This window comes from Variovorax frigidus, assembly GCF_051216515.1.
Classification (GTDB): domain Bacteria; phylum Pseudomonadota; class Gammaproteobacteria; order Burkholderiales; family Burkholderiaceae_C; genus Variovorax.
On the sequence record NZ_JBPJZF010000002.1, the window covers coordinates 56,118 to 112,277 of the forward strand.

Annotated in this window: 55 protein-coding genes and 2 pseudogenes (2 of these 57 running past the window's edge); 32 read left to right on the forward strand and 25 right to left on the reverse strand. The window is 63.2% G+C overall.

Annotated features, from left to right (window positions below; all coding sequences use genetic code 11):
• Window positions 1–439: the beginning of an NnrS family protein gene (locus ACSFBC_RS05510; RefSeq protein ID WP_435509327.1), read on the reverse strand. 809 nt of this gene lie to the left of the window's left edge; the window shows 439 of its 1,248 coding nt (coding positions 1–439); its start codon is at window positions 437–439; its stop codon lies off the left edge, out of view.
• 5 nt (window positions 440–444) lie between these two features.
• Window positions 445–849 carry a group III truncated hemoglobin gene (locus ACSFBC_RS05515; RefSeq protein WP_435509328.1) on the reverse strand — a complete coding sequence of 135 codons (405 nt, stop codon included), beginning with the start codon at window positions 847–849 and terminating at the stop codon, window positions 445–447.
• A gap of 121 nt (window positions 850–970) precedes the next feature.
• Here ACSFBC_RS05515 and ACSFBC_RS05520 point away from each other — a divergent pair, with 121 nt between their 5' ends.
• The 4 genes from ACSFBC_RS05520 to ACSFBC_RS05535 all read left to right on the forward strand — a co-directional run bounded on the left by ACSFBC_RS05520 (window position 971) and on the right by ACSFBC_RS05535 (window position 4,972).
• The gene (locus ACSFBC_RS05520) at window positions 971–1,297 is read left to right on the forward strand and encodes a cupin domain-containing protein (protein ID WP_435509329.1); all 327 of its coding nucleotides are present in this window, start codon (window positions 971–973) and stop codon (window positions 1,295–1,297) included.
• 22 nt (window positions 1,298–1,319) lie between these two features.
• Window positions 1,320–2,807 (forward strand): CopM family metallochaperone, encoded by a 1,488-nt coding sequence (gene copM / locus ACSFBC_RS05525; RefSeq protein ID WP_435509330.1) that lies wholly within the window; start codon window positions 1,320–1,322, stop codon window positions 2,805–2,807.
• 711 nt (window positions 2,808–3,518) lie between these two features.
• Window positions 3,519–4,130 (forward strand): type IV toxin-antitoxin system AbiEi family antitoxin domain-containing protein, encoded by a 612-nt coding sequence (locus ACSFBC_RS05530; RefSeq protein ID WP_435509331.1) that lies wholly within the window; start codon window positions 3,519–3,521, stop codon window positions 4,128–4,130.
• Entirely contained in the window at window positions 4,127–4,972 is an 846-nt protein-coding gene (locus ACSFBC_RS05535) for a nucleotidyl transferase AbiEii/AbiGii toxin family protein (protein ID WP_435509332.1), read from the forward strand. The genes ACSFBC_RS05530 and ACSFBC_RS05535 overlap by 4 nt, the downstream gene beginning before the upstream one ends.
• A gap of 425 nt (window positions 4,973–5,397) precedes the next feature.
• On the opposite strand, the pseudogene ACSFBC_RS28435 reads toward ACSFBC_RS05535, so the two are convergent.
• The 4 genes and pseudogenes from ACSFBC_RS28435 to ACSFBC_RS05550 all read right to left on the reverse strand — a co-directional run.
• A pseudogene (locus ACSFBC_RS28435) lies at window positions 5,398–5,571 on the reverse strand (2Fe-2S iron-sulfur cluster-binding family protein); the annotation flags it as partial.
• 301 nt (window positions 5,572–5,872) lie between these two features.
• Complete coding sequence (locus tag ACSFBC_RS05540) at window positions 5,873–6,523, reverse strand: FMN-binding negative transcriptional regulator (RefSeq protein WP_435509333.1); 651 nt, start codon at window positions 6,521–6,523, stop codon at window positions 5,873–5,875.
• A gap of 13 nt (window positions 6,524–6,536) precedes the next feature.
• Window positions 6,537–6,776, reverse strand: a pseudogene (locus ACSFBC_RS05545) (amino acid transporter); the annotation flags it as partial.
• Window positions 6,777–6,892: 116 nt separating this feature from the next.
• Window positions 6,893–8,488: an IclR family transcriptional regulator domain-containing protein gene (locus tag ACSFBC_RS05550; RefSeq protein WP_435509334.1), complete on the reverse strand. Its 1,596-nt coding sequence runs from the start codon at window positions 8,486–8,488 to the stop codon at window positions 6,893–6,895.
• Between the two features lie 172 nt (window positions 8,489–8,660).
• Between ACSFBC_RS05550 and ACSFBC_RS05555 the strand changes: the two genes are divergently transcribed.
• The 5 genes from ACSFBC_RS05555 to ACSFBC_RS05575 are packed head-to-tail and all read left to right on the forward strand — an operon-like array spanning window position 8,661 to window position 12,139.
• Window positions 8,661–9,470: an RraA family protein gene (locus ACSFBC_RS05555; RefSeq protein WP_435509335.1), complete on the forward strand. Its 810-nt coding sequence runs from the start codon at window positions 8,661–8,663 to the stop codon at window positions 9,468–9,470.
• Window positions 9,471–9,483: 13 nt separating this feature from the next.
• Window positions 9,484–9,936: a nuclear transport factor 2 family protein gene (locus ACSFBC_RS05560; RefSeq protein WP_435509336.1), complete on the forward strand. Its 453-nt coding sequence runs from the start codon at window positions 9,484–9,486 to the stop codon at window positions 9,934–9,936.
• Window positions 9,933–10,226, forward strand: a complete 294-nt coding sequence (locus ACSFBC_RS05565; RefSeq protein WP_435509337.1) for a Dabb family protein — start codon at window positions 9,933–9,935, stop codon at window positions 10,224–10,226. The genes ACSFBC_RS05560 and ACSFBC_RS05565 overlap by 4 nt, the downstream gene beginning before the upstream one ends.
• Window positions 10,227–10,236: 10 nt before the next feature.
• Window positions 10,237–11,823, forward strand: coding sequence for an aldehyde dehydrogenase (NADP(+)) (locus tag ACSFBC_RS05570; RefSeq protein ID WP_435510023.1), 1,587 nt, complete (start codon window positions 10,237–10,239; stop codon window positions 11,821–11,823).
• Window positions 11,824–11,836: 13 nt separating this feature from the next.
• Window positions 11,837–12,139, forward strand: a complete 303-nt coding sequence (locus ACSFBC_RS05575; protein WP_435509338.1) for an aldose epimerase family protein — start codon at window positions 11,837–11,839, stop codon at window positions 12,137–12,139.
• A 158-nt stretch (window positions 12,140–12,297) separates the two neighbouring features.
• Here ACSFBC_RS05575 and ACSFBC_RS05580 read toward each other — a convergent pair whose 3' ends face one another.
• From ACSFBC_RS05580 to ACSFBC_RS05590, 3 genes are all read right to left on the reverse strand, one after another.
• Window positions 12,298–12,759 (reverse strand): inositol monophosphatase family protein, encoded by a 462-nt coding sequence (locus ACSFBC_RS05580; RefSeq protein ID WP_435510024.1) that lies wholly within the window; start codon window positions 12,757–12,759, stop codon window positions 12,298–12,300.
• A gap of 489 nt (window positions 12,760–13,248) precedes the next feature.
• Window positions 13,249–14,439 (reverse strand): serine hydrolase domain-containing protein, encoded by a 1,191-nt coding sequence (locus ACSFBC_RS05585; RefSeq protein WP_435509339.1) that lies wholly within the window; start codon window positions 14,437–14,439, stop codon window positions 13,249–13,251.
• A gap of 8 nt (window positions 14,440–14,447) precedes the next feature.
• Window positions 14,448–15,425 carry a Bug family tripartite tricarboxylate transporter substrate binding protein gene (locus ACSFBC_RS05590; RefSeq protein WP_435509340.1) on the reverse strand — a complete coding sequence of 326 codons (978 nt, stop codon included), beginning with the start codon at window positions 15,423–15,425 and terminating at the stop codon, window positions 14,448–14,450.
• Window positions 15,426–15,533: 108 nt separating this feature from the next.
• Between ACSFBC_RS05590 and ACSFBC_RS05595 the strand changes: the two genes are divergently transcribed.
• Window positions 15,534–16,472, forward strand: a complete 939-nt coding sequence (locus tag ACSFBC_RS05595; RefSeq protein WP_435509341.1) for a LysR family transcriptional regulator — start codon at window positions 15,534–15,536, stop codon at window positions 16,470–16,472.
• 517 nt (window positions 16,473–16,989) lie between these two features.
• The gene (locus ACSFBC_RS05600) at window positions 16,990–17,394 is read left to right on the forward strand and encodes an aldose epimerase family protein (RefSeq protein WP_435509342.1); all 405 of its coding nucleotides are present in this window, start codon (window positions 16,990–16,992) and stop codon (window positions 17,392–17,394) included.
• Window positions 17,395–17,413: 19 nt separating this feature from the next.
• Here ACSFBC_RS05600 and ACSFBC_RS05605 read toward each other — a convergent pair whose 3' ends face one another.
• Complete coding sequence (locus tag ACSFBC_RS05605) at window positions 17,414–18,385, reverse strand: LysR substrate-binding domain-containing protein (RefSeq protein ID WP_435509343.1); 972 nt, start codon at window positions 18,383–18,385, stop codon at window positions 17,414–17,416.
• 93 nt (window positions 18,386–18,478) lie between these two features.
• Between ACSFBC_RS05605 and ACSFBC_RS05610 the strand changes: the two genes are divergently transcribed.
• The 10 genes from ACSFBC_RS05610 (at window position 18,479) to ACSFBC_RS05655 (ending at window position 27,346) form a co-directional block, all read left to right on the forward strand.
• Window positions 18,479–19,507 (forward strand): NAD-dependent epimerase/dehydratase family protein, encoded by a 1,029-nt coding sequence (locus ACSFBC_RS05610; protein ID WP_435509344.1) that lies wholly within the window; start codon window positions 18,479–18,481, stop codon window positions 19,505–19,507.
• Window positions 19,504–20,583, forward strand: a complete 1,080-nt coding sequence (locus ACSFBC_RS05615; protein ID WP_435509345.1) for an Ldh family oxidoreductase — start codon at window positions 19,504–19,506, stop codon at window positions 20,581–20,583. The genes ACSFBC_RS05610 and ACSFBC_RS05615 overlap by 4 nt, the downstream gene beginning before the upstream one ends.
• Before the next feature lie 39 nt (window positions 20,584–20,622).
• Window positions 20,623–21,447, forward strand: a complete 825-nt coding sequence (locus tag ACSFBC_RS05620) for a transporter substrate-binding domain-containing protein (protein WP_435509346.1) — start codon at window positions 20,623–20,625, stop codon at window positions 21,445–21,447.
• A 33-nt stretch (window positions 21,448–21,480) separates the two neighbouring features.
• Window positions 21,481–22,293 carry a transporter substrate-binding domain-containing protein gene (locus ACSFBC_RS05625; protein ID WP_435509347.1) on the forward strand — a complete coding sequence of 271 codons (813 nt, stop codon included), beginning with the start codon at window positions 21,481–21,483 and terminating at the stop codon, window positions 22,291–22,293.
• 236 nt (window positions 22,294–22,529) lie between these two features.
• Complete coding sequence (locus ACSFBC_RS05630; RefSeq protein WP_435509348.1) at window positions 22,530–23,213, forward strand: amino acid ABC transporter permease; 684 nt, start codon at window positions 22,530–22,532, stop codon at window positions 23,211–23,213.
• A gap of 10 nt (window positions 23,214–23,223) precedes the next feature.
• Entirely contained in the window at window positions 23,224–23,871 is a 648-nt protein-coding gene (locus ACSFBC_RS05635; protein WP_435509349.1) for an amino acid ABC transporter permease, read from the forward strand.
• Window positions 23,855–24,583, forward strand: coding sequence for an amino acid ABC transporter ATP-binding protein (locus ACSFBC_RS05640; RefSeq protein ID WP_435509350.1), 729 nt, complete (start codon window positions 23,855–23,857; stop codon window positions 24,581–24,583). Before ACSFBC_RS05635 ends, ACSFBC_RS05640 begins: the two co-directional genes overlap by 17 nt.
• Before the next feature lie 27 nt (window positions 24,584–24,610).
• On the forward strand, window positions 24,611–25,420 hold the full coding sequence (locus tag ACSFBC_RS05645; RefSeq protein WP_435509351.1) for a transporter substrate-binding domain-containing protein: 810 nt from the start codon (window positions 24,611–24,613) through the stop codon (window positions 25,418–25,420).
• A 4-nt stretch (window positions 25,421–25,424) separates the two neighbouring features.
• Window positions 25,425–26,513, forward strand: a complete 1,089-nt coding sequence (locus ACSFBC_RS05650; protein WP_435509352.1) for a mandelate racemase/muconate lactonizing enzyme family protein — start codon at window positions 25,425–25,427, stop codon at window positions 26,511–26,513.
• 23 nt (window positions 26,514–26,536) lie between these two features.
• The gene (locus tag ACSFBC_RS05655) at window positions 26,537–27,346 is read left to right on the forward strand and encodes a transporter substrate-binding domain-containing protein (RefSeq protein WP_435509353.1); all 810 of its coding nucleotides are present in this window, start codon (window positions 26,537–26,539) and stop codon (window positions 27,344–27,346) included.
• A gap of 34 nt (window positions 27,347–27,380) precedes the next feature.
• Here the strand turns inward: ACSFBC_RS05655 and ACSFBC_RS05660 are convergent, their stop codons facing one another.
• The 5 genes from ACSFBC_RS05660 to ACSFBC_RS05680 form a co-directional block, all read right to left on the reverse strand.
• On the reverse strand, window positions 27,381–28,472 hold the full coding sequence (locus ACSFBC_RS05660; protein WP_435509354.1) for a mandelate racemase/muconate lactonizing enzyme family protein: 1,092 nt from the start codon (window positions 28,470–28,472) through the stop codon (window positions 27,381–27,383).
• Window positions 28,469–29,323 carry an NAD-dependent epimerase/dehydratase family protein gene (locus ACSFBC_RS05665; protein ID WP_435509355.1) on the reverse strand — a complete coding sequence of 285 codons (855 nt, stop codon included), beginning with the start codon at window positions 29,321–29,323 and terminating at the stop codon, window positions 28,469–28,471. The genes ACSFBC_RS05660 and ACSFBC_RS05665 overlap by 4 nt, the downstream gene beginning before the upstream one ends.
• A gap of 133 nt (window positions 29,324–29,456) precedes the next feature.
• On the reverse strand, window positions 29,457–30,269 hold the full coding sequence (locus ACSFBC_RS05670) for a transporter substrate-binding domain-containing protein (RefSeq protein WP_435509356.1): 813 nt from the start codon (window positions 30,267–30,269) through the stop codon (window positions 29,457–29,459).
• A gap of 151 nt (window positions 30,270–30,420) precedes the next feature.
• Window positions 30,421–31,617, reverse strand: coding sequence for an L-talarate/galactarate dehydratase (locus tag ACSFBC_RS05675; RefSeq protein WP_435509357.1), 1,197 nt, complete (start codon window positions 31,615–31,617; stop codon window positions 30,421–30,423).
• A 46-nt stretch (window positions 31,618–31,663) separates the two neighbouring features.
• The gene (locus ACSFBC_RS05680; RefSeq protein ID WP_435509358.1) at window positions 31,664–32,629 is read right to left on the reverse strand and encodes a Bug family tripartite tricarboxylate transporter substrate binding protein; all 966 of its coding nucleotides are present in this window, start codon (window positions 32,627–32,629) and stop codon (window positions 31,664–31,666) included.
• 290 nt (window positions 32,630–32,919) lie between these two features.
• Between ACSFBC_RS05680 and ACSFBC_RS05685 the strand changes: the two genes are divergently transcribed.
• Both ACSFBC_RS05685 and ACSFBC_RS05690 read left to right on the forward strand, forming a co-directional pair.
• Complete coding sequence (locus ACSFBC_RS05685) at window positions 32,920–33,906, forward strand: LacI family DNA-binding transcriptional regulator (RefSeq protein ID WP_435509359.1); 987 nt, start codon at window positions 32,920–32,922, stop codon at window positions 33,904–33,906.
• 374 nt (window positions 33,907–34,280) lie between these two features.
• The gene (locus tag ACSFBC_RS05690; protein ID WP_435509360.1) at window positions 34,281–34,808 is read left to right on the forward strand and encodes a helix-turn-helix domain-containing protein; all 528 of its coding nucleotides are present in this window, start codon (window positions 34,281–34,283) and stop codon (window positions 34,806–34,808) included.
• A 19-nt stretch (window positions 34,809–34,827) separates the two neighbouring features.
• On the opposite strand, the gene ACSFBC_RS05695 is transcribed toward ACSFBC_RS05690, so the two are convergent.
• From ACSFBC_RS05695 to ACSFBC_RS05710, 4 genes are read right to left on the reverse strand one after another with little or no spacing between them, the layout of a single operon-like run.
• The gene (locus ACSFBC_RS05695) at window positions 34,828–35,514 is read right to left on the reverse strand and encodes a 3-oxoacid CoA-transferase subunit B (RefSeq protein ID WP_435509361.1); all 687 of its coding nucleotides are present in this window, start codon (window positions 35,512–35,514) and stop codon (window positions 34,828–34,830) included.
• 2 nt (window positions 35,515–35,516) lie between these two features.
• Window positions 35,517–36,173 carry a 3-oxoacid CoA-transferase subunit A gene (locus ACSFBC_RS05700; protein WP_435509362.1) on the reverse strand — a complete coding sequence of 219 codons (657 nt, stop codon included), beginning with the start codon at window positions 36,171–36,173 and terminating at the stop codon, window positions 35,517–35,519.
• A complete protein-coding gene (locus ACSFBC_RS05705) occupies window positions 36,170–37,369 on the reverse strand; it encodes an acyl-CoA dehydrogenase family protein (protein ID WP_435509363.1) in 1,200 nt (399 codons plus the stop codon). Before ACSFBC_RS05705 ends, ACSFBC_RS05700 begins: the two co-directional genes overlap by 4 nt.
• Window positions 37,370–37,380: 11 nt before the next feature.
• On the reverse strand, window positions 37,381–38,364 hold the full coding sequence (locus tag ACSFBC_RS05710; protein WP_435509364.1) for a Bug family tripartite tricarboxylate transporter substrate binding protein: 984 nt from the start codon (window positions 38,362–38,364) through the stop codon (window positions 37,381–37,383).
• A gap of 287 nt (window positions 38,365–38,651) precedes the next feature.
• On the opposite strand from ACSFBC_RS05710, the gene acuR reads away from it, so the two are divergent.
• The 9 genes from acuR (at window position 38,652) to ACSFBC_RS05755 (ending at window position 50,104) form a co-directional block, all read left to right on the forward strand.
• Window positions 38,652–39,359, forward strand: coding sequence for an acrylate utilization transcriptional regulator AcuR (acuR, locus tag ACSFBC_RS05715; protein WP_435509365.1), 708 nt, complete (start codon window positions 38,652–38,654; stop codon window positions 39,357–39,359).
• Window positions 39,328–40,311, forward strand: a complete 984-nt coding sequence (acuI, locus tag ACSFBC_RS05720) for an acrylyl-CoA reductase (NADPH) (RefSeq protein WP_435509366.1) — start codon at window positions 39,328–39,330, stop codon at window positions 40,309–40,311. Before acuR ends, acuI begins: the two co-directional genes overlap by 32 nt.
• A 108-nt stretch (window positions 40,312–40,419) precedes the next feature.
• On the forward strand, window positions 40,420–42,060 hold the full coding sequence (locus ACSFBC_RS05725; protein WP_435509367.1) for a thiamine pyrophosphate-dependent enzyme: 1,641 nt from the start codon (window positions 40,420–40,422) through the stop codon (window positions 42,058–42,060).
• Window positions 42,061–42,128: 68 nt separating this feature from the next.
• A complete protein-coding gene (locus tag ACSFBC_RS05730) occupies window positions 42,129–43,094 on the forward strand; it encodes a Bug family tripartite tricarboxylate transporter substrate binding protein (protein WP_435509368.1) in 966 nt (321 codons plus the stop codon).
• A 29-nt stretch (window positions 43,095–43,123) separates the two neighbouring features.
• Entirely contained in the window at window positions 43,124–43,732 is a 609-nt protein-coding gene (locus ACSFBC_RS05735) for a 2-hydroxychromene-2-carboxylate isomerase (RefSeq protein ID WP_435509369.1), read from the forward strand.
• A complete protein-coding gene (locus ACSFBC_RS05740; protein ID WP_435509370.1) occupies window positions 43,729–44,922 on the forward strand; it encodes an acyl-CoA dehydrogenase family protein in 1,194 nt (397 codons plus the stop codon). Before ACSFBC_RS05735 ends, ACSFBC_RS05740 begins: the two co-directional genes overlap by 4 nt.
• Before the next feature lies 1 nt (window position 44,923).
• The gene (locus ACSFBC_RS05745; RefSeq protein WP_435509371.1) at window positions 44,924–46,054 is read left to right on the forward strand and encodes a CaiB/BaiF CoA transferase family protein; all 1,131 of its coding nucleotides are present in this window, start codon (window positions 44,924–44,926) and stop codon (window positions 46,052–46,054) included.
• A 405-nt stretch (window positions 46,055–46,459) separates the two neighbouring features.
• A complete protein-coding gene (gene mdeB / locus ACSFBC_RS05750; protein ID WP_435509372.1) occupies window positions 46,460–49,114 on the forward strand; it encodes an alpha-ketoglutarate dehydrogenase in 2,655 nt (884 codons plus the stop codon).
• A 78-nt stretch (window positions 49,115–49,192) separates the two neighbouring features.
• A complete protein-coding gene (locus tag ACSFBC_RS05755) occupies window positions 49,193–50,104 on the forward strand; it encodes a LysR family transcriptional regulator (protein WP_435509373.1) in 912 nt (303 codons plus the stop codon).
• A gap of 277 nt (window positions 50,105–50,381) precedes the next feature.
• On the opposite strand, the gene ACSFBC_RS05760 is transcribed toward ACSFBC_RS05755, so the two are convergent.
• From ACSFBC_RS05760 to ACSFBC_RS05785, 6 genes are all read right to left on the reverse strand, one after another.
• Complete coding sequence (locus tag ACSFBC_RS05760) at window positions 50,382–51,587, reverse strand: trans-sulfuration enzyme family protein (RefSeq protein ID WP_435509374.1); 1,206 nt, start codon at window positions 51,585–51,587, stop codon at window positions 50,382–50,384.
• A 36-nt stretch (window positions 51,588–51,623) separates the two neighbouring features.
• Complete coding sequence (locus tag ACSFBC_RS05765) at window positions 51,624–52,364, reverse strand: amino acid ABC transporter ATP-binding protein (protein ID WP_435509375.1); 741 nt, start codon at window positions 52,362–52,364, stop codon at window positions 51,624–51,626.
• Between the two features lie 47 nt (window positions 52,365–52,411).
• Complete coding sequence (locus tag ACSFBC_RS05770) at window positions 52,412–53,515, reverse strand: amino acid ABC transporter permease (protein WP_435510025.1); 1,104 nt, start codon at window positions 53,513–53,515, stop codon at window positions 52,412–52,414.
• A 13-nt stretch (window positions 53,516–53,528) separates the two neighbouring features.
• Entirely contained in the window at window positions 53,529–54,701 is a 1,173-nt protein-coding gene (locus ACSFBC_RS05775) for an amino acid ABC transporter permease (protein ID WP_435509376.1), read from the reverse strand.
• Window positions 54,702–54,781: 80 nt separating this feature from the next.
• The gene (locus ACSFBC_RS05780) at window positions 54,782–55,801 is read right to left on the reverse strand and encodes an amino acid ABC transporter substrate-binding protein (RefSeq protein WP_435509377.1); all 1,020 of its coding nucleotides are present in this window, start codon (window positions 55,799–55,801) and stop codon (window positions 54,782–54,784) included.
• 203 nt (window positions 55,802–56,004) lie between these two features.
• On the reverse strand, window positions 56,005–56,160 hold the final stretch of the coding sequence (locus ACSFBC_RS05785) for an aldolase (protein WP_435509378.1). It continues 627 nt past the right edge of the window; the window shows 156 of its 783 coding nt (coding positions 628–783); its start codon lies off the right edge, out of view — the gene reads right to left on this strand; it ends in the stop codon at window positions 56,005–56,007.

Here is a 56,160-nt window from a genome sequence, read left to right on the forward strand (position 1 = left end):
TGCGCGCGCCGTAGATGGCGCGGCCCAAGGCCAGGGCCGACACGGCGAAGAACATTACCTCGCAGGCGACCGCCAGTGCGATCGCCATGTCTCCCGGCACGAGGTAGCTCACCCGCGCCAGAACCCACAGCAGGCTCAAGGCTCCCAGCGCCCTGCCCTTGAGCGGATTGATACCCGTCCAGTTCGCACCTGCGGTAAGCAGGAAGCCCACTGCGATCGTGGCGATGAAGCCCCAGAGCATTTCGTGCGCATGCCAGACGACACCGGCCAGTTGCCCGCGCAGCACCCCGGGCCCGAACACCCATAGCGCCAGCGACATGGCGGCCCAGAAGCAGCCGGCCAGGTACAGCGGCCGAAATCCCAGCTCCAGAAACGCCGCCCATTGCGGCGGGGGCGGCTTCGCCCTCCCCGGCTCCTCGATCTGCAACAGTTCAGCCATACCGCTCAACCCTGAGCCAACGCTGCGGGCATGGCCTCGGGATCACGGCTGATCTGGTAGCCCATCCACAGGCTTTGCGCGATGCGCTCGGCCATCGCGCAGGCCTGCCCGGCCATCGCCTGGTTGGGCTGCGCCACCGCGTTCTGGCGGAACAGCTTCAGCCAGCGCTGGAACAGCTCTGCCGAGAGGCCGGGCAACACCGCATGCTTGGGCATGGGCGCTCCCGAGAACCGTCCCGTGCGCCGGAGAATGGCCGACCAGAAATCCACCAGCCTGGCCAGGTGGCGGCCCCAGTCGTCGATGTGTGCGTCGAAGATCGGACCCAGCACCTCGTCCTCGCGGACACGCGCATAGAACGTGTGCACGAGGGCCGTGACTTCGGCTTCGGTGCAGAGATTGCTCCCGGGCATTCCGTCCTCCGTCGTTCGTAGCGCTGGATTATTCATAAGATCTACACTGAATATATCTTATGATGGCGCCAAGCGGCCTCCTCGTCACACCCTTTCTGATCTACATCAAACGCAAAGCGCCATGGCCCTCAAACATGCTCAGCCCCTTGAGGTCATCGATCTGCACGCCACCGACGAGGCCCACGGCACGGCGGTCAGCAGCAGCCTTCTCAAGACGCCGCATCTCCAGTTGATGCGGGTGGTGCTGGCAGCAGGACAGGCGCTTCCGGAGCACCACGTGCCTGGCGAGATCACGGTCCAATGCCTGGCGGGCGAGGCGGATGTCGCGACGCCGTCGCGGACGTGCCGACTGGTCCCGGGCTACTTGGTGATGCTGCCTGCCGCAGAACCCCACCGGGTGCAGGCCCATCAGGACACGGTGCTGCTGATGACAATGCTGCATCCCTGAATCGTTCAGAAAGAAAGTCGATATGAAGAGGAATGCACTCGACGAGCTTGACGGTACCGTGGGCAGGCAGCGCCAGATGCTGCTGCGCTTTGCGGCCTTGGGCTGCGCCGGCGTGGCTTTGACCGCCCATGCGCATGTGAAATGGTTTGCGCCTTACATCGTGGGTGCGCCACCGCAGCCGTTGAGCGCAACGCTCACCAACCAGTGGTTCTGGATCGGCATCGCACTGGTGCTGATGTTCTTCCTGGCCACTCGGGCCATCGAGAAGATGTCCGTCGGACAAAGCATCCTCGCCGGCATGGACAAGGTGATGAATCCGCTGTGGATGCGCCTGGACGACTTCGTGCGGGTGGTCATCGCGGCCTTCTTCGTCGCGATCTTCGCGGTCGGTGGGGTCTATCTGACGCCGGACCTGAAGACACCGAACGAGTGGGTTTCGTGGATGCAGCTCCTGATCGCCGCCTGCGTCTTCTCGCGCCGGACGATGCCGCTGGCGGCTGCCGGCATCATCCTGCTGTGGGTGCTGGCGCTGACCGAGTACGACCTGTTCCACCTGCTGGACTACCTGGCACTCGGAGTCTCGGTGGCGGGCTACCTGGTGCTCGAATCGTCGAAAAAACCGGAATGGCGCAAGTACCGCTTCGAAGTGCTGCGCTGGGGCGTGGCCATCGCCCTGATGTGGTCGAGTCTGGAGAAGTTCGCCTATCCGGACTGGTTCTACCCGCTCGTCGAAGAAAAACCGTTCCTCACCTTCGGCATGCCACGCGACGTGTTCATCCCGATGGCCGGAATCGCGGAGTTCACGATGGGCTTTGGCCTGCTGTGGACAGCGCTGGTGCGCCGCTTATCGGCGATCACGCTCTTCGTGATCTTTAACGCGGCCGTCTTCCCGTTCGGGCGCATCGACCTGGTGGGGCATGCCCTCATCATGGCGATCATCGTGGCCATCGCCGCAGACCCAACGCCTCAGGTGCGCTTCGCCATCCGGCGCTCGGTCTGGACCATTCCTTTAGCGCTCAGCGCAGCGTTGGTGATTTTTACGAGTGGCTACTGGGGCCTGCATCTGGCGTTGTACGGCCCGAACGGCGAAGCAAACCCGGCCACCGCAGAGATGGCAACCCACACCTACAGCGCCGAACACCCGCATGGGCCGCAGGCAATCGGCAAAGCGACCGCGCCACCCGCCCCTTCTGGTGCTCACGGGCTGGGGCATGCAGCGCCGCCTGCAAGCGCATCGGGTGGCTCGGCGCGCGAGGCCTACGAGGCCAGCATGGCCAGAATGCACGGCCCGATGCAGGGGGGGATCCAGCATCCCGATCCCGACGTGGCGTTCGTGCTCGGCATGATCCCGCATCACCAGGGTGCCATCGACATGGCGCAGATCCAGTTGCAGTACGGAAAGGACCCGGTGAACCGCAAGCTGGCGCAGGAGATCATCGCCGCGCAGCGGCATGAGATCCAGGAGATGAAGGCTTGGCTGGCAGCGAGGGGCATCCCGCAACCGAACTGACACACTAGTCGCAGCAATTGCAGCCGATGGCTGCGTGCACTTACGCACTGCGAAACGGGCGGGAACCCACGTGTGTCGGGCCTGCATAGCTAAGCAGAGCCTCGCCATTCATAGAAGGTGTGCGAGCAAGAATCACGACGGCAGCACGCTGCGTCAGCGCAACCGTATGTCCGGCTAGGCCGGAGCGACGCTTCTTTGGCAACGGCCGCAACCACGTTGAGTTGAGAAGGCGATCGCTACCGGATATGGAGCCCTTTCGGCCATCACTGCGCGGCAGCCCACTACGACAAAGCTTGCCTAGCTACGCTGTAACCCGCCAGCCCACTCAATGGTTCCGAGGGCCGAAAACCCGCATGAATGCTAGCTTTGTTGGGTTGGGACATCGTACTTTACCGTCACTTCTACCGTCGAAAAACGAGCGCTTTTACTGGCGCGGGAGATGGACTCGGTTTGCGGGGAAGCTACTCCTGCCTATCAATCGTCAACGATCGCCAGCACCGAGGCTCTATTTTGCCCGCGTTAAACGCGCTACCTGCAAGACGGCGCAGGCAGGGTGTTCCTACCCGGCTCCCGGGATGGGTTCGCCTTACGCGGTGGGAGCGAGCGCTGTTCCGAAACTCACGCCTTCGGCATTTCCAGGTAGCCTCCAATGGTATTGCGTTAGCTAGTCGTTTATTGACAAATGACTAATTATTGCAACATACTCGAGGGATGGGCTCGGACTCCACGCTCGAACAAGCCGTCCTCGCGTTCGCCGGACGTCGGCCACTGCTGCGCGCACGAGATCTGGCTGAGCTGGGCCTTCCGACCGTGGTGCTCAGCCGGCTGGTTGCAGCCGGCAAGCTTGAGCGCATCGCCCGCGGCGTCTACAGCCTGCCAGGGCGCCCGCTCAGCGAGCACCGGTCCCTGGCCGAGGTAGCTCTGCGCGTGCCGCGTGGCGTGGTGTGCCTGCTGTCGGCGCTGCGCGTCCATGGCATCGGCACGCAAGCGCCCTTCGAGGTCTGGATGGCGATCCCCCATCACTCGCCCACACCCCGGCTGGACCAGCCTGCCCTGCGCGTGGTGCGCATGTCGGGCGCCGCTCTGACCGAGGGCATCGAGCCGGTCGAGATCGACGGCGTGAAAGTCCCGGTGTTCAACGCGGCCAAAACGGTGGCCGACTGTTTCAAGTACCGCAACAAGATCGGCCTGGACGTGGCGCTGGAAGCGCTGCGCGATGGCTGGACACAGCGCAAGCTGACCATGGATGCGCTCTGGCACTACGCCACGGTGGATCGCGTTGCCAATGTCATGCGGCCCTATCTGGAAAGCGCCACCGCATGAGCCGCAACCTGGCCGCTTCCATCCGCGCCCGCCTGAAGCAGCGCGCCGATGCCACGAAGCAGGACTTCAACCTGACGCTGACTCACTATGGGTTGGAGCGGCTGCTGTATCGGCTATCCGTCTCGTCCCATGCACCCAACTACCTGCTCAAGGGCGCACTGCTGTTTTCGCTGTGGTACGACCAACCACATCGGCCGACGCGGGATGCGGACCTGCTGGGCTTCGGTCCAGACGATCTCGACACCGCCGTGGCGGCCTTCCGCGAGATCTCCCAGATCGAGGTGGAGGATGGCATCGCATTCGATCCTGCCTCGGTCAACGGCTCGGTGATCCGCAAGGAGGCGGGCTACGGCGGTGTGCGGATCGACCTACGGGCGAAGCTGGATGGTGCGCGCATCGCGCTGCAGGTGGACATCGGTTTTGGCGACGCGGTAACGCCGGCGCCGGAGACAGTCAGCTACCCGGTGCTGCTCGAAGACCTGCCCGCCCCGCAACTGCGGTCCTATCCGAAATACACGGTGGTGGCCGAGAAGTTTCATGCGGTGTGCCTGCTCGGCATGGCCAATACCCGCATGAAGGACTACTTCGATCTCTGGGTACTGCTTGCAGAGGATGCCTTGGAAGCCGCCGAACTGCGCCGCGCAGTCGAGGCCACGTTCGATCGCCGGAAACTCGCGATGCCCAGCACCCTCCCCTCGGGCTTGAGCGATGCATTCGTGCAGGATGCTGCGAAGCAACGACAGTGGGCGGCCTTCCTGAAAAAGAACCGACTCGAGGCCCTGGACCTCGTCCAAGTCGTCGCGCTGTTGCGCGGCGAGTTCCAGAAACTCGGGGCCTTCTGAATTGGACGGCCTTCGCGAACGCGAAGTGAACCGATCGAAAGATGCCTCTGGACCCGCATGGATTGTACTTTTCATTCAAATCTACCTTTATTTGTTCCCCGCTCTGTTCCCCGGTCTCCGTTCCGCTTCCCATGATCGACATGTTGGAATTCCGGACGTGCTGCGGGGCCTTGGGAACGCTTGAAAATAAACGCCCTGTGTTGCATCGTCGCCACCCTTTTAGCGGCCCGCTAGGGAAGCTCCACGAAACGGCTAGCTACGCTGTAGCCCGTCAGCTCCACTCATTCGTTTCCGAGCGTTGGCAACCCGCAGGATGCTTGTTTTGTAGGGTCGGGGCGTCGTACTTTACCGTCACTTCTACCGTCGAAAAACGAGCGCTTTTGCTGGCGTGGAGATGCGCGGTGGCGGGCCAACTGCTCTAACGATCAGTCGTCAACGATCGCCGGAGTTTGCAACGGCACTCGGCGCGTCACCATGTCTTCCATCGCGACGATGGCTTGGCAGCTCAGGCGCGACTGCGCCTCCAGCCCTCAGGACCGGTCGAGCAAATCTTCCTCGGAATCTTCGATTTCGTTGAGGGACGCGAAGCCCTTGAGCACGATGCAGCGGCAGGCTTTGCAACTGAGCGTCTCCTGGCTCGCACCCAGGCCTGTTCTTTTTTTGGTGGACGTTATCCATGCGAGCTGCGAGACATTGAATAGCAGATCTTCTCGGCTGCGCTGATCATCAGCCGGTGCCCCTTTGCCGTCGCTGGTGCGACGTCTTCTTCAGGCTCTTCAAAGCGCTGAAGGCAATCAGCTCACTGCCGCCAGGACGGTTATCGCTGACGACAGGGTGCCCGATCCGGGCGGAGAGCTTTTGAGTTCGAAGATGTTGAGGTGGCGAGGTATTGCAACCCGTTCAGCGGGGTGGATTTCTGTCGATGGCTTGCTCCACCAATCCCGCCAAGGCACGCGCCTCGTCGCCGGGCATAGCCTGCAACCCCGCGACCGTGCCGATGCGGTCCTGCAGGGCCTCGTCCTGGCTGACTTTAAGCTTGCCTTCGAGCCGCTCGATGGGAATCTCGATGCCGACGATGGCTCGCAGCATGCGCTCGACGTAGTGCGCAGGTGCGTCGCTCACCTGCCATGGCTTGGGTCGACCGGATTCCTGGGCATGGGTGAGTTGCTCCAGCATCCCAAGTATCCAATCGGGATCCTCGATCGCCCGAGCTACACCATGCGCATGCGCGACCACATAGTTCCATGTCGGCACGACTTCTCCGTGCTCTGTCTTGCTCGGATACCACCCCGGCGAGATGTAGGCCTGGGGTCCACGGAACATTACGACCGACGATGCAGGGGGCGTCAACGCCCGCCAGACCCCGTTGGCCCTGGAGACATGGCCCATCAGGGTGCCATGCGGTCCGCGGCTGCGGTCCAGGATGAAGGGCACATGGTTGGCGATCAGCTCGCCCTCGTTGTGGCACACCCATGCGCCCAACGGGTGGGCCTCGATCAGCGCCAGGACGGCCTCCTGGTCTGTGAATTGGTGGTACTTGGGCAGATACACGGTAAAAAAATCCTCAAATGCTGGTCAAGGCGTGACGCACCAGCAAGGCGGCCAACAGCGACATGGTCAAGCCTATCAGCCCATCAAGCACCTGCCAGGCCCTGGGCTGAGCGAACCATGGCGCCAGCTACCGCGCGTCCACACGCAGTGCTCGGGACTAGAGCAGGCTGGCGGAGCTGGCTCCTCCTATGAACCAGCTCCGCAATGCCACCGACTGCTGGGCGCCGATACTGCCGACCAGCAGCTTTGCATCGTGAGCACTTGACGTAACGAACCCAGCCAATTCCCCACGGCTACCGCCTACCTGTATTCGCTTAGCAATGGCTACCGATGTTCAGCTAACTTTAGGGACCGATGCCGCGTGCATGATCAAACCATCAGCACGAACAAGCGTCCCGAGAGCGGCGCGCTGGAGAGCGTGTCGAGTGGAACGCTATGGCGAGCCGTGGTGATGACCAGGCTCGCCACGGCAACGCCTTGCACCGCGGGCGCAAATGCCAGATCGGTCGCGCACGGCACTGGCAAGCCGATTACCCGGTCAAGTTGCCCATCGGCAGTGAAACGCACCACGCTCCAGCCGTCGCATAGCGCGGTCCAAATTCCTCCTTGCGCGTCGAACGCCAATCCGCTCACGCGCCCCGACCCCTTGGGCACGGTCGCCAGACGACGCATCACGCCCTGCCCCGGCTGAAGCCGAAGGATCGAGCCAGAGCCCGGCGCCGTGGCGTAAAGCGTCTGTTCTGGCGCATACCATCCGAGGGCCTGCACTGTCTCACCCATGCGCCACTGCACGTCGAGCGTGCCGTCCGCGCGCAGGCGGCCGATGGCGGAGCCGGCCTCGGGGAGAGCTAACGCAGCCCAGACCGCGCCGTCCTCGCCGTTGCAGGCCGCGAGCACCTGCCCTGCAAGCCATGGCTCGAAGGGCCACGACTGCCCGTCGGCCGAGATGCGCTGCGCACCCTGCTCGTGCACGGCGATCACGTCGTCTTCATGGTGCAGCAGTGCAACCACGGGGGCCTCGACGGTCGCCACCTCACGGTCCTGCCCATCCATATACAGGTGCACCGACGGCGCGAGCGCATCCGCCCACCAGAAGCGGCTGCCATCGGCTGACCATAGCGGATGCGCACCGTGAAATGCCCAGCGTCCCGGCAAGGCCGTCAACGCTGCTTCGGTGCTCGGTGTCGTGTCGATGCCGGCCGGTTGCAGCTGCGCACCGACACGGCGCGCAGCGTCGGCCACTTCGGGGCCCAGCAATTCGAGCCGAGCTCGAGTGAGCCTGTAGGCCGGCCCTGCCACGCTGATCGCCCCGCGCACCTGCCCCACGGCATCGACCACTGGCGCCCCCACGCAGCGCACACCGAGCACGATCTCTTCGTCGTCGATGGCATAGCCGCGCGCCTGAGTGATGCGCAGCTCAGCCTGCAGGCGGCGCCGGTCGGTGATGGTGAGCGGCGTGAACGGCTTCAGCACCGCGTCACGCACCATGGCGTCGCGCGCCTCGTCGGGCATGGCCGAAAGAATGGCCTTGCCCTGGCTGGTGCAGTGCACCGGCTTGCGCTGGCCGAGAACGGCGGCCGATCGCTGGCTGTGAGCGCCGTCGCAGCGCTCCAGCGAAATGACTTCTCGGCCATCGAGCGCGGCCAGGTAGCTCGTCTCGCCTGTGAGATCGCGCAGCGCGCGCAGTTCGAATGCGGCCGCCGCCACGAGGTCGGGCACGGCGTAGGCCTGGCGCGCCATCTCGAAGCAGCGGAAACCCAGGCAGTAGACCTTGCGCAATGGATCACGCCGCACGAGCCCGCGTGCGACCAGTGTGGCAAGCAGGCGGTAGACGGTGGTGCGCGGCAGGTCGAGCTGTTCGGCAAGCTCGCTCTGGCCCAGCCCTTCGCGCGCGGAACCGATGGCATCGAGCACGTCGAGTGCCTTTTCGAGGGCACCAGTGCCCTCGCCGGGGGTGTTGGCCATAGTGATGACGCCTTGTTGCCTGTTTGTCTCAGATAGCGGTACTGAGCGTGCTGTGCAAGACAGCACCGCTGTTTTAGACCATTCTATTTTTGGACCTGTCTCTTTAGAGTTGACATTCCGCCCCTGCGATGACCTGGGGTTTAGCCCGGTCCCACCATTTGAGACAGCCTTCATGACGACGCCCCTACCCAAACCCCTGGACAACATTGCCCCGCGTGCCACCGCTCCCTTCGTACCCGACGCGGTGTTGGACCGCCTCGCCAAGGCCACGAGCGGCTCGCTCACCACGCAGCTCTACATCAAGGGCTTTCGCCAGCCGGTGCTGCACGGCCTGACACCGCTGAACAAGAAGATCAAACCTTTTGCCGGCCGCGCGTACACGATGCGCTTCATTCCCGCGCGGGAAGATGTCGACGTGTACGGCAACCTCACGACCGAGCCCAGCGCCGACAACCTGCAGTGGGTGGGCGTGGAGCAGATCGAGTCGGGCCATGTGCTGGTGATCGACAGCAACAAGGACGGCCGCGCCGCCTCGATGGGAAACATGCTCATCACGCGGATGATGATGCGTGGCGCGCGCGGCGTGGTCACCGACGGCTCCTTCCGCGACGGCACCGAGCTGAAGGAAATGGACTTTCCGATCTGGTGCACCGGCGTGACCGCGACCACTCGCCTGAGCTACCACCATGTGGCCGACCTCCAGGTGCCCATCGGCTGCGCGGGTGTGGCGATCTACCCCGGCGACGTGATCCATGGCGACGGCGACAACGTCACCGTGATTCCCGCACACCTGGCCGAAGAGATGGCCGACCTGTGCGAGAAGCGCGACGACATCGAGGCCTACCTGGCCCTGCGCGTGCAGGCCGGCGAGGCGCTGTGGGGCCTGTATCCGCCCAGCGACGCCACGCGCCGCCAGCACAAGGAATGGGTGGCCGCCGGCCGCCCCGAGATCAAGCCCGTGCAGCCCGTCGGCGCACGCTGAACCGGAAAGAGACATGACCTACACCCCCGACTACTACGACGGCCTGATCCGCCGCTACTTCGACGCCTGCAATGCAGCCGACTACCAGGCGCTGATCGACTGCTTCACGCCCGATGCGGTGCATTACTTCCCGGCCGGACTGCCCGAGGTGCCCTGGCGTACGGCCGACACCATCGCGAAGAAATGGATCTGGTGCGTGGAGACGCTGGGCTCGCAATGGACCATCGAGCGCATCCTGATCAGCCACGACAAACCCGAGGCCATGATCGAGTGGACCCACTGGAAGAACAAGAGCGGCACGGCACTGCGCGGCGCCGAGTGGTACGACTTCGAGGACGGCAAGATCAAGGAGATCCGCGCCTACTACGCTTCGCCGGCCGACAAGGGCACTCCCATCAACGAACTGGTCGACTTCGACTACGCCGGGCGTGGCTACGCGCTCAAGAGCGAAGGGTCTGCCAAGTGATCCGCCACGTCGTGCTCTTTCGCCGCAAGACGGGCATTGAGAGGGACCGGGCGCGTGAAGGCGCGCTGATGGAACGCATGGCGGCCCTGGGCGCGCAGATTCCGGCGATTCGCCACTGGCGCGTGGCCGCGAACGAGCTCGTGCGCCCGATCAGCTGGGACTACGTGCTGGAGTCCGAAGTCGAGAGGGCCGCAGCGCTCGACGAGTACCTGTTCCACCCCTTGCACCAGGCTTTGGTCGCAGATCTCAAGCCCTACTTCGACTGGGCTGCCGTCGACTACACCGTTTGACATGACCACCATGACCCTCACCGGCGACATGCTCATCGGCGCCAGCGCCGTGCGCGGCAGCGCAGGCACTCAGCGCGCCTTCAACCCTTCCACCAACGCCGAGATCGCCGAGCCCAGCTTCGGCCTGGGCGACGCGGCCGACGTGGACCGCGCGGCCACACTGGCCGCTGCGGCGTTCGACATCTATCGGAGCCTACCGCTGGCCACGCGCGCGGCCTTCCTGGAGACAATCGCCGAGAACATCCTGGCGCTCGGTGACACGCTGATCGCACGCGCGCACGAAGAATCCGGCCTGCCCATCGCGCGCCTGCAGGGCGAGCGCGGCCGCACGGTGGGCCAGTTGCGCCTGTTCGCAAAGGTGGTGCGCGACGGCCATTTCCTCAAGGCCACGATCGATCCGGCACAGTCCACGCGCCAGCCGCTGCCGCGCGCCGATCTGCGCTTGGCCAAACTGCCGCTGGGCCCGGTGGCGGTGTTCGGCGCCAGCAACTTCCCGCTGGCCTTCTCGGTGGCCGGCGGCGACACGGCCGCCGCGCTGGCCGCGGGCGCGCCCGTGATCGTGAAGGCGCACAGCGCGCACCTGGGCACGTCCGAACTGGTGGGCCGCGCGCTGCAGCAGGCGGTGCAGGCCCACGGCCTGCCCGAGGGCGTGTTCTCGCTGCTGATCGGCGCCGGCCGCCAGATCGGCGAGGCGCTGGTGGCCCACCCGGCCATCCAGGCCGTCGGCTTCACCGGCTCGCGCCAGGGCGGCCTGGCGCTGCAGAAGATCGCCAATGCACGGCACCAACCCATCCCGGTCTATGCCGAGATGAGCAGCATCAACCCCGTGTTCCTGCTGCCCGCGGCGCTGGCCGAGCGGGCCGAATCCATCGGCAAGGGCTTCGCGGCCTCGCTGGCCCTGGGCGCGGGCCAGTTCTGCACAAACCCCGGTCTGGTGCTGGCCTGCGACGGCCCTGGCTTCGCCGATTTTCTGCAGGCCACGCACGATGCGTTGGCCGCCACGCCCGCGCAGACCATGCTGACGTCCGGCATCCACGCGGCCTACCAGACCGGCTCGCAGAAAGTCGGCGCGACGCCCGGTGTGGAAACGGCAGTGGTCGGGGCGGGTGCGGGCGATCAGCCCAATGCCACGCAGGCCGCGCTGTATGTGACCGATGCCGCACGGTTCCTGGCCACGCCGACGCTCCGCGAAGAAATGTTTGGCCCCGCCGCCATCGTCGTACGCACACGCGACCTGCAGGAGATGCTGCAGGTGGCCGAGCAGCTCGAAGGCCAGCTGACCGCGACCTTGCAGCTGGACACCGCCGACCATGCGGACGCACGCCGCCTGCTGCCTGTGCTCGAGCGCAAGGCTGGCCGCATCCTGGTCAACGGCTTCCCGACGGGCGTCGAGGTCTGCCACGCGATGGTGCACGGCGGGCCGTTCCCGTCCACGTCGAACTCGATGTTCACCTCGGTCGGCGCCGAGTCCATCGAGCGTTTCCTGCGCCCCGTGTGCTACCAGGATCTGCCGGACGCACTATTGCCCGTCGCGTTGCAGCAGGCCAATCCGCTGGGCCTGTGGCGCATGGTCGATGGCGCTCTGCGCCAGCCCTGAGCGCGGGTTGGCCATGATGAATGCCCTCAGACTGCGCGCCGGCCGGGCCGAGTTGCGCCTGCTGCCTGCTGCCGGCGGGCGCATCACCGCCTGCACGCTGGCCGCGCCGGATGGCACACTGCAGCAGGTACTGCAGCCCTACCCCGAGCAGCACGCCGACCTTGACCGATGGGCCAAGGGAGGTATCTACCCGCTCGTGCCCTACAACGGGCGCATCCGCGATGCCCTGCTGCACCACGCCGATCGCGATTGGGCGCTGACACCGCATGCGGGCAACCCCCACACACATACCTTGATTTTTTGCAACTTAGTTTAAATTCGCCGCCCCGCGGCCGGCGGCGGCCCGCCTGCAACTGCTGGGAATGCGACTCCCTTGCGAGCACTCCCTGTGTTGCAGTAGCGCTTGAGCAGCAGCCGGGGCTTCCGCACCGGCTCGGGAAATTTCAGCCTGACCACCGGGTCCGATGGTCGTCACTATGACTCGTCGAGCAGCGCGGCGCGGCACGCAAGCCACGACGCTTCGTCTAGCGCGCAAAGCAGCCCTCCTGTCGTGTGGCTCGGCAGATACGGGGTTCCCGCCACCACGATTCCAAAGAGTGGCAATCTGGAGGCGAAGTTCTTGGTGCCATCCAGTGGGTCCACAACGAACGCTGACGGCGCGCTGGCGATCGAGTCGAGCAGCCACGCCTGTCGCTCAGTGCCTTCTTCCCCCACCACGACAACGCCGGGGAACACCTGTTGAAGCGCCGCAGACAACGCCGCTTCGCACGCTTCGTCGGCATCCGTGACGATGTCGAACGCGCTGCCTTTCCGGCGCACGCCCAGCGCTTCTCCGCGAAAAAGCGCGATAGCAATTCGCTTTGCCCAGCCTCTCGCAAGATGCTGCCGAGGCTCTGAAGTCCGGTTTTTTCCATGCGCTCCACTGTACTCAGCGATTGTGGAGCACGAATGCGGTCTGCGTGGCGCACGTTCGGAGGGTCGTCGCCGACAACCAGGCTCTAGGTAGCATCGCTTTTCGCATCAAGGTATTGCGCCCGCTGCTTGCCGCGGTAACAAGCCCGCCGTCATGCTGCGGCTGATGCCACTACCGCCCACCAAGACTACGCCTCCTTAGCGTTCTAGACTGTGCGCAAACTGCTGTCTGCGGTGGCCGCGATTGCGCGTGCCGACACAGGCTGCGAAATGGGCACATTCGCCTCCGGGTCACCATCGTCACCGACGCCACCGGCATTCTCAAGATGGGTTCGCCGGACGCTCACAATGCGACGCCAAGTGAGGAGAGGTAACTGGGGGGACTAGAGGCAGCGGCTGGCACAACCGCCAGGTGCGCGCCCAGAACAGGGTCAGGGCAGAATGCGGCCAACACCGGACGGTCGGCCGCGCTGGCCCAGTTCGCCTCAAAGCTGCCGCTCATGCTTCCCATCTTTATATAGCCTCGCGACAAGAGCGAATCCAGCTATGCAGCTCTGCGTCTCGATCATGCTCTGAGCTGCTTTGATACCGAGGCTCGGGGTACGCAGCGAGGTTGACTATGGCAAGTTCTTCCTGCGGGTTCACATAGATGCGCTGGCCTGAGTGGCCCATCGCGAACATGCCGCCGTCATCGGTCAGCCACCATCCGAGTCCGTAACCCGTCAACCCGAGGGAAAGACGCGATGGATGAAAGGTCTCAGGAATATCGAAGGCACGCTGACCCACAGCGCCGATCCATTCTTCCGGCAGAATTTGCGCGCCATCCAGGCTGCCACCTGCGGCTACTAGCGCAGCCAGGCGTCCCATGTCCCGCAGCGACATCCCCGCACGACTGCCGGCGATCTCCTGTCCGTCCGTGGACTCCAAGGTGTAGAACGCTTCGTCCTCCATGCCGCAAGGCTGCCAGATCGTCTTTGACATGTAGTCGGCAAGCGTCTGCCCCGTGGCGGCGCACAGGACGCAACCCAGCAAGTAGGTGTCCGCGGTGTTGTAGTGCCATGTCGAGCCGGGCTCATGCAGCTCAGGCAGCGTTTGGAGCATCCTTAGAACGCCACCGGGAATCTTGTCCGCAAGCGACTTGCTGTACCGGTTCACGTCGGAATTCTTGTCCGTGTAGACCTCTGTCCACGCCACACCCGAGGACATGTTGAGCAACTGCCGAACGGTGACGCGCGCGTAGGCCGACCCGAGCAACTGCGGCATGTACCGGGTCACTTCGTCGTTGAGGTTCTTGATCGCGCCGTCTCGCATTGCCGCGCCCACCAAGAGCGCCGTCATTGACTTGACTGTGGACATCGTGCTCCAGCGCTCGCCTGGCTGGAGTCCTAGGCCATAACGCTCCAAAAGAACCCGGCCCTTCTTGACGACGAGGAGCCCCGCTACGCTGTTGCGGTCCATGAAGGCCTCTACCGTCCGGGCCTCTCCCTGATGCTCGTAGCGAAGCTCAAGCTCTTCGCCCCGCTGCACAGGCCGAACGTTGGGGCCACGCTTTATCACCCGAGTGGCGAATAGCTGATCAACGATGCGGTAGCCGTACGACTGCAGACACGGTGACCACAGCAGGAAGTCCTCACTGCGAGGCAAATGCACTCTCGGAAGTGCCAGACGCGTGGGGGCGCGCTTAATGACGTTCACATCAGACATGGTGTCGCTCAGTCGTTCTGAACGCCAAGGCGCTGGATGATTGGACCCCACACGGTGGCTTCATCGCGCATGGTCTTCGCGACGGCGTCAGGTCCCGGAGCTGTTGGCGGTTCCATGAACAGAGCTTGCATGCGAGCCTTCATGGCCGGATCAGCCCAGAACTTGTTCGTCTCCTCGTTCAAGCGCGCGATCACTTCCTTGGGCGTCCCCTTCGGGGCCATCAGGCCATACCAGCCCCCTGCAGGGAAATCCTTCATGCCCACCTCGTAGACCGTGGGCACGTCCGGTAGCGCCGCCGAGCGTTTGTCACTGAAGATCAGCAGCGGGACGATCTTGCCCGTCTGAACCTGCGGCACGACGCTTGTGATCGCGTCGGCCGTGATCTGCGTCTCGCCGCCGAGCAAACCGACCATCGCCGGGGCTGCGCCCCTGTATGGAACGTGCGTCATCTGCAGCTTGTAGTGCTGAGCGACGAACTCGACATTCAAGTGAGTCGAGTTGCCCTTGCCCGCTGAGCCGAAATTCAACGAGTCCGGCTTTGCTCGCGCTTTTTTCACCAAGTCGTCGAAGTTCTTGATACCCGTTGCCGAACTGGTTACCAACACTTGCGCGGTTCCCGCCAGCATCAGCACGGGATCGAAATCCTTGACGGGGTCGTAGGTCAGCGTTTTGTACGAGAACGGGTTCAGCGACATGTTGGACGTGCTTCCAAACAAGAGCGTGTATCCGTTTGCGGGCTGGCGTGCGACGTAGCTTGCCGCGACGCTGCCATTGGCGCCGGCTCGGTTGTCGATGACCACCGGCTGACCCAGTGCCTTGGTCATGTAGTCGGCCCAGGCACGTGCCAGACTGTCCGCGGCGCCGCCCGCGGCGAGTGGCACGACGGCCGTGATTGGCTTGTTAGGGTACGCCGGCTGGGCATGACCGGACACGCCAAACAGCCCGATCAGGCTGAATGCGGCAGATAGAACGAGCGGTTTGACCATGTCAGTGGGTCATCGAGTTGATATGAACTCATGCTAGGCAGTCGCAAGGAGAGCGTCCAATGCATAATTGGTGGAACTTGCATTACCTGAACTCATGCAGAGGTCTTAGTGAACTTGCAGCAGCTGGAACACCTCCTTGCGGTGCTGGAGACAGGTTCATTCAGCCTGGCCGCTGAAGCGGTGCACCTGACGCAGCCCGCGCTCAGTCGAAGCATTCAAGCGCTCGAATCGGAGCTTGGCGGGCAGCTGATTGATCGCATTGGCCGACGCAAGATACTCACCCCGCTTGGCGAAATCGTCGCGGTGCGGGCGCGGCGAGTGAAGCTAGAAACGTCAGAAATTAAGCGCAGCGCAGCCCTGCTTGTAGGGCTGGAGATGGGCAACGTCCGATTGGGCCTCGGGCCGGCGCCCACATCGGTGCTGGCGGCCCCGCTCATGCAGTACGTTGCCCAGCACTATCCGGGCATCAGGATCAGCATCTCGAACGGGCCCGCAGAGCTCCAACTTCAAAGCCTGCGAGTGCGCACGTTGGATGCGCTGGTCATGCACCGCAGGCTGCTGCCGGCCAGTGACGATCTGAACATCCGTTTGCTGCCCACGATGCGCCTGGGATTCATTTGCCGCAAAGGGCATCCTGGTTTGGCGGCAGGGCTGCCTACCTTCAGCGTGCTTCGCCAGTACCCGTTAGTCGCCGGAGGGCTCGGCTTGAGCGACGAGGTGGTGCAAAGCCTGAACAGCTACTTCGGCAATGCGGTGCACTTCGAAGAGGCGCTGCGATTCCAATCCGACGAGCTCTTCAGTCTGCTGGAGATGGTGCGAACGACAGATGCCATCTTCTTTGGAACAGTCGAGGCCACTCGCTTGCTGCTCGATCGCGAGGATCTGGTGGAGATCCAGCTATCCCGCCCCTTGGGCCTGACTTCTCAGTTTGCATTCATCACACTTGAAGGCATCTCTGAAACGCCAGCGCTGCGGATGGTGCGAAATTTTTGCACAGACAAGATGCGGGACCGCGCTTCTGACGTACTGGAGGCGCCACCACCGTGAAGCGCTATGCAGCGAAGCTTGGCAGTGCGTACCTCTGCGCAACGAGCGCGTGCCCACCAGCGCGCAGGCGCGGCACTGCAGCAGATTGCAGGATAGCCCGCGATGAGGAAGAAAGGATGGTGGCAAATATGGTGCTGAAGGTCATGGAAACGACCCATCTAGGAGACGTTGAGCGCAGCTTGGGCGCGCAAGCGGCCGACGACACTCGACATAGGCGCCGAATGGCTGCTCGCGAGCAAGTGCTACTTCCGCTATGGGCCGAGGCTGTGTGAAAACTCGCTGGGCATGCGATTTCAGGGGTGCTTGACCCCTTCCCTGTGCACACAAAATCGATGCTGAGCTGGCCCATTCCTGCCCGCCAGCGGAAATCAGCGGTCGTCGGCTACGCCAGCCAACCCGCGACCGGTCATGCGGCCTGGCAACCGAAAAATTCAATCTATGGTGAAAAACTCGCCGAAATTCAAAGTTGTGGTGAACAGCGGGTTCAAGGTAGCGTGCGGAATCGGCGCCTAACACCTTGATGCGCAACGGTCGGCCGTCGTCATGGGCGCTAATCGACAATTGGCCGTTCGACGCGGACTGCCTGCCGCGAGCGCCCGCGGCCGAGGGCAGAAATCGCCAGCCCTGGGCGGTGGGCGCAGCGGACTTCGCGGTTGGCGAGGTCACGCACTTCATTGCGGACTGGTCCGGCACACTCGATATCGTTTCCGCGCAGGCCAGACCCGTCCTGCTGCTCGCCAGCGGCGCGATGGATCAGCTCGTCATCCACCGCCCCGCGAACGCACCCCACGTCTGCATCGAGCCGGTCAGCCATCTACCCGACGGCTTCAACCTGCACGCGCGCAACGTAGCGGGCACAGGCACCCGAATCCTGGCGCCCGGGGCGCAGTTGCAGGGGCAACTCGACATCGTGCTGGGATGAATCGGCGCATGCCGCGCCATCAACCGCGACGCCGCCCCTTGCGGGCCAGTCGCTGCAGTATGGCCATCATGTCCTGCGCGGTCGGGGTCAGTTCCATGCCTCGCCGCGTAACGATGCCGTAGGGCGACAGCGCGCTTTTCAGCCGCACCGGCAGGATGCGAAAGCGCTCGCCCTCGTTGTCGACCATGGCACGCGGGAGCACACCGACCATGCCCGCCTTCTCGACCATGTTGAGCATGGTGTAGACCGACGACACGCGCACCAGGTCGGGCGGCAACCCCAGGCCTTCGCCGCCGAACTCCGCCTCCAACAAACGCCGCGTCGGCGTGGGCGAATCCTGGATCACCCAGGGCAGGCCATGAAGGTCGAGCAGGCTCCGCGAGCGCTGCGAGACCGGGCCATCGCGTCCTGTGAAGATGCACAGCGGCTCGTCGCTGAGCGGCCGTAGTTCGAATTGCAAACTGTCCTGTGGACGCACGAAGCGCGCGAGCACGAAGTCGAGCTCGTTCTTCGCCAGGTCCGCCAGTAGCCGGTCGCTGGAGGACTCGACGATGCGCACCGAGACTGCGGGCCGCGTCTTCTTGAGCTCCAGCACTGCTGCCGGCAACAGACTCGCCGCCGTCACCATGATGGCGCCGACGGTCAGCGTGCCGTGGCCGCTGCGCACCAACGTGTCCAGGTCGGCACCAAAGCGCTGCGTCTCACCGAGCACGCGGCGCGCGTACACGGCAACGAAGCGCCCGAAGTCGTTGATCTCGATCGCGCGCGCGTGACGCGTGAACAGCTGCACGCCCAGCACATCCTCCAGATCCTGCAGGATCTTGGTAGCCGCCGGCTGCGTGAGGCTCATTGCCACTGCCGCCTGCCGCAGGCTGCTGGTGCGCGCCAGCGCGTCGATGAGGCGCAGATGCTTGAGCCGCAAGCGGCCCACCAGGCGATGCCGCGCGCGCTCCGCGGCCTGCTCCTGCGCGTCATCTCTGCTGATAACCATTGCGTATCAAATCCGGAAATTTCTTCAATATTAATTGGATGGCATCCCTCCTACAGTGCGGGCCGGTTCAACATCCTCGAAGGAAGAAATCTCATGCAAGTTTTCGTCTCAGGCGCCACGGGGCGTGTCGGTGGCACGCTCGCGCGCGCCTTGCTGGAACGGGGCTGGCGCGTGCGCACGCTGGCGCTGCCGCAGGACCGCAACCTGGCGGCCACGCGCGACGCCGGCATCGACTGCGTGGTGGGCGACCTGGCCGACCTGTCGGCGGTGCGCCAGGCCATGGAGGGCGCCGATGCGGTGTTCCATATGGCGGCCGCCATCTCGTTCCAACCGCAGGCGCGCGACCTGATCTGGAGCGCCAACGTCGTTGGCACCTACAACGTGCTGCGCGCCGCTGCGGAGCAGTCCGCCAAGCGGCCGGTGCGCCTCGTGTTCGCGTCGAGCGACCAGGTCTATCCCACGCGCTTCGCGCGCTACCGGCCGACTGACGAACTGCACCCGCGCGAGCCTTACACCTTCTATGGGCTGAGCAAGCTGCTGGGCGAGGACATGGCCGCGTTCTACGCGCGTTCCGAGCCCAACCTCAAGATCAGCACGGCGGTGTTCTCGCACATCGAGGCTGCGCACGAACTGCTGGACCCGAACGGCGAATACTCCAGCGCGGCGTTCTATGTGAACGGCCGCGTGCGCAGCCTGAAGGCCAGCAGCACGCACCATGCGGGCGCCACCAGCCAGGCCGAACTGCGCAGCATCCTGGACGTGCTGGAGCCGTTGGTCGCGCCCGATGAGCCGCTGCTGCTGGCACGCGATGCCGAAGGCAAGCCGCATACGCAGGAACTGGTCGACGTACGCGACATCGTGCAGGGCCTGCTGTTGATCCACGACAAGCCCGAGGCCATCGGCGAGACTTTCAACCTGGCACCCGCCACGCCGGTCAGCCTCGCGGAGTTCATCCCCTACCTGGCCGAGGCCACCGGCCGGCGCTACGTCGAGGCACGCATCCCGGTAGAACTGGGTCGCACGCACGGCAGTGCGGCCAAGGCGCGCGCGCTGCTGGGCTATGCGCCGAAGTATTCTCTGTTCGACATGGTCGACGAAGCCGCTGGAAAGAACGCGCAGTGAGCGAGGGCCTGCGCTACGACGTCGCCGCTGTCCGCGCGTTCGCGCGCCACTTGTTCGAGGCGGCCGGCCTCGCTCCCGACAAAATCGACAGCGTGGTGCGCTCGTTGGTTACCGCCGACATGATGGGCCACTCGACCCACGGGCTGGCCATCGCGCCATGGTACCTGCAGGAGGCACGCAGCGGCGCCATGGTGTTGCACGGCGAACCCGAGGTGCTGTCCGACCGCGGCGCCTGCGTGGCCTGGAACGGCAGGCGCCTGCCGGGCGCCTGGCTCATCGACCGGGCGATCGACATGGCGCTGGAGCGCATCGAGGTGCACGGCGTCGTCACCTGCACCATCGCCAACGGCTACCACACCGGCGCGCTGGCAACCTACCTGCCGCGCTTGACCGAGCGCGGGCTGATGGTGGTTCTGGCCTGCTCGGGCCCCGCGCACAGCGGTGTTGCTCCATTTGGCGGAACACGCGGTGTGTTTACTCCCAACCCGCTGGCCGCCGGCATGCCCAGCGGCGGCGACCCCGTGCTGTTGGACATCAGTTGCTCCATCACCACGATCAAGCGTTCGACGCAGGTGGCCAAGGCCGGCGGCCGGCTCCCGGGCCAGTGGGTGATGGACGCACATGGCGAGCCCACGGACGACCCTGCCGTGCTGCTGCAAGGCGACGGCAGCCTGTTGCCTGTCGGCGGGCTGGACCACGGGCACAAGGGCTACGCAATGGCCATGTTCGTCGAGTCGCTGACGCAGGGCCTGTCGGGCTATGGCCGCCGCGACGGCCCCACCGGCACCGTGATGAACACTTTTCTGCAGGTGCTCGATCCAGCCGCTTTCGGGGGACGTTGCGCATTCACCGACGAGACCGACTGGCTGATCGATGCCTGCCACGCCAACCCGCCACGCCCCGGCGTGGAGCGCGTGCGCGTGCCCGGCGACCAGGCCATGGCGCGCCAGCGCACGGCACTGACCGAGGGCGTAGTGCTGGACCAGGCCATCCTCGACGGCCTGGCGCCCTACGCCTTGGCCTGTGGCCTGCCGCTGCCGCAGGCCCTGAATCAACGCGACACCCAGCCGGTCTGAACAAATTTCCCCTACCGATAGCACAACAGGAGACAAGACATGCACCATCGTTCCATACCCAACCTGCGCCGCGCCTGGCTACAGGCTGCCCTTGCCTGCACGCTCGCCGGCGCGGCCTGGGCGCCAGCTCACGCCGACGCGTTGGACAGCATCGCCAAGAGCGGTGTATTGCGCATCTCGATCGACCCGGCCGCGCCACCCTACTCCGCCAAGGACGCCAAGCTCGCATTCGCAGGATCGGAGGTCGAGGTCGCCGAACTTCTGGCCAAGGACTTGGGCTTCAAACTGCAGATCGTGCCAACAAATCCGGCCAGCCGCATCCCTTACGTGCTGACCGACAAGACCGATCTGGTGATCTCCACCCTGTCGATCACGCCAGAACGCGAGAAGGTCATCGATTTCTCAGTGCCGTATTCCGGCATCCAGGTCATCGTGGGCGCACCGCGCGCCACATCGCTGGCCCGCATGGACGATCTGGTGGGCCGCAAGGTGGCCGTGGTGCGCGGCAGCACCAACGACGCCGAGCTGACCAAGGTCGCCAAGCCCGGCACCGAGGTCGTGCGCTTCGACGACGATGCCACCGCCATCACCGCGGTGCTCACGGGACAGGCCGATTTCTATTGCACGGCGCCCGCACTGCTGGCCCCGGTCAACCAACGCCGGCCGGAGCTGGCAATGGAGCCCAAGCTGGTGGTCAAGACCAACCTCACCGGCATCGGCATCCGCAAGAACGAGACACGCCTGAAGGCCCGCGTGGACGACTGGGTGCGCGAGAACCTGCGCAACGGAAAGCTCAATGCCATCTACCGCAGGCACCACAACGCCGACCTGTCACCCGACGTCGCACGTGCCGCAGGCGTCTGACCCCCAGCGAAAATCAACCTCAAGGACACCGCCATGACCATGCGCCATTCCGGCCGCTTCTTCGGCGCTGTGTGCGCCGCCGCGCTCACCCTGTGGGCGCCTGCCTCCCTGGCCCAGGCCGATACGCTCGCCAAAATACAGGAGAGCCGCAAGATCCGCATCGCGATCGACCTCAACGTACCACCCTGGTCGTACAAGAACGACAAGCTGGAGGTCACCGGTTCGGAAGCCGAGACCGCCCAATTGCTGGCCAAGGACCTGGGCGTGGAGTTGGAGATCGTGACCACCAACGGGGCGAACCGCATTCCACTGCTGATGACCAACCGCGCCGACATCGTGATCTCGGCCATGACCATCACGCCGGAGCGCCAGAAGGCGATCGACTTTTCCATTCCGTACTCCGGCATCTCTACGTTCATCGCCGCACCCAAGTCCATGGTCATCCGTACGCCGGCGGATCTGGCGGGCAGGCGCATAGCCGTCACGCGCGGCACCACCAACGACACCGACGTGACCAGGCTCGCGCCGCCGGGCGCCGAGATCGTGCGCTTCGAGGACGAGGCCACAACCATGACCGCCGTGGTCAGCGGGCAGATGGACGTGATCGCGCAGGCCACCACGCTGATCGCGCTGATCAACCAGAAGGCGCCAGCGCGCCAGTTGGAGCCCAAGCTACCCTTGCAGGAATCGCTGTTCGGCGTCGGCCTTCGCAAAGGCGACGCACGCATGAAGGAGTGGGTAGACCGCTGGATCCGGGAACAGCTCAAGAATGGCAAGCTGCAGGAGATCTACCGCAAGCACCAGGGTGAGGACCTGCCTGTGACGGTGCTGAAGTCGGCTTCCTGAACGCTGCTCCGCACTCCAGCCCAAGGGGTTTAGTCCCACCCACCGGGACGTTCTCGGTCGACTCGGGTTAACCCCGAACACCCTGAATGCCGGGGTGCTCTTTAGCATTCCCGGCACGCGTCTTCCACCACCTGTCCGGATGGTGGGACGCCCTCCCTTCGCACCATGAGCACTGCATTCCTTCTTTTCCGCTACCGGCCTCGTGCCGAGCAGCGGCCTCACCCGAGGTCTACCCCTTGAACTACGAATTCGATTTCGGCGCCGTGCTTGCGTTCTGGCCGCTGTTCGCCGAAGGCGCATGGGTCACGCTGCGACTCGCCTTCTTTGCCACGATCATCGGCTTTCTGTTCGGCACGCTGTGCGCCATCGCGCGCACCAGCGGGCCGACCTGGCTGCAACGCATCGTGTCCGGCTATGTAGAAGCCATCCGCAACACCCCACTGCTGATCCAGAGCTACTTTCTGATCTTCGGCATGGCCAGCATCGGCCTGCGCCTGCCGATCCTGGTGGGCGCCACGATCGCGCTGGTGGTCAACATCGGCGCCTACACCACCGAGATCATGCGCGCGGGCATCGACTCGATCCAGTCGGGCCAGCTGGAGGCGGCAGAGTGCCTGGGCTTGTCGCGCACGCAGGTCTACCTGCATGTGGTGCTGCGCCCGGCCATGGAGCGCGTGTACCCGTCGCTGGCCAGCCAGTACGTGCTGCTGATGCTGGCCTCCAGCATCCTGTCGTCGGTCGGGGTCGAGGAATTGTTCGGCATCTCTAACCGCGTGCAGAGCGATACGTTCCGCAACTTCGAGGTGTTCGTCGTGCTCGGCGTGGTGTACCTGGCGCTGTCAATGCTGCTGCGCGCGGCGTTCTGGGTGCTGAACCTGGCTCTTTTCACGCGTCGGCGCAAGCTCGGCACGCCGATCTGAGGGGCACAACATGAACATGCAATACATCGGCTCTCTGTTGCAGGGCCTGTGGGGCACTGTGCTGCTGAGCCTGCTGACCTTCCTGTTCGGCGGCCTGTTCGGCCTGGTCATCGCGCTGGCGCGCATCTCGCCGGTGCGCGTCGTCGCCCGCGTCACGCAGGCCTACATCCAATTCATGCAGGGCCTGCCGCTGCTGGTGCTGATGGGCCTGTGCTTCTACGGCCCCAGCCTGCTGGGCATGCAATCGGTCAACCCACTGTTCGCGGCAACGCTGGCCATGACCTTCTACGCCGGCGCCTACTTGGGCGAGATCTGGCGCGGCTGCCTGGAGGCGGTGCCCAAGTCGCAATGGGAGGCCGCCGAATGCCTGGGCCTGTCGCGCGCACAGCGCATGCGGCTGGTGGTGCTGCCGCAGGGCCTGCGGCTGGCCACGCCGCCCACCGTGGGGTTCATGGTGCAGATCGTGAAGAACACGTCCGTGGCCTCGCTGGTGGTGGGCTACACCGAGCTCTCCTACAACGCAAAGGTCCTCAACAACACCACGTTCCAGCCATTCCTGTACTTCGGACTGGCCGGTCTTCTGTATTTCGCGGTCTGCTATCCCTTGTCCCGGCAGGCCCGCAAGCTCGAAAGGAAGCTCAATGTCAGCCGTCGTTGAACTCAACAACATCCACAAGACCTTTGGCACCAATCATGTGCTGCGCGGCGTCAGTTTCGAAGTGGAACGGGGCCAGGTAGCCGCCATCATCGGCCAGAGCGGCTCGGGCAAGAGCACGGCGCTGCGCTGCATGGACCGGCTGGAGAGGATCGACCAGGGCGAGCTGACGGTCTGCGGCCATGCGCTGCACGACCCGCGCTTGGACGTGAAGAGGCTGCGGCGCGACGTGGGCATCGTGTTCCAGAGCTACAACCTGTTCCCACACCTGACGGTGGAGCAGAACGTGACGCTGGCGCCGCGCACGGTCAAGGGCATCAAGGCGTCCGAGGCGCGCGAGATCGCCGCGGCCGTACTGGCCAAGGTGGGCCTGAAAGAAAAGATGTCGGCCTACCCCGAGCAGCTCTCGGGGGGCCAGCAACAGCGCGTGGCGATCGCCCGCAGCCTGGCGATGGAACCCAAGCTGATGCTGTTCGACGAAGTGACCTCCGCGCTGGACCCGCAGCTCACCGGCGAGGTGCTGCGCGTCATGGAGCAATTGGCCAAGGACGGCATGACCATGGTGCTGGTGACGCACGAGATGGCCTTTGCGCGCAACGTGGCGCACAAGGTGATCTACATGCGCGACGGCAAGGTGCACGAAAGCGGCACGGCCGACATCCTGCGCAAGCCCGCGACTCCGGAGCTGGCGCAGTTCGTCAACGCCGACGCCTGAATCCCCATGCCTTCACCGGAGACCCCCATGCACACCACCCGCCGCCCTGTCGTCCTGACCCTGTGCGCCCTGACGCTTGCGTGCGCCGCCACCTGGGTGCACGCCCAGGCCGACGCGCTGGCCGCCCTCCGTGCAGCCAAGAAGGTGCGCATCGGCATGGACGTCGCGGTCGCCCCTTATGCATTCAAGGACGACCGCCTGGAGTTGACGGGGTCGGACGCAGAGGTCGCCAAACTGCTGGCGCACGACTTGGGGGTCGAGCTCGAAATAGTGCCTCTGACCAGCGCCAATCGTGTGCCATTCCTTCTGACCCAAAAGGTCGATTTGGTGATTTCGACGCTGGCGATCACGCCGGAGCGACAGAAAGTTATCGACTTCACCGTTCCCTATTCGGCGGGCTTCAACGGCATCGTCGGGCCCAAGAGCGTCGCGCTGCGGAGCCCGGCCGACTTGGCGGGCAAGAAGGTGGCCGTGACCCGCGGCACGACCTATGACAACCAGGTCACGGCCCAGGCACCCAGGGGCACGGAGATCGTGCGCTTCGACGACGAGGCCACCACCATGACGGCGCTCGTGAGCGGACAGGTCGACATCGTGGCGCAGTCGTTCGCACTGACGCCACTGCTGCAAAAGCGCGTGCCGGGCAAGGACTTCGAGACCAAGTTCGTGCTGGAGGAGGTGCTGTTCGGGATCGGCGTGCGCAAGGGCAGCGAGCCGCTGCGCGACTGGGTGGACGTGTGGGTGAAGGCCAACCTCAAGAACGGCAAGCTCAACGACGCGTTCCGACGGTTCCACGGCCAGGGCCTGCCCGCCAAGCTGATCGCGCAGGGAGGCTGAAACCATGGCGAAGATCGTTTCCATCACGCCGGGCTACTACCGGCTGCCGCTGGCCGAGGCCCTGAGCGACAGCATGCATGGCACCGTCGGCAGCTTCGAGATCAACACTGTCCGCGTGCGTGACGCCGACGGCGCCGAAGGCGTAGGCTACGGCTATGTGCCGGGCCGCAATGGTGCTGCAATCAACGCCATCTTGCGGTACGACGTGCCGGACCAGCTGGTCGGACAGGACGCCGATCGCATCGAGCACCTGTGGCATAAGCTCTGGTGGGGCCAGCACTACGGCGGCCGTGGCGGTCCTGCGGTGCTGGCACAGTCCATCATCGACATTGCGCTATGGGACCTCAAGGCCACGAAGGCCGGCATGCCGCTGTGGCGGCTGCTGGGCGGCAACGATCCGGTGGTTGACTGCTACGTGGGAGGCATCGACCTGGACTTCCCGCTCGACAAGCTCTTAGCGCAGACCGACGGCAACCTGGCCAAGGGCTACCGGGCCATCAAGATGAAAGTGGGCCGCGCGCGCCTTGCCGAAGACGTGGCGCGCGTGCGCGCCATGCGCGAGCACCTGGGCGACGACTTCCCGCTGATGGTGGACGCCAACATGAAATGGTCGGTCGACGAAGCCGTGCGCGCTGCCCGCGCGTTGCGTGAATTCGACTTGACCTGGATCGAAGAGCCGATCGACCCCGAGAACGTGGCCGGCCACCGGCGCGTGCTGCAGGAAGGCGGCACCCCCATCGCGACCGGCGAGAACCTGCGCACCCTGTGGGAGTTCCGACAACTCGTCACCGAGGGCGGCGTAACCTTCCCCGAACCCGACGTGGTGAACTGCGGCGGCGTCACGCCCTTCATGAAGATTGCCCACCTGGCCGAGGCGTTCAGCCTACCCGTCACTTCGCATGGTGTGCAGGACGTGTCCATCCACCTGCTGGCCGCGTTGCATAACCGCTCGTACATGGAGGTGCACGACTTCGGACTGCAGCGCTTCATGCGCGAGACGGTGCGCATCGAGAACGGCCGTGCCGTGGCGCCCGAGCGCCCAGGCCACGGCGTGGCGTTGGACTGGGATGCCCTGGCCCGCATCGCGGTCTGAACAGTTTTTTTCAAGGAGACCATATGGCTTCGCGCCGACACATTCTGACCCTGACCCTCGGCGCAGCCGCTCTGCTGGCCGCCCTCACGTCCGCCCACGCGCAACAGGACACGCTGGCGACCATCCGCCAGACCAAAACCCTCAAGGTGGCGCTGGAGTTTGGCCGCCCGCCGTGGGGTTACAAGGACGACAAGCTCAAGATGACCGGCTCGGACCTGGAGGCCGCCGAGCTGCTGGCCGCCGACCTGGGTGTCAAGCTGGAGATCGTCGAGGTCACGGGGCCCAACCGTATTCCGTTCCTGCAGACGCGCAAGGCCGACGTCGTGCTGTCCACCTTCTCCATCACGCCCGAGCGCCTGAAGGTCATCGACTTCTCGCTGCCCTATGCCAGCGCGGTACAGATCGTCGGAGCGCCCCGGAGCCTGGTGCTCAAGGGCGAGGTCGACCTCAAGGGAAAGCGCGTGGGCGTCACGCGCGCCACCACCGGTGACGTGGAGCTGACCAAGAAGGCCAAGGACCTCGGCGTGGAGGTGCTGCGCTTCGACGACGAGGCGACCAACATGACGGCGCTGGCCAGCGGCCAGGTCGACATCGTTGTGCAGGAACCTGCGACGTTGACTGCCGTCGCTGCCCGCAACCCGGCGCGCCAGATCGAGCCCAAATTCATCTTCGCGCAGTTCCCCGTGGGAATCGGCCTGCGCAAGAATGACACCGAACTGAAAACCTACCTCGACCAGTGGGTCAAGGGTCACATGGCCGACGGAAAGCTGAACGCGATCTACCGCAAGTTCCATGGCAGGGACCTGCCGGCCGAGACCCTCAAAGGCGGCTGAAGCCGCCGTGCGGGGATGCGCCCATGGTCATCCCTCAGACACGGTAGCGCGCCAGCACTTGTGCGTCCGGCACGAAGCCATGGCCTGGCACATGGGGGATGCGCACCGTGCCGCCCACAGGGAGCGGCGTGCCGCCTTCGGCGAGGTCGGCCGCCGGCTTCACATAGAGGTGCTCGAACAGCGGCTCGCCCGCCAACACGGCGCTCAACTGGAGCGTGGCGAAGTAGCCCGGTCCGAAGTACGGCGAATGCGGCATCACGGCCACGCCCTTTGCCTGCGCCAAAGCCGCGACCTCCACGAACTCGGTGACGCCGCCGACCTTGATGACCGAGGGCTGGGCATAGCGCACCGCGCCAGCCTCGAGCATGCGCGCAAACTCCTGGCGCGTGCATGCGTTCTCGCCAGCCCCAACCGGGAAGTCCGCGTTCAGTTGCGCCTGGGTGCGAATGTCTTCGGGCGGGAACACCGGCTCCTCGATCCACATCGCGTCCACTTCGCGCAGCATTGCGATGCGCTCGCGGGCCTGCTCGGTCGACCAGGCGCAGTTGACGTCCACCGACAGGCCGATGCCCGGCCCGCTGGCGGCGCGCCCGGCGCGGATGATGTCGGGCTCGATCTCGTGCAGCTTGATGTAGCGATAACCTTGGGCAACGGCTTCGTGGCAGTACTTGCGGACCAGCGCAGCGTCGCCATAGCGCACGAGGCTCGCATAGGCCGGCATCTCACTGCGGCGCGCGGCGCCCAGCAGCGAATGCAGCGGTAGGCCCTGGGCCTTGGAGGCGATATCCCACAACGCGATGTCGAAACCCGAGATGGCGAACATCGTGATGCCATAGCGTCCGAACAGGTGCAGTCGGCGTTGCAACTCCAGCATCAGCGCCTCGGGCGTGGCCGCCAGCTCGCGGCCTTGCAACAGCGGCGCGACCATGCCACGCGCGGCCGTGGCCACAGCAGCGCGGCAGGAATAGGCGAAGCACTCGCCCCAACCCACGACGCCGGTGTCGGTCTCCACCCGCACCAGCACGAACTCAAGAGAATCCCAGCGACCCGGCGTGATGCCCATGCCGCTGCCGCCGTCGTCGAAAGGGATGACGGCCTCGATGACGTCGATCTGCGAGATCTTCATGCCACTCCCCGCGCGCCAGGCAGCAACCGATCGGTCCCACCCTCGTACTCGGACTGAGAGAACTGCCCCCCCAGCGTCAGCTCGGCGGCGGCACGCGCAGCAGCGCTGCCGGGCGCAGGCAGTGGATCGTCACGCAGCACCTGTTCGTCCCAGCCCTCGGAACCGTCCTGCGGCGCATAGCCCAGTGCGTAGGCCGTGGCGTTGTCGTAATGACGGCCCTCGGCGTCGGAAATGCCATAGACGATGTCGAAGCCGATGTCCGGATGCTCGATGCCGATGGCCACCAGCTGGCCCAGATCGCGCCAGCTGATCCAACTGCCCATGCGGCGGCGGTCGATCGGGCGCGTGTTCACATTGCCGATCCGCACCGACAGCACCTGCATGCCGTACTTATAGGCATACAAAGCGCCAATGGACTCACCGAAGGCCTTGCCGACCGCGTAGCGACTGTCTGGCCGCAAAATGGCCGCGTTGCCCATCAGCGGCCCATGCGGCGCACGCGGGTGCAAGCCGACCACATGGTGAGAACTGGCGTACACAACGCGGCGCACGCCGGCATCGCGCGCGGCATCAAACACGCTGATGCAGCCCTCCACGCTGAGCTTGACCTGATCGGGCCAGGGGGCATCCGTGGTGCAGGCCGCGAGGTGCACCACGGCGTCGCAGCCCTGCAGTTTCTGCGTCATGGCCGCCTGGTCGGTGATGTCAACGACAGCGGCTTCCTCATCGGCCGCGATGCTCTGAATCGGCTTGATGTCCAACGACAGCACGCGGTAGCCGCGCTGCAGTAGTTGCGCGCGCAGGCCGGTTCCCACCAGTCCTGCGGCGCCTGTGATAGCAATACGTTTCATGCTTGAAAAGTCTCGGTTGAACCCGCGTCGCGGGGTGTCGCAATTGTGGAACGCAGCCCGACCATGCCGGAGAGCGCCGCGCGCCAGGCTGCGCCAGCAGTACCAGATGGCGGGACGCGCGCGCCGCGTCCGCCTAACGCGCGGCTTGTGCCACCGCAGCAGGCAGGTCGATGCCTTGATTCTTCTTGAACACTGCAGCCAGTTTTCCGTTGGCCATATTGGTCCTCACCCATTGGTCGATCCATTCCCTGAGCCGCGTGTCGTTCTTGCGCATGCCCATGCCGTGCAAGCTGTTGCGCAGCACGATCTTGGTTTCCAGCGCCTTGGCAGGGTCGCGCTTGTTGACGACCTCATTCAATGTGACCGATTGGGCGACGATGTCGACCTGCCCGCTCAGCACGGCGGTCAGCGTCGTCGCTTCGTCCTCGAAACGCACGATCTCGACGCCCTTCGGAGCGGCGGCGGTCAAGTCGGTGTCCATGACGGTACCGCGTGCGACGCCTACGCGCTTGCCGACCAGATCGGCCATGGTCTTGACAGCCAGGCCGCGCGGCGCGGAGACCGCGGTGGTCGTGCCCGAATACGGCAGCGAGAAGTCGATGACCTTCTGCCGCTCGGCGGTAATCGTCATCGCGGCCACCACGATGTCCGCCTTGTCGGTGATCAGTTGCGGAATGCGGTTGGCGCCGTTGGTCGGTACCATCTCCAGCGTGACGCCGAGATCCTGCGCCAGCATCTTGGCGGTCTCGTATTCTGACCCGCTCATCTCGAGCTTGTCGTTCTTGAACGACCAGGGCGGAATGCTGGGGTCGAGTGCGATGCGAATCTTTTTGGCTTGCTGGATGCGTGCCAGTGTGTCGTTTTTCGCGTGGGCAGCCATGCTGCCAAATGCCATCGCGCCTGCAAGGGAGGCGCTGACGATGATGAAAGTGCGTCGGTCGATCATGATGTCTCCTAAGGGTGAGCGATCGGGCGGCTGACGACGCCCTCGAGGCTTGCCCATGCTAGGAGGCCCGCGCGGTCGCGGCGTGGGCCCGCGCAGGCGCAATGGGCGAAAATCCCCACGAGCTGGGACTCGACGGCAGTGGGCGGCAGTCTCAGGGCCGCTTGCTGAACTCCTGCGTCTCCGTCGTCCAACGCAACGCCTGCTCGCTCAGGCTGAAGCCCAACCCCGGTCGGTCCGACACGTGCATGCGGCCGTCCTTGAGGTGCATCTGCTCGTTGAACATCGGCCCCAGCCATTCGAAGTGCTCGAGCCACGGCTCGATCGGATAGGCCGCTGCCAGGTGCAGGTGAATTTCCATTGCGAAGTGCGGTGCCAGCTTGCGGCCCTTGAAAGCTGCCAGGTTCATGATCTGAAGGAATGGCGTGATGCCACCCACGCGCGGTGCGTCGGGCTGGATGAAGTCGCTGCCCTCGGACATGATCAGTTGCGCGTGCTCACCGAAGCTGGTGAGCATTTCGCCGGTGGCGATCGCGGTGTCGAAGCGTGCGGCCAGTTGCGCGTGGCCTTCGAAGTCGTAGGCGTCCAGCGGTTCCTCGATCCAGGTGAGGTCGAAGCCTTCGAAGGCGCGGCAGGCGCGCGTGGCCTTCTGGCGGTCCCATTGCTGGTTGGCATCGACCATGAGCGGAAACGAATCGCCCAGCAGCTTGCGTACTTCTCCCACACGCTCGATGTCGATGGCCAGGTCGGGCTGGCCCACCTTCAGCTTGATGCCGCCGATGCCGCTCTCGCGCGAGATGGCGACGTTCTTCAGCACTTGGTCGAGCGGCGTGTGCAGGTAGCCGCCCGAAGTGTTGTAGCACTGAACCGAGTCGCGCTCGGCACCCAACAGCTTGGCCAGCGGCAGCTTCGCGCGCTTGGCCTTCAGGTCCCACAGCGCGATGTCGAAGGGCGCGATGGCCTGTGTCGTAAGGCCGCTGCGGCCCATGCTCGCGCCGGCCCACAGCAGTTTGGTGAACAGGCGCGAGATGTCGTTGGGGTCTTCGCCCAGCAGGTTGGGCGCGAGTTCCTTGGCATGTGCGTACATGCCGGGGCCGCCCGCGCGCTTGCTGTAGCCGAAGCCGATGCCTTCGTGACCATCGCGCGTGCGGATCTCGGCAAAGATGAAGGCGATCTCGGTCAGCGGCTTCTGGCGGCCCGTGAGCACCTTGGCGTCGCTCACCGGCGTGGCCAGCGGCAGGTACATCAGCGAGACCTTGATCCAGTCGATGCGGTCGCCCGCATCGACCGCGGTGCGCGCGCCCTCGGCCACCTTGGCGTAGGAAACGATGTTGGATTCAACGGCTGTCATTCGGTCACCTCAAAAGAGAACAAAAAGTAGGAAAAAGAAGGGGCGCTCAGTCGAGCTTGATGCCGGCCTTTTGGACCACCTGCGTCCAGCGCGTTGTCTCGTCCTGCACGAAGCGCGTGTAGTCCGCTGGATGCGACACCACCACCACGAAGCCATTCGACTCCAACCTGGCACGCACGGCAGGATCTGCGAAGCCCTTGACCATCGCGGCCTCGAGCTTTTCGATGACGGCCTTCGGCGTACCCTTGGGCGCCGACAGGCCGATCCACGACACCGCGCTGAAGCCGGTGTAACCCGACTCGGACACAGTGGGCACGTCGGGGAACAACGGGTTGCGCTGCGCGCTGGTGACGACCAGCGCGCGCAGCTTGCCGGCCTTGATGTGCGGCAGCACCGCATCCTGGTTGGTGAACATGCCGGGAATCTGGTCGGCCAGCACATCGTTGAGCGCGGGCGCGCTGCCCTTGTACGGTATTCCCACCATGTCCAGCCCCGCCACCTGCTTGAGGTACTCGGTGGTCACATGGCCCGAGGACGCGTTGACCTGTCCGTAATTGAACTTGCCCGGATTGGCCTTGACCCAGGCGATGAACTCCTTGAAGTTCTTTGCCGGGAACGACGGGTTGACCACCAGCACGTTGGGCCCGGCCGCGAGTTGCGACACGTGGACGAAGTCGCGGTTCGAGTCGTACGGAGGCTTGGGCGAGAAACCATGAATGATCGCATTGCTGCCGATGCCAGACAGCAGCAGCGTGTAGCCGTCGCCCGGTGCCTTGGCCACCTGCTCGGTACCGATGGCGCCGCCCGCCCCGCCCCTGTTGTCGACGATAAATGGTTGCTTGAGCTGCCGGCCGAGCGCCTCGGCGATCAGCCGGCCCATGATGTCGCTGGTGCCGCCCGCGGGGAATGGCACGATGAGCTTCACGGGACGCGAGGGATAGTCGTCCGCGTGAGCGGCGCCGGCCAGCAGGCTGGTGCATGCCAGGGCGGCGAGAAGGGTTCTGCGGAACATGCGTTTGTCTCCTGTGCGTGGATTCGCTCTTGGAACTGTCTTTATGGAAGCGCTTTCATTTTGGCTTTCACAGAGACGTTGGCAAGCCGGCTTGACAAGTGATGGCGCTCCCTATTCCCATCGCCTGGGACAAAACTGCACAGCTTGGTAGCGCTTTCATTTCGAGAGGTTTCCAGAGGCTGGCAAAGCTATGATCCGCAGCGTTGCGCAGTGCCCTTCCGATGTCCCCCTCCACCTCGACGCCCACGCCCCTTTCTCCCGACGGCAGCGCCCAACCCGGCACCGCTCGTATGAGCGACGTAGCGCATGAGGCCGGCGTGTCCCTGGTCACCGTCTCGCGCGCCATCAACACGCCCGACAAGCTCGCGCCCAACACCCTGGCTGCCGTGCGCGCGGCCATCGAGAGGCTGGGCTACGTGCCCAACCTCATGGCCGGCAGCCTGGCGTCGAATCGTTCGCGCATCGTGGCGGCCATCGTGCCGACCATCTCCAATCTGGTGTTCTCCGAAATGCTCGAAGCGCTGGCGCAGACGCTGGCCGATGGCGGCTACCAGCTGTTACTGGGCCAGAGCACCTACCGCCCCAACGACGAGGCCGCGCTGGTCGATACCTTTCTCGGGCGCCGCGTTGACGGGCTGGTGCTCACCGGCATTGCCCAACCCAGCGCGCTGCGGCTCAAGCTGCGCCGTGCGGGCGTGCCCGTTGTGCAGACCTGGGACTTGCCCGCCGCCGGCGGCGACGCGCCGGTCGACATGCTGGTGGGCTTCTCGAACGTGGGCGCCGGCCGGGCCGCCGCGCAGCACCTGTTGTCGCGCGGGCACAAGGTGCTGGCCTTCATCGGCGCCGAGGAGGAACGCTCGCGTCTGCGGCTCGAAGGCTTTCGCGCCGAGGCCGCGGCGCATGGTGCTCTTGCTGTACCCGCCGAACTCATCCGCCCTCCCGTGCAGATCGACGACGCCGGCCCGCGGCTGGCGCAACTGCTGACGCGGCGCCCCGACATCACGGCCGTTTTCTGCAACAACGACTTGCTCGCGGCCGGCCTGCTCTTCGAGTGCCAGCAGCGCGGCTGGAACGTGCCCGGACGTATCGCGGTGATGGGCTTCGGCGACATGCCGATCGCGCGCGCCGCCTCGCCACGCCTGTCGACCGTACGCATCCGTCGCGCCGAGATGGGTGAACGCGCGGGGCAGATGCTGCTGGCGCGGCTGGCCGGTGAAGACCCCGGCGCGCGGCTGGTGGACATCGGCTTCGAGGTCATCGCGAGGAGCAGCACGTGAAAGGGCAGTTGCTGTCAGCCTGGGTTCAGGCTCGGGCTTGGTGGATTTTCGGATGAGCAGCTGGCACAGTCGGTGAAAAAGCTCCGTCGAGTGCTTGAAAGTCAATTTCAAAGGGCCGCTGGCGAATGGCAGGCGGCCCCATATCAAGTCAATGAGCGTGACGACCATCTCAGTCGTCACCTGCATCGCAGGGGGGGGCGCACTGGCTTGCGCCTTGTGGCGGACTGCTGGCGGACGAGGTGCCGGCAAGAGCGGCAAACCTTGGGCTTCACAAATCAGGTCTACCAACGCGCTATGCGAGAATTCTTCGCTCCACAACTCCCACATGGGCTGGTCTGGCACAAGCCGCCCAAGACCATGGCCTTTCTGATTTCGTGACACTGCACCTCAAATACTTGCGTGTCCAGAGCGGCATGACTCTGGAAGATCTGGCACGCGATTCCGGCCTGACGCGGAGCTATCTCTCCAAGATTGAACGTGGGCTGTCAACCCCATCAATCGAGTCGGCGCTTGGTATCGCGAAGGCGCTTGGAGTTACCGTGGACCGCCTGTTCGGCGAGCAACAAAAAGAAGACGTCATCTCCATCGTCAGGGGTAACGGAGCCGACGCGGGCGATGTTGAAAATCATCTGTCACTTGTTGCGGGCATCAACTCGAAGCGGGTCATGCGAGCCTTCATCGTCAGGCCTGGCATGAAGCAAAAGCGTGGCCGAATCATGAGTCATCACGAGGGTGAGGAAATCATCTTCGTACTGAGCGGCAAGATCGAGATGCTGGTCGGAACCAGGCGTGAGACGCTCAACCCTGGTGACTGCGTGCAGTTCGATTCCACCATTCCTCATAAGTTAACTGCCCTGGACGACAAGCCTGCGGCAGCACTGGTCGTGATCGCCACCACGTGATCGTAAGAAGTCGTTTGACTCAAGACTCTTTGTAGATTCCGTCGAATCCGAAACGTCGAATCTCGGAGCCCACCGAAACCGGAGCGCCTGTTGAGCGCTGGAGATCTTCCATCGAGACGCCCTCGAGCAGAGCATGCGCTACGAGGCCAGCTGGCATGACGTCGATGATCGCGATGCTAGTGAAGATCCTTGACACCACCCCAACGGCAGTCAATGGAAGGGTGCATTCGGCCACGATGCGCGGCTGCCCATCGCGCGTGGTGTGATCCATCATTACCCAGATGGCCTTGGCACCCACAGCTAGATCGATTGCGCCACCAATGGCCGGCGGCGAACCCACGGATTCCCCAGTGCTCCAATTTGCGAGGTCTCCATTCCGAGAGACTTCGAACGCCCCCAAGATGGCTATGTCAAGGTGCCCCCCGCGCATCATCGAGAAAGAGAGGCTGGAGTCGAAGTACGAACCGCCTTTCGCCAGAGTGACCGGCATCTTCCCCGCATTGATGAGATCGGGATTCTCATGACCCTCCGCAGGCTTGGGGCCTACATTGAGAATTCCGTTTTCGCTGTGCAGCATCACGGAAGTTCCGACGGGGAGGTAATCCGCCACCTGGGTCGGCGCACCGATGCCGAGGTTCACGAAGCCAACAGCAGGAAGGTGACTTGCGACAAGGCGAGCCAGATCGGAACGGGAAAGAGTTTTCATGATCAAGGGCAGGAAAAGATTCGGTCGACGAAGATGCACGGCGTGACGATCCCTTCGGGATCCATGTCACCGGGTTCGAGCAACTGATCGACCTCCACAGCCACGATGTCAGCCGCAGTGGCCATCACGACGGAATGGTTTCGTGCGGTCATGTTGTAGTTGACGTTGCCTGCAGTGTCCCCTTGCCGCCCTTTCAGAAGTGCAAACTGGGCGTGAAGGGGGAGTTCGAGCAGGTACTCCTTGCCATTGACCACCACGATTTCCTTGCCCTGCGCGAACACCGTGCCGATACCCACAGGGCTGAGCACGCCGCCGAGGCCCGCGCCCCCGGCGCGGATTCGCTCTACCAGCGTTCCTTGCGGCACGAGTTCGAGCTCCACGGTGCCTTGGCGGTATTGCTCGGTGAAAGCGGACGCGTTGCGCGGGTACGAGCAGATCATCTTGCGCACGATCCTCGATTCGAACCACAGTGTGAGGTCGTCGCCACCCGAGCCGGCATTGTTCGAGATCACTGTAAGTTCCTTCACACCGAGATCGATCACGGCTCGTATAAGCCGCCGGGATAGCCCCGCACCGCCAAACCCGCCCACCATAATGGTGTCGCCGTCCTTGATCCCGTTGACGGCGGTTGCCGCGTCCTTGACTGATACGTTTCTCATGCTTCGCTTTTCCGTTGAACTCCTGCCGGCTCGGCATATTCCTTCACCAGACCCTTGCCAATGCGATTCAGCAGCATCTCGTTCGTGCCGTCGGCATAGCTTGCAAGCCTGACTTCCGACAGCAGCATGGCAAGGCGATGACTCGCACTGGCACCGATGGCACCCATCGCACTTTGCGCCTGCTCAATCGCCCAGCATGCCGTGCGGACCGCAAACGACTTTGCTTGTGCGGCGATGGTCTGCGACGGGCCTCCCTCATGAATGGCAAGTGCCGCCTGAAACACCAGTGCGCTGGCAGCCTCGAGCCGAGTAGAAATCTCTGCAAGTTGCCAGTTCATGCCCTGGTGTGACAGCACCGCGTGGCCGAAAGACTCACGCTGGGAGGCATAACGCACAGCATCCGACAACGCAGACTTGGCAGAAGCAACACACATCGCTGCGACGTGGACCCGCGCCGCGTTCACTGAGGCCATCGAGGACCGCATCCCCTGCCCTGCTTCGCTGAATGGTGACCACGCGGGCGCGGGATAGTCCACGAATGTCAGCGTTGCAAGACGGAACGAACGCGCGCCCGGCATGACAATTTCCTCACGCGTCAGGCTGGCTCCGTCGACCAGCGGGACGAGGAATGAACCGATTCCGCTGGTGCCATCCGGTTGCTCCACGCGTGCGAGAAGGCTGACGCAGCCCACCAGCATGCCGTTTGTTACCCAGGCCTTGCTGCCGTTGATGACCCAGCCCTGGCGGGTGCGGCGCGCGTTGGTCTTCAATGCGCCGAGATCGCTGCCGCCGTCGGGCTCGGACATCGCCGATGCCGAAAGAACCTGCCCCGAGCGGAGCCTGGCAAGCAGCTGATCTTTTTGCTGGACTGTTCCTGAACGGGACAGCTTCGTTACCGAGCCTTGCAGGTTGTTCAGGGCGAACGCGACCCCAAAGCCATGCTCCGCCACCGTCTGTGCAACACGGATCTTGCACAGGAATGACGCTTCTTCACCGCCGTCATAGCGAAGCGCCTGGAGGCCCAGAAACCCCTGCTCAGCCCAGCGGTCAATCCATTCGGTATCGAACGGCTTGCCCTGCAGGAAGCACTCCAGCAATGAACTGGAGAACGCATGGTCGCAGAAGGCGCGGGCGCGCTCCACCAGTGATTTCTCATGCCCGCTCAGCAGGCTATCGTAGGGGGCGTAAAAGCTCACCACGGCACCCCTTATCGTGACAATGGCACGGACTGGCTCTTAGCCCATTGGTTCCAGAAATCGATCTCTTGCGCAACTTGCTTTGTGTAGAGATCCGGTGACGAGGCCTTGATGGGTACCCCGCCAATCGTTTCCAGCTGACCGAGGAACTCGGGACGGGCAACCACCTTGTCAAGCGCTGTAGCGAGCTTCTTAACGATCTCGGAGGGTGTGCCCGCTGGCGCAGCAACTCCAAACCAGGGTGAGAGGTCCATCGGCTTTCCTCCAGCCTCTTGTGCGGTGGGCAGATCAGGGAACGCTGGTGAACGTTCTGGCGCTGCGACGGCAAGCGCCCTGATCTTTCCTGCCTGGATATTCTGCGCCACCGTTGACTCCGGGAAGAAACCGACCTGGACGATTCCCGCCATGAGGTCGCTGATAGGTTGTGCGCCTCCCTTGTAGTTAACAAAAGTCATCTTCGTTTCGTTTCGCGCGTCGAACAACGTCCCTCCGATATGGGATGTAGCGCCGAAGGTGCCACCGAAATTTAGCTTCCCAGGGTTGGCCTTCGCATACGCGATCAGTTCCTTGATGCTTTTGATGGGCAGCTCCGTATTGACCACGATCAGGTTGCGCTGCTTTGCAACATTTCTGATGTACGTGAAGTCCTTGAGTTGGCTGTAGGGCAAGGACGAGTTGAGGGCCTCCCCACGCGTTTGGGAGGACTCGACCGAGAGCAGGAGGGTGTATCCGTCTGGTTTGGCCTTTGCAACGACGTCGGCACCGATGATGCCGCTCGCACCACCCCGGTTCTCGATGATCACATTGCCTTGAAGCTCTTTCGCCAGGCTCTGCGCAATGATTCGCCCCGCGATATCGGTGGGACCGCCCGGAGGGAATCCCACCACGATCCGGATCGGCCTCGACGGGTACGCGTCGTCGGCATGGACGACCCCGAGCGAAGCAAAAAAAACGATGCCGATGGCGGCAAGAGATTTGAGCAGTCTGATCTTCACGACAGTCCTTCGAAGCGAGTTGGTGATCCGCGAGCCCAGTATGCGATCGATGACACAAGGTGTCTACTAGGACTCACCCTTGTTACCAACGAGCAAGTAACGCGCCACCCTTGCCACTTCCCAAGACCCGCGAAGCTGCACCCTTTTCGATCGATTCTTCCCTGTTTTAGCGCGGAAGGTGCACGTCATCTGTGCGTTGACCGATCGCTTGAGCAGCCGAGGACACAAGAATGCACGAACTGAAATAAAGTGTCCTATCGGATAGTTAGTCGGTCTAGAATTTTAGAATGGAACGACGAAAACCCAGCAGACCGAAGGCGACGGAAGAAGGCGGATCGCCTGCTTACGCGTCGACCCGCAGCGTGCTTCTGCGATGTGGCATGGAACTCCTGACAGAGCAGGGACTAAGCGCAACAGGGCTGGATGCCATCCTGAAAAGAGCGACGGTGCCCAAGGGGTCCTTCTATTACTACTTCGATAGCAAGGAGGCGTTTGGCTTGGCGGTCTTGGACGCTTACGACGACTACCTTTCAAAGAAGCTAGACCGCCGTCTCGGGAACGTTTCACGCCCTCCCCTTCAACGGCTGAGCGACTTCGTTGCCGACGCATCGTCCGGCATGCGCAAGCATCGATTTACTCGAGGATGCCTGGTCGGAAATCTGAGCCAGGAGCTTGGTGCATTGCCTGTCTCGTATCGGGAACGGATGGATCGAATTCTTTGCGGTTGGCAGGCCAAGGTTGCCAACTGCCTCCAGCAGGCCAAAGAGCACGGCGAGCTGCCGCTGCATGCAGACAGCGCCCAGATCGCCGAGTACTTCTGGATCTCCTGGGAGGGAGCGGTCATGCGCGCTCGACTTGCGCAGAGCGACCGCCCACTGCATGTGTTCATCAACTCCTTCTTGGCAGGCCTTCCGGTCCTTGGAGGTTGGCCTTCATCCGCAATTCAAACAAACAAGGAACACAATGTTTCAAGCGATTCTGATCAACAAGGATGAGCACGGCTATCGTGCAGGGCTTGCATCTGTCAGCGAGGACGCCCTTCCTCCAGGTGATGTGCTGGTCCGCGTGGAGTACAGCACCCTCAACTACAAGGACGGCCTGGCAATCACGGGCAAGGGACCTGTGGTGCGGAAGTTTCCGATGGTGCCGGGCATCGACTTCGCCGGCACCGTGGAAGCCAGTGAGCATCCGGGCTTTAAAGCTGGCGACAAGGTCGTGTTGAACGGATGGGGCGTCGGCGAACAACATTGGGGCGGGCTTGCACAGAAGGCGCGTGTGAAGGGCGATTGGCTGATCGCCTTGCCTTCGCGGTTTAGCGCTCGAGATGCCATGGCGATCGGTACCGCCGGTTACACGGCGATGCTCTGTGTACTCGCGCTCGAGCGGAGCGCGGTTAAACCCGGCGACGGCGAGATCCTGGTGACGGGCGCGAGCGGGGGCGTTGGGAGCTTTTCCGTTGCGTTGCTAGCCAGTCTGGGCTATCAGGTCATTGCCGCTACGGGTCGGGCGGCCGAGGCGGACTACCTGCGCCGACTTGGGGCGTCGGGCATCATTGATCGCCGCGAACTCAGCGAGCCCGGCAAGGCGCTTCAGAAGGAGCGCTGGAGCGCGGCGGTTGATTCTGTGGGCAGCCACACGCTGGCGAACGTTTGTGCACAGATGCGTGCGAATGGCGCTGTAGCAGCCTGCGGCATGGCCCAGGGCCTCGATTTCCCGGCTTCCGTGGCGCCCTTCATCCTGCGCGGCATCACCCTTCACGGGGTCGACAGCGTGATGCGACCCATAGCGGACAGGCAGCTTGCATGGGATCGCCTCGCCAAGGACTTGGACCTTCGGATCCTCGAGGACGTCGCTGAGGAGGTCGCCTTGTCCGACGCTGTCCAGGCAGCGGAAAGACTCATGCGCGGAGAAATCCGTGGGCGGGTCGTTGTCAACGTCAACGCCTGATTCACTGTCCCTTCGCGCTGTCACAGCGCCGCACCAACCTCTGGATGGTGCGTTGCCCACCGACAATCCGACCGGGCATCGAGCCACGGTTGCTCCCGAGAGAAAAGCATGTCCTACCGAGTAGCAGAACTCATCGTCGACAGTCTTGATGCCCATGGCGTTGATCGTGCCTACAGCGTTCCAGGGGAGAGCTTCCTGGCTCTTCTCGACGCTCTCCATGCCCGCGCCGGCTTTGACCTTGTCACCTGCCGTCATGAGGGATCTGCCGCGTTGGCCGCCATTGCAGATGCCAAGCTTACGGGCCGCCCGGGTGTGGTCCTGGCGAGCCGGGGGCCGGGCGCCTTCAACGCCGCGATCGGCGTCCATGTGGCGGCCGAAGAAGCAATTCCGCTCGTCTTGCTGATAGGGCAAGTTGATGCGCCGAATCTCGGTCGAGGAGCCGTCCAAGAGATTGATTCCTCGAAGGCCTTCTCTGGTCTTCTCAAATGGTCAGGGCGCATTGAAAGCGCTGATCGCGCGTCGGAAGTCTTGGCTCGCGCATTCGCCGCGGCGACAAGTGGCGCACCTGGTCCCGTGGCGATCGAATTGCCGGAGGATGTGCTCACGCACCTCATGGAGCAACGCCGACCGCAGGTCAACGGCACGCCCTCGCCCGTGGCGTCAGCCATCGACGTCGATGCCGTGTTCAAGATGTTGAGCACCGCGGAACGGCCTCTGCTGATCGTCGGCGGCGAATGTCGAAGCGATGCATTCCGGGCGGAGCTGCAGAAGTTGGTCGAGCAATGGGGCATTCCTGTGGCGCTGACCAACAAGAACCAGGATCAGTTTCCGAACGCGCATCCTTTGTGGGTAGGGCAGTTGAGTTTTTTCACCTCGCCGGCACATGCGTCGTTGTTTTCCGAATCGGATCTGATCGTCGCTGTGGGCTCCCGCATGGGAGACGTCTCGTCTCTCGGTTTTTCCTATCCCCGCCAGGACCAGGATCGCCAACGCTTCGTTCATGTCTACCCAGATGCGGGCTTCATTGGCAGGCATTTCCACACCGACCTGCCAATCGTCTCGTCGGCGGAATCGTTTGTCAGCGCCGCCCTGGCGCATGGCGGACGCGGCTCGGTGTCTGCACAGTGGGGAGAGAGGGTCCTGGACACCGCGCGCGCGGCGCACGGATGGCCAACAACGAACGTTCCAGAAAACGACGTGTTGGGCCACGCGATCATGGCGGTCGCTTTTCATGCCCAAGAAGACGCCATCCTAACGACCGACTCGGGGAACTTTGCAGGTTGGGTTCATCGCATCTTCAAAATGACGCCGGCGAACCGACTGCTCGGATCGGCATGCGGGGCCATGGGAACCGGTGTTCCAGCTGGCGTCGCGGCCGGACTGCGTTATCCGGGTCGGCAAGTCATTGCATTCTGCGGTGATGGTGGATTCCTCATGAACGGCAATGAGTTGATCACGGCTGTCGAGCGGGGCATCAACCTGGTAATAGTGGTGTCGAACAACGGATCCTACGGAACCATTCGCTTGCACCAGCAGCGTCACTTCCCCGGCCGGGTCAGCGGTACCGATCTGGCAAATCCAAACTTCGCTGCACTCGCCGAGGCGTTCGGAGCACGAGGCATACGCGTTCGGACTGCGCAAGAGGCGCAGGCGCTGGTCGCGAATGCCATGTCAACGCCTGGGCCTGTCCTGATCGAGGTCTGCAGCGATCCCGACGTCACTGCGGAAAGCTCTATGCGCAACCGTTGACCGGTGTAAGGCACGTCGGCCGCGCGGTGCCTTCGAACCTCTCCCGCCCTCTTTTAGTGGAGCAGCACATGAAAAGCAGATTCACTCTCTTCGCTGCGGCGGCTGCCGCATTGTTGAGCGCAGGCACGCAAGCTGCAGACTATCCCTCTCAAGCCATCAGGCTGGTCGTCCCATACCCACCTGGCGGCCCTGTGGATTTCGTCGCGAGAACGCTGAGTGCCCCGCTGTCTCAGGAACTTGGGCAGTCGATCATCATCGACAACAAGGGAGGTGCTGGCGGAAACATTGCTGCGGCAGAAGTCGCCCGGGCAAAACCGGACGGCTACACCCTCATGCTGGTTTACGAGACGCACGCGACGACCAATCTGTTCTATCGAAACTTCAAGTTCGATTCATTTCAGTCCTTCGATTACATCTCGTTGATCGGTCAGTCGCCCATGGTGCTGCTCACGTCCAAGCAATCGGGACTGGACAGCTTGCCGAAGCTTGCAGCCGCGTTGCGTGACAAGCCCGGGCAATTGAATCAAGCCATCACGGGTCCTGGCGATGCAAGTGTGCTGAAGCCAGAACTGCTGCATCAGGTCTTGAAGACGAAGGTGACCTACGTTCCCTTTCCCGGGACGGCTCCGGCACTCACTTCGTTGGCCGGCGGCCAGATCGACCTGGGCCTTGTTTCAGTGACTGCTGCGCTGCCGCTGGTGCAGGGCGGAAAGGTCAATGCGATCGGAGTAGGCTTCGCCGGCCCCATTGCAGCGCTACCCGGTGTCCCTTCGATCAACACCATCGCGCCGGGCTTCGAGTCAGCCGCCTGGGTGGGCATCGTGGCTCCCAAAGATCTTCCCCCTGCCGTCATGGCGAAGCTGGAGGCATCGATCCAAAAGGTACTGATGGCCCCCAGCGTACGCAAACAACTCGAAGCTTCGAGCTTCGTGATCCTTGGGAACAACCAGAGATCCTTCGTGGAGCGTGCGCGTGCCGACTACAGGGAGGCGCAGGCCCTCATTGCCAACGGCGTTCTGAAACCCGAAGAATGACTTACATAGAAAATCGGATGGACTTAAACGTGCAAGATCAAATCGATGCCTACTACTGGATCCACTCTGACTGGGCCTACTTCGGCGGGCCACGCCTGAAAGCGCTCGGCGAACGATTCCAGCTGAAAATCAATCACCGACCGATCGACCTGGAAACCGTTTACGCCCGCACTGGAGGGATCAAGCTTCCCTATCGCTCGATCGAACGCAAGAGCTATCGGTTGCTGGAGATGCAGAGGTTCCGAGAAATCCTCCAGATGCCCATCAATCTGGAGCCGAAGTTCTTCTGTGTGACCGGCCGTCTTCCCTCATGGTTCGTGATCGCCGCGGAACTCAACGGAATCGACGTGGCGGACCTGAGCCAGGCCATCATGCGGGCGATCTGGGTTGAAGACCGGGATGCGGAGGATGGCAACGTGCTCGTCGACATCGCCCATCAACTCGGGTTGCCGGGACGCGAGATCCTTCAGCGCGCACAAGATCCCGTGACGGAAACCGTTTACATGCGGTATACCAATGAGGCGATCGCTCGGGGCGTTTTCGGTGCGCCGTTTTACTACTTCCGCGGCGAAGCGTTCTGGGGTCAGGATCGGATCGCGATGCTGACCGAGACGATCGAGAAGGCGATCGCGAGATGACCGTCCTGCATGGATCCTCTTCGCATGCCCCCATCTACAAGGCTTGGGACGAGCGGCTGAACTCGCAGGAGCTCGGTCTGGTCAAACAAGCTCAGACCTTTAGCCGGGAGGTACTTGTCCCGCTACTCGCCGCTGGGCACTCGAACGTGCCGCTTTCGAAGACCGTGATCAAACAGTGGGCTTCAACAGGACTGCAGGGGATGCAGACCCCTAGGGAGTTGGGCGGCAAAGGAGCCTCTTATGCAGCAAAGATTCGCGTTGTCATGGAGTTGGCCCGGACTTCTTTCAGCGCAGCATTCGCCCTGAACAACTCGCACAGCATGGTGCAGATGGTGGCGACGCGAGCGCCTGAGGCCATCCGAAATCTGTATCTGAACGACTTGCTGAAAGGCGACCTGGTGGCATCCGTCGCACTGACGGAGCCGACCGGTGGCAGCGATCTAGGCGCTATGCGTACCATCGCGCGCAAGACCGATGGCGGTTGGGTGATCAATGGTGCCAAAAGCTGGATAACCAACAGCGCTACGACCGATCTCGTCGTAGTCGCCGCGCAAACGTCGCAGGGCACGCGAGGGATTGGACGTTTCATCGTCCCAATGGATGCCAGTGGAGTTACGAGGCTGGAGCCGCACCGTTTGGCAGCCGGGGGCGCTTCCGGAGTCGGTGGCATCTCTTTCAACGATGTCTTCGTGCCCGATCTCAATCTTCTCGAAGAACCTGGCGACGGATTCAAGCGCGCGATGGAGGCCATCAATGCCGCCAGGGTCCATGTGGCTGCGATGGCAGTCGCAGTCCTGGAGAGCGCGCTCGGCCAAGCCGTCCGCTACTGTCAGACACGTCAAGCGTTCGGCAGGGCGTTGATCGAGCATCAGGGGCTACGCTGGCAGCTTGTCGAGGTGGCCACGACGCTGGAGGCTGCGAATCTTCTCGTTCTCCATACGGCGGACATTGTCCAGAGCGAGGGCGACGCGTCCGTGGCATCGGCCTATGCCAAGAAATTTGCTACGTCAGTGGTCGTACGCGGAGTGGAACAGTGCATGCAGGCGATCGGGGCGACTTCGATGTTTGAGGATGTTGGCCTGGCACGCCAGTTGGCGGAGGTCAAGATGGCTGCCTATGCCGATGGCACAACCGAAATCTTGAACGAGCGGATCGGAATCAGCTTGGTCAAGAGCTACGGAGAGCCGTGACATGAATCTCGACCTCAGCAAATCGCTATCGGGTATTCGTGTGTGTGACCTTAGTCAAGGTATCGCAGGACCCCATGCAACCATGCTGATGGCGCAGTACGGTGCACAGGTGATCAAGGTCGAACCGCCGGCAGGCGACTGGGGCCGCTTGCTGGGGCCAGTGAGCGGCGACCATTGCGTTCATTCCTGGTACTACAACCTTGGCAAGCGGTCGATATCGCTAGACCTCAAATCGGGCGAGGGCCGCCATGTGCTGAGCCATCTGGCGCAGTCATGCGATGTGTTCATCGAGAGCTTCAGGCCAGGTGTAGCGCGTCGCCTCGGGTTCGGCTACGACGAAGTCAGAGGGCTCCGATCGGATGTCATCTATGTCTCGATCTCTGGATTCGGCCAGCAAGGGCCGTACAGCGAACGGGGAACCGTGGACTCTCTCATGCAGGGATTCTCAGGAATGATGGTGATGAACCAGACGACCGATGGAACACCCCATCGGCAGAACATGGTCGCCGTTGATGTGCTGACCGGCCTGTATGCTTTCTCCGCGATCAGCGCCGCAGTATTGACGCGCCAGAAGTCAGGTGAAGGCGGCTTCCTCGACATCAGCCTGATGCAGTCCGCAGCTAGTTTTCAGGGAGCGAAGATCGCGGAATTTCATGCAAGCCATGGTTCACCGCAGGCCTTCTACGGACCGGTAGGCTACTTGCCGACATCGGATGGAGGCGTGTCTGTCTCCTGTCGAAAGCAGGAGCACTATCTGGAACTGTGCCGCGTGCTGCAGAGAGCGGACCTCTGCGGTCAGAGCGAGTTCTCCAAGGTTGAATACCGAGTCTCTCACCATGATGAGTTGATGAGGCAGTTGTCCGTAGCAACATCTCAGTGGAGCACGTCCTCGCTTCTGCTGGCCCTGCAAGCAGCCGGCGTCCTCTCCGAGAAGGCCCAGTCGTATGGCGATTGGCTCCAGGATGAGCATGTCTGCGCCACCGGGGCCTTTGAGTGGACCCAGGCCGCAGGCTGGGGCAGCCTCCCGTTGGTGGGAGCGGTCGGGAGCGGTCCAGCTGCAGATCACCGACACTCCTCGCCAAGCATCGGCGAGCATACTGTGGAGATTCGACAGGAACTCGGGTTGGACTAGCGATTCCAGACATTGACTGTCTTGAGTGGATACCGGACAAATCTCAAAAAATTGCGAGCGATGGATGTCCCGGCGCCACGGCCCTTTCTAAATCACGCTCCTTTTTGTCGTGGAGCGCCCTGCTGCCGTTGGCCCGCAAGTGACCATCAGCCACGGCCTAGAGAACTTGAACTTTCCTCTGCATCTTCGCGGTTCTTCACTCTGTCGATTCAGCTTTGGTTCACTCCTGTCGATCGTAGTGAGTGCCGAATGTCTCCAGATTCAGTAGAGGGAATCTTGCCCTTCGATGCTTTCACGAGTGAGTTCTTCGACCAACGCCCCACACAGAATGATCTGCCGACAAGGCCCCCGACACGCCTTCTGAAAAGCATCAAATTCTGCAGATAACGCCGTAGATTCAGCAGCATGAATGCATCCACCTCCAGCAGTCTTATGCACAAGAATTCTCTCGATTCGGCCCTCGGTTTTGACCCAGATCCGATTGAAACCGCCGAATGGCGCGATGCGCTGACCGCGCTGGCCCAGACGCAAGGTCCCGAGCGCGCACGCCAGATGCTCGACGCGCTGGCCCAGGTCGCGAGCCAGCAGCGCATCGGCTGGAAGCCGGAACTCTCGACGCCCTACGTCAACACCATCGGCGTCGACACGCAGCCCGCCTTCCCCGGCGACCTCGCCATCGAGGAGCGGCTCGGCTCGCTGATGCGCTGGAACGCGCTGGCGATGGTGGTGCGCGCCAACCAGGCCTACGGCGAACTCGGCGGCCACATCGCGAGCTATGCGAGCGCGGCCGATCTGTTCGAAGTCGGCTTCAACCATTTCTTCCATGCGCGCAACGAGCGGCACGGCGGCGACCTGGTGTTCTTCCAGCCGCACAGCGCGCCGGGCGTCTATGCGCGGGCCTACCTCGAAGGCCGCCTCGGCGAAGGGGACCTGCTGCACTACCGCCAGGAACTCACCGCGCCCGCGTTCACCGAGGGCAGCGGCGCGCGCGGCCTCTCGAGCTACCCGCACCCCTACCTGATGCCGGACTTCTGGCAGTTCCCCACCGGCTCGATGGGGATCGGCCCGATCAGCTCGATCTATCACGCGCGCTTCATGCGCTATCTGAGCGACCGCCAGTTGCAGGACTGCAGCCAGCGCAAGGTCTGGGGCGTGTTCGGCGACGGCGAGATGGACGAGCCCGAATCGATGAGCGCGCTCACGCTGGCCGCGCGCGAGAAGCTCGACAACCTGGTGTGGGTGGTCAACTGCAACCTGCAGCGCCTGGACGGCCCGGTGCGCGGCAACGGCCGCATCGTCGACGAGCTGGAAAAGCTGTTCGCGGGCGCGGGCTGGAACGTGATCAAGCTGGTCTGGGGCAGCGACTGGGACGGCCTGTTCGCGCGCGACACCACCGGCGCGCTGGCGCGTGCCTTCGCCCACACGGTCGACGGCCAGATGCAGACCTTCGCCGCCAAGGACGGCCGCTTCAACCGCGACTCCTTCTTCGGCCAGAACGAGGAGTTGAAGAAGCTCGCGCAGGGCATGACCGACGAGCAGATCGACCGCCTGAAGCGCGGCGGCCACGACCTGGTGAAGATCCATGCGGCCTATGCCGCCGCGGCCGCGCACCAAGGCCAGCCGACCGTCATCCTGGCCCACACCAAGAAGGGCTACGGCATGGGCGCCGCGGGCCAGGGCAAGATGACCACGCACTCGCACAAGAAGTTCGAGAGCGCGGACCTGATCGGCTTCCGCAACCGCTTCGACCTGCCGTTGTCCGACGAGCAGGCCACCTCGCTGACCTTCTACAAGCCGGCCGAGGACAGCGCCGAGATGCGCTACCTGAAAGCGCACCGAGAGGCGCTGGGCGGCTCGATGCCGCGCCGCGAGACCGACTGCGCGGTCGTGCCCAAGCCCGAACTCGCGGCCTATGCGCAGTTCGCGCTGGCCGCCGGTGGCAAGGAGATGAGCACCACCATGGCCTTCGTGCGCATGTTGGGCAACCTGTTGAAGGACAAGGCGCTGGGCCCGCGCGTGGTGCCCATCGTGGCCGACGAGGCGCGCACCTTCGGCATGGCCAACCTGTTCAAGCAGGTCGGCATCTATTCGAGCGTGGGCCAGCGCTATGCGCCCGAGGACATCGACTCGATCCTGAGCTACCGCGAGGCCACCGACGGCCAGATCCTGGAAGAGGGCATCAGCGAGGCCGGCGCCATCGCGAGCTGGACCGCCGCGGCCACCAGCTACAGCGTGCACGGGCTGGCGATGCTGCCGTTCTACATCTATTACTCGATGTTCGGCTTCCAGCGCGTGGGCGATGCGATCTGGGCCGCGGCCGACCAGCGCGCGCGCGGCTTCCTGCTGGGTGCGACCTCGGGCCGCACCACGCTGGGCGGCGAAGGCCTGCAGCACCAGGACGGCACCAGCCACCTGGTAGCCGCGACCATTCCCAACTGCAAGGCCTACGACCCGGGCTTCGCGGGCGAGATGGCGGTGATCGTCGATGCCGGCATCCAGGAAATGATGGTCGCGCAGCGCGACGTCTTCTACTACGTCACGCTGATGAACGAGAACTACGCGCAGCCCGACGTGCCCGCCGAGGCCGCGGCCGACATCCTGCGCGGCTGCTGGCGTTATGAAGGTTGGCGCGATGCGTCGTCGAAGGCCACCAAGCCCCAGGTCACGCTGCTGGGCTCGGGCGCGATCCTGACCGAGGTGGTCAAGGCCGCACAGCAGCTCGAAGCCGAGGGCATCGCGGCCGAGGTGATCAGCGTCACCAGCTGGAGCGAACTCGCGCGCGACGGCGCGGCCTGCCAGGCACGGGCGCTGAACGGGGAGGAGGCCGGTGTCCCCTTCATCGCGCAGCAACTGGGCAAGGGCAAGGCCCCGATCGTGGCCGCCACCGACTATGTGCGCGCCGTGCCCGAGAGCGTGCGCGCCTTCCTGCCCGAAGGCCGGCGCTACCTCACGCTGGGCACCGACGGCTTCGGCCGCAGCGACACGCGCGCCGCGCTGCGCGACTTCTTCGGCGTCGATGCGGCCAGCATCGTGCGCGCGGCGCGATATGCCATCGCGTAGCGCAACCAGCTTCACAGCTGTCAACGTGAAATCGCGGCAAACGTCTGTTCGACCAACTTGAACCTGAGGGGCTCCCACTTGGAAACGTTCGACAAACAACTTCGATACTTCATCAAGATCGCCGAAGTCAAGTCGCTTTCGAGGGCTGCAGAAGACTTCGACTGCACCCAGCCAGCGCTGAGCCGCCAGCTTGCGGCCCTCGAAGCACATCTGGGTTGCAGCTTGTTTCTGCGTACGGGACGAGGTATGGATCTGACCGACAGCGGACGCAACATCCTTGAGAAGGTGCGTCCCGCATTTGCCACCATCGATGCGGCCCTCGGCAATCTCCGCGATAGGGCAGAAATGCAGTCCGTGCTGAGAGTCGCAACGGTGCACACTCTCAGCTATTACTTCATCGGTGAGCTCGTCAACAGGTTCTCCAAGCAGCACTCGAGCGTCAGCCTATCGGTCATGGGTCGCAGTTCGCCCGAGGTCGTCGAACTGGTCGTCAGTGGCAAGGCTGACATCGGCTTTGTCTACGACACCGCGGTCACGTCGGAAAAGATCGTCTCTACGCCGCTCTTCGACGATGAAATGTGCCTAGTCGTGCCACCCGGTTGCGAGCTTGTGGATGATGTCGACTTGACTCAGGACATGCCAAGGCTCATCGGCTTTCCAAGTCACTACGCGTTGCGGCGCATGATCCATCGCAGCGGACTCAATCCTCGAATCGTTGCAGAAGCCGAGACGATCGATGCGATGCTGGAGATGGTGGCGTCGGGAACCGGAGCCTGCATATTGCCGTCCCGCATGCCTGATCGATTGCTTGCACAGTACGGCCTCAGGAAGCTGCGGATTGCCACACCTTGCATGACAAGGAGGATCGTGGTCATCGAGCATGCAGATCGCAGGGATCTGCCCATCATCTGGAAGCTGACGAGGACCGCAATGGAAGTCTCCGGCGCTGAAAACACCGTGAACGGCCTATCGAGTTCGTATCCCGAATAGACGGTGCTGCGTGGTGGACTGACTACCTGGCGAAGTCCGAATGCCGCAGCTCTGCGTAGTGCCTATGGTTCAGCGCGAATCATGAGAAGAGGCTTCAAACCGCACTGAGAAACTGATCTTCATGACGACGATCCATCAGAGCGTGCATCCGATCGATACCGAATTCGAGGCCGGCACCCAAGATTTCGTAGCTGTCTTGCGCTTGACCAGGTGTTGGGCGTGGCGCCGGCACGCAAGCAGCGCGTCGCAGCCATGTGACAACGCTGCTTCACCACCTTCAGCCCAGGCTGTCGAGTGCCCGCGTCAGGTCCGCAATGATGTCGTCCACGTCCTCAAGGCCGACGGACAGCCGGATCAAGTCCATGGTGACGCCCTTGCTGAGCTGAGCGGCAGGTTCCACATTCTGCCGGGCGCGTATCAGCGTGCCAGGATGGGTGATGAGCGTCTCGGTGTCTCCCAGGCTGATGGCGCGCGAGACAAGCTGCAGACGGTCGATCATCTGGATGGCTCCTTCGAGGCCAGAGTGCAGTTCGAATGAGAGCATGCCGCCTCCGGCAGACATCTGCTCCTGTGCAAGTTGGAGATCAGGACTGCCGGGCAGGAAACCATAGCGAACCAGCTTCACGGCAGGATGGCTGGCCAGCATGCTGGCGACCTTCAGCGCGCTCTCGCTGTGCTGCCGCATCCTCAGCGAGAGGGTCTTGAGCCCGCGCAGTACCAGGAAACACAGCAGGGGCGACAGCGTTGCACCCGTAAGGTACTTGAGGCCTTGGGAGCGGATGCGCTTGATGGTGGCCAGATCGCCGAGTACGACACCCGCCAGCAGATCGCCATGCCCGTTGATGTACTTGGTCATCGAATGGACGACCAGGTCGGCGCCGTGCGCAAGCGGTCGCTGCAGCGCGGGTGACCCGAAGGTCGAATCGACCATCACGCGAATGCCTGGACGCTGGTGCGCCACATCCGCGAGGCCTCGGATATTCAGCAGTTGAGCCGTCGGATTGACAGGGGTTTCGAAGTACACGACCTTTGTGCTGTCGGACAGTGCGGCGCGCAGATTCTCAGGATCCGTCAGGTCGATCTTCGTGACCTTGATCCCGAACCGTGGCAGACCTTCGTCTATCAAAGAGGTCGCGGTCGAATACATCGTGTGGTGGACGATGAGCTCGTCGCCCGCCGACAGCAAGGTCAGCAGCGCGGAGCTGATCGCGCCCATTCCCGAGCCCGTGGCCAGTGCCGCTTCGGCACCCTCTAGGCCAGCAAGCCTGATCTCAAGCAAGTTCTGGGTCGGGTTGTGTTGCCGACCATAAACGTAGCGATCGCTTTCGCCCGAGAAAACCGCAGCGGCATCGGCTGTATTTTCGAAAGCGAAGGTCGAGGTGAGATACACCGGTGGCGACACTGCGCCATAGGGATCGGACTCATCATGGCCATGATGAAGTGCGCGTGTCTGGAAGCCGAACTTGGAAGAGTTTGATGACATGTTGTCTACTTTCGGTGTCAATGTGATCGGGCAACGCTAGTGAACGATTTGACTGAGAAACGCCTGCGCACGTTCGGTGGACGGCGCGCTGAAGAACTGCTCGGGCTCGTTCTGTTCGACGATCTCGCCTCGGTCCATGAAGATGACGCGGTCGGCAACCTTTCGCGCAAATCCCATTTCGTGCGTGACGCACAGCATCGTCATTTTTGTTTCCTGGGCCAGCGTCACCATGACCTCCAGCACCTCCTTGACCATTTCCGGATCAAGTGCCGACGTAGGTTCATCGAAGAGCATGACCTTCGGCGACATGCACAGCGAGCGTGCGATCGCCACGCGCTGCTGTTGGCCTCCGGAAAGCTGCCCGGGGTACTTCTGAGCCTGGTCCGGAATGCGCACGCGCTCCAGATAGGCCATCGCGAGCGCTCTGGCCTCGGCGAGCGGCTTTTTCAGGACCCACGTTGGACCGAGCGTGAGGTTCTCCAGGACCGTGAGGTGCGGAAACAGGTTGAAATGCTGGAACACCATGCCGACATCGCGCCGGATGGCTTCGATACGCTTGACGTCGCTGATGAGCTCGATGCCGTCGACCATGATCGTCCCGCTCTGGTGCTCTTCGAGCCGGTTGATGCAACGGATCAGCGTCGACTTCCCGGAGCCAGAGGGGCCACAGATCACGATGCGTTCGCCCTGGCGAACTTCGAGATCGATATCGCGCAATACATGGAAATCACCGTACCACTTGTTGACCTTTTGAAAGGTCACGATCGATTCGCTCATTGTCTTTCCTTTTTTGTTCTGAACCTCGACGGAGTTGGCGGGGGCTGTCACCCGCCGGTATCCGGGCGGTGACCGCGTGCGAGCCGATGCTCGAGGTTGTGGCTGTACTTCGACATCGAGTAGCAGAAGATGAAGTAGATGGCGCCGATAAAGAGGTAGGCCTCCACGCCGAATCCGGTCCAGGCAGGGTCGGCGAGCGCGGCCTTCGCGGCCTGGGTCAGATCGAAGATCCCAATGATGACAACAAGCGAGGTGTCCTTGAAAAGGGCGATGAACGTACTGACCAGGGGAGGAATCACGACCTTGAGCGCTTGCGGAAGGATGATCCTGCGCATCTGCTGCGCATAACTCAGTCCGATTGACTCGGCACCCTCATACTGGCCCTTGGGAATCGCCTGAAGACCGCCTCGCACGATCTCGGCGATGTATGCCGCGGCGAACAGGATGATTGCGATCTGCGCGCGCAGCAGCTTGTCGATGCTCATGCCTTCTGGCAGGAACAAGGGCAGCATGACCGAAGACATGAACAGAAGGCTGACCAGCGGCACCCCGCGGATGAGCTCGATATACCCCACACACAGGGCCTTGATGGCCGGCATGCGTGATCGACGGCCAAGCGCGAGAATCACGCCGATAGGGAACGCGAACGCGATGCCACAGGTCGACAGGATGAGTGTGAGCGGAAGTCCACCCCACCGGACGTTCTCCACGAACGAGAGCCCCAGGATGCCGCCCCACATGAGGAGCGCGACCGCAGCAAGCGCAACGATCCACAAGCAGATCAACCCCTTCGGCCCCAGTCGGCGAGCAGCAGTGACAATGATTGTCACGATCAGAAGTGCGGTTGCGAGCAGCGGGCGCCACTGTTCGTCGTACGGATAGGTTCCGAACAGGATCAGCCGGTACTTCTCCCGAATGAACGCCCAGCAGGCGCCCCCGGACTGGCGGCAGGCTTCGGCGCTGCCGGCACGGAAGTTGGCCTTGATCAGCAGCCACTCTGCGAGTGGCGGCACAATCATCAGCAGGATCCAAGCTGCGAGGATTGTGGTCAGGGCACTGGCGGGCGAGTTGAAGAGCCGGCGCTGAGCCCATGTCCAAGGCGTCAATGATCTGCGCACTGGCTTAAGTTTGAGGGGCGGCCGACTCGGCATGGTCGTATTCATCTCAACGCTCCACCAGCGCGATGCGCTTGTTGTACCAATTCATGAGCAAGGAGACTGAGAGGCTGACTGTCATGAATGCGGCCATGATGATCAGAATTCCCTCGATGGCCTGACCGGTCTGGTTCAGCGTGGTGTTGGCTACCGACACCAAGTCTGGGTAGCCGATGGCGACAGCAAGAGAGCTGTTCTTAAAGACGTTGAGGTACTGACTTGTCGTCGGCGGCACGATCACGCGCAACGCCTGCGGCAGCACGACCAGCCGCAGCACGCGCCCGGGAGGAAGACCTAGCGACTGCGCTGCTTCTTGCTGGCCAACGTTCACGGACTGAATCCCCGCGCGAACGATCTCAGCGATGAAGGCGGCCGTGTACGTAACGAGACCCGCAAGCAGCGCAAACAGTTCGGGTGAAAACGACCATCCTCCTTCGAAGTTGAATCCGACGCGATGAGGGATCTCGAATTGGATCTCGCGACCAGCAAGCAGCCAAGTTGCGGCGGGAATACCGATACCCATCAGCAGCGCCCATGGCCACAACCTTGCCTGTTGGCCGGTGGTTTTCCGGTGGCGGGAGAACCGTTGCGACAGCAGCGCAATGAGCACCAGAGCGAGGCCTACGCCAGCGAGGATTGCGTCAACCGAGGACCCTGTGAAAGCAGGGATCAGAAGGCCTCGGTTGGACAGAAAGACACCAGGTAGCGGACTCAACGCGGCCCGAGGGCCGGGCAGGACCTCACCGATAAGTGCGTACCAGATGAGCAGCTGCAGCAACAGGGGAACGTTTCGAACGGACTCCACATAGCACGATGCAAGTCGGGAAATCAGCCAGTTGGTGGACAGGCGCGATACACCGACGACGACGCCCAGTAGGGTGGCCAGAACAAGGGCAACCGCACTCACCTTCAGCGTGTTGACCAAGCCGACGAGCAAGGCGCGCAGATAGGAGTCGGAAGGCGAATAGTCGATCACGGACTCGCCGATTGCGAAGCCTGCCTCGCGTTGCAGGAAGGAAAACCCCGTCGCGATGTTACGTGACGCGAGGTTGTGCAGGGTGTTGGATACCAGGTACCAGACGCCAAGGGCGACGAGGCCGACGACCACGGTCTGGTAGATGATGGCCCGGAACTCGGGGTCTTGCCACGAGATCCGCAGACGGGAACGATGGTTGGTGCCCATGGACTTTTCAGGGGAGAAGATGCTTCATGAGAGGGAGCGGGTCCGCGACGCGACCACGCTTAGCGGAAGAAGCAGCGTCCTCAGCGGATCGGCCAGCCGTACATCAACCCACCCTTGCTGTAAGGCGCATTCAGTCCTCGCTCCAGCTTCATCGGGCTGTTCGCACCAACGCTGCGGTCGAAAACCTCACCATAGTTACCGACCTGCTTGATGATGTTGTAGGCCCACTTGTCGTCCAGACCCAGCCCCTTGCCCATGCCGGGCGTCGTGCCAAGGATGCGTTGGATGTTCGGAGAAGTGTTGTTCTTGACCGCCTCGTCTACATTCCTCGAGCTAAGGTTGTATTCCTCTGCTTCGAGCAACGCATTCAACGTCCAGCGCACGACGTTGAACCATGCTTCATCTCCTTGTCGGACCATGGGGCCGAGCGGCTCCTTGGACAACGCCTCGGGCAGGATGACGTACTTGTCCGAGTTTCCGAAGTTAACGCGTGCGAGCGCGAGCTGAGACTTGTCCATCGTGATGCCGTCGCAGCGTCCTGCAGCGAACGCGCGCTTGATCTCGTCGACGGTGTCCAGGAGCACCGGCTTGAAGGTCTGCTTCAACCCGCGAAACCAGTCGGTAAGGTTCAACTCGGTCGTGGTGCCCGGGAGGACGCAGATAGTCGCGCCCGAAAGGTTCTTGGCGCTGGTGACGTTGGCGTCCTTCGTCACCATGATTCCCTGGCTGTCATAGAAATTGACGCCCACCCCGATCAGGCCCAGGGTGGTGTCCCTGGACATCGTCTGGGTGGTGTTGCGAGTGAGGACATCCACCTCGCCCGATTGGAGTGCCGTGAAGCGCGCCTGGGTGGTCAACGGAACAACCTTGAACTTTGTCGCGTTGCCGAACATGGCGGCCGCAATGGAGCGACACGTATCGACATCAATGCCTTGCCACTCACCCTTGCTGTCGGTGAAGGCGAAGCCGGGCAGATTGGTGGAAACGCCGCATTGCACGAAGCCACGCTTCTTGACCGTGTCGAACGTCTGTCCGGCATGGGCGAGCCCGGCAAAGCAGACAGCAGAGACCGCAAATGCGGCGAGGCGAACGATGTTCATGATTGTCTCCAGATAGTTATAGAAGAGCGGGACGAGCGTGCTCACGCCGCTTATGTGCGCGACAGCGAAACGTGAGGTCGGGATCCACCCCGGTAGCAGTGATAGGTCACCGGGGCTTCGTGGATGAGGTTGGCAGGATCGAGGAGAAGGAGGAATCCGATCCTGCCGCCACTCACAGGTGCACTACATGCAGGAAACGCTGGTCAAGCCGGGAGTGGCGATGCCGGGCCCCGCGTCTGTCGGCACCAGTAGTCGAACGTGCTATTCACAATCGAAGGTTTCAGCAGGTAGTCGTGCGCCTCGCGCGCCAAGGCATCATCGACGGGGGTGAGTGGACCGAACGAGGCTTGAGCACGCAT

Excerpts from the sequence above, each read along its gene's own strand:
- ACSFBC_RS05515 (WP_435509328.1), bottom strand. The coding sequence starts at position 849 with ATGCCCGGGAGCAATCTCTGCACCGAAGCCGAAGTCACGGCCCTCGTG.
- ACSFBC_RS05520 (WP_435509329.1), top strand. The coding sequence starts at position 971 with ATGGCCCTCAAACATGCTCAGCCCCTTGAGGTCATCGATCTGCACGCC.
- copM (WP_435509330.1), top strand. The coding sequence starts at position 1,320 with ATGAAGAGGAATGCACTCGACGAGCTTGACGGTACCGTGGGCAGGCAG.
- ACSFBC_RS05530 (WP_435509331.1), top strand. The coding sequence starts at position 3,519 with ATGGGCTCGGACTCCACGCTCGAACAAGCCGTCCTCGCGTTCGCCGGA.
- ACSFBC_RS05535 (WP_435509332.1), top strand. The coding sequence starts at position 4,127 with ATGAGCCGCAACCTGGCCGCTTCCATCCGCGCCCGCCTGAAGCAGCGC.
- ACSFBC_RS05550 (WP_435509334.1), bottom strand. The coding sequence starts at position 8,488 with ATGGCCAACACCCCCGGCGAGGGCACTGGTGCCCTCGAAAAGGCACTC.
- ACSFBC_RS05555 (WP_435509335.1), top strand. The coding sequence starts at position 8,661 with ATGACGACGCCCCTACCCAAACCCCTGGACAACATTGCCCCGCGTGCC.
- ACSFBC_RS05560 (WP_435509336.1), top strand. The coding sequence starts at position 9,484 with ATGACCTACACCCCCGACTACTACGACGGCCTGATCCGCCGCTACTTC.
- ACSFBC_RS05570 (WP_435510023.1), top strand. The coding sequence starts at position 10,237 with ATGACCCTCACCGGCGACATGCTCATCGGCGCCAGCGCCGTGCGCGGC.
- ACSFBC_RS05575 (WP_435509338.1), top strand. The coding sequence starts at position 11,837 with ATGATGAATGCCCTCAGACTGCGCGCCGGCCGGGCCGAGTTGCGCCTG.
- ACSFBC_RS05585 (WP_435509339.1), bottom strand. The coding sequence starts at position 14,439 with ATGTCTGATGTGAACGTCATTAAGCGCGCCCCCACGCGTCTGGCACTT.
- ACSFBC_RS05590 (WP_435509340.1), bottom strand. The coding sequence starts at position 15,425 with ATGGTCAAACCGCTCGTTCTATCTGCCGCATTCAGCCTGATCGGGCTG.
- ACSFBC_RS05605 (WP_435509343.1), bottom strand. The coding sequence starts at position 18,385 with ATGGTTATCAGCAGAGATGACGCGCAGGAGCAGGCCGCGGAGCGCGCG.
- ACSFBC_RS05610 (WP_435509344.1), top strand. The coding sequence starts at position 18,479 with ATGCAAGTTTTCGTCTCAGGCGCCACGGGGCGTGTCGGTGGCACGCTC.
- ACSFBC_RS05620 (WP_435509346.1), top strand. The coding sequence starts at position 20,623 with ATGCACCATCGTTCCATACCCAACCTGCGCCGCGCCTGGCTACAGGCT.
- ACSFBC_RS05625 (WP_435509347.1), top strand. The coding sequence starts at position 21,481 with ATGACCATGCGCCATTCCGGCCGCTTCTTCGGCGCTGTGTGCGCCGCC.
- ACSFBC_RS05635 (WP_435509349.1), top strand. The coding sequence starts at position 23,224 with ATGAACATGCAATACATCGGCTCTCTGTTGCAGGGCCTGTGGGGCACT.
- ACSFBC_RS05640 (WP_435509350.1), top strand. The coding sequence starts at position 23,855 with ATGTCAGCCGTCGTTGAACTCAACAACATCCACAAGACCTTTGGCACC.
- ACSFBC_RS05645 (WP_435509351.1), top strand. The coding sequence starts at position 24,611 with ATGCACACCACCCGCCGCCCTGTCGTCCTGACCCTGTGCGCCCTGACG.
- ACSFBC_RS05650 (WP_435509352.1), top strand. The coding sequence starts at position 25,425 with ATGGCGAAGATCGTTTCCATCACGCCGGGCTACTACCGGCTGCCGCTG.
- ACSFBC_RS05655 (WP_435509353.1), top strand. The coding sequence starts at position 26,537 with ATGGCTTCGCGCCGACACATTCTGACCCTGACCCTCGGCGCAGCCGCT.
- ACSFBC_RS05660 (WP_435509354.1), bottom strand. The coding sequence starts at position 28,472 with ATGAAGATCTCGCAGATCGACGTCATCGAGGCCGTCATCCCTTTCGAC.
- ACSFBC_RS05665 (WP_435509355.1), bottom strand. The coding sequence starts at position 29,323 with ATGAAACGTATTGCTATCACAGGCGCCGCAGGACTGGTGGGAACCGGC.
- ACSFBC_RS05670 (WP_435509356.1), bottom strand. The coding sequence starts at position 30,269 with ATGATCGACCGACGCACTTTCATCATCGTCAGCGCCTCCCTTGCAGGC.
- ACSFBC_RS05675 (WP_435509357.1), bottom strand. The coding sequence starts at position 31,617 with ATGACAGCCGTTGAATCCAACATCGTTTCCTACGCCAAGGTGGCCGAG.
- ACSFBC_RS05680 (WP_435509358.1), bottom strand. The coding sequence starts at position 32,629 with ATGTTCCGCAGAACCCTTCTCGCCGCCCTGGCATGCACCAGCCTGCTG.
- ACSFBC_RS05685 (WP_435509359.1), top strand. The coding sequence starts at position 32,920 with ATGAGCGACGTAGCGCATGAGGCCGGCGTGTCCCTGGTCACCGTCTCG.
- ACSFBC_RS05695 (WP_435509361.1), bottom strand. The coding sequence starts at position 35,514 with ATGAAAACTCTTTCCCGTTCCGATCTGGCTCGCCTTGTCGCAAGTCAC.
- ACSFBC_RS05700 (WP_435509362.1), bottom strand. The coding sequence starts at position 36,173 with ATGAGAAACGTATCAGTCAAGGACGCGGCAACCGCCGTCAACGGGATC.
- acuR (WP_435509365.1), top strand. The coding sequence starts at position 38,652 with ATGGAACGACGAAAACCCAGCAGACCGAAGGCGACGGAAGAAGGCGGA.
- acuI (WP_435509366.1), top strand. The coding sequence starts at position 39,328 with ATGTTTCAAGCGATTCTGATCAACAAGGATGAGCACGGCTATCGTGCA.
- ACSFBC_RS05725 (WP_435509367.1), top strand. The coding sequence starts at position 40,420 with ATGTCCTACCGAGTAGCAGAACTCATCGTCGACAGTCTTGATGCCCAT.
- ACSFBC_RS05730 (WP_435509368.1), top strand. The coding sequence starts at position 42,129 with ATGAAAAGCAGATTCACTCTCTTCGCTGCGGCGGCTGCCGCATTGTTG.
- ACSFBC_RS05740 (WP_435509370.1), top strand. The coding sequence starts at position 43,729 with ATGACCGTCCTGCATGGATCCTCTTCGCATGCCCCCATCTACAAGGCT.
- ACSFBC_RS05745 (WP_435509371.1), top strand. The coding sequence starts at position 44,924 with ATGAATCTCGACCTCAGCAAATCGCTATCGGGTATTCGTGTGTGTGAC.
- mdeB (WP_435509372.1), top strand. The coding sequence starts at position 46,460 with ATGAATGCATCCACCTCCAGCAGTCTTATGCACAAGAATTCTCTCGAT.
- ACSFBC_RS05760 (WP_435509374.1), bottom strand. The coding sequence starts at position 51,587 with ATGTCATCAAACTCTTCCAAGTTCGGCTTCCAGACACGCGCACTTCAT.
- ACSFBC_RS05765 (WP_435509375.1), bottom strand. The coding sequence starts at position 52,364 with ATGAGCGAATCGATCGTGACCTTTCAAAAGGTCAACAAGTGGTACGGT.
- ACSFBC_RS05770 (WP_435510025.1), bottom strand. The coding sequence starts at position 53,515 with ATGCCGAGTCGGCCGCCCCTCAAACTTAAGCCAGTGCGCAGATCATTG.
- ACSFBC_RS05775 (WP_435509376.1), bottom strand. The coding sequence starts at position 54,701 with ATGGGCACCAACCATCGTTCCCGTCTGCGGATCTCGTGGCAAGACCCC.
- ACSFBC_RS05780 (WP_435509377.1), bottom strand. The coding sequence starts at position 55,801 with ATGAACATCGTTCGCCTCGCCGCATTTGCGGTCTCTGCTGTCTGCTTT.